The sequence below is a fragment of the Nocardia sputorum genome, assembly GCF_027924405.1.
GTDB classification, from domain to species: domain Bacteria; phylum Actinomycetota; class Actinomycetes; order Mycobacteriales; family Mycobacteriaceae; genus Nocardia; species Nocardia sputorum.
Genome location: NZ_AP026978.1, coordinates 57,672 through 114,158 on the forward strand (window position 1 = coordinate 57,672; position 56,487 = coordinate 114,158).

The following is a 56,487-nucleotide window of genomic DNA, read 5'->3' on the forward strand; positions in this document are numbered from 1 at the left end:
ACGGACCCCGGAACTCCGCCGAGGAGCGGTTGGCGTGGGGCGGCGCTTCCGCTGCTCGTAGCAGGTCTCGGCGTGGGCGTCGGCGTACTGCTGCACGTCCGCGACCCGCACGTCGAAGGCTCCTACGGCACCTGTCCGGTCTACGCGCTGACCGGCTGGTACTGCCCCGGCTGCGGCGGGATGCGCGCCGTCCACAACCTCACCGACGGGCACCTCATCGATGCGCTGCACAGCAATGTGCTCGCGCTTCCGCTGGTCCTCGCCTTCGCGGTGTGGGTGCTGGACTGGACCGTCCAGGCGTGGCGCGGCCGGAAGATGCGGCTGCCGTCGATCAGCCGGACCACCATGTGGACCTTCTTCGCCTTGCTCGCGATCTACACCGTCGTGCGGAATACGCCGTGGGGAACCTCGTTTACACCGGTGTAACAACCCGGTGTGGGGGCATCCGAAAGTATGAACGATTCGCTGAAGACCAGGGTGCGGCAGAAGTTGCAGCGCCAGCTCATCGAGGACCCGCGCGACGCCGAGCACGACGATCCCCGCCAGATCGCCGTGGCGACCGATCTGGACGCGCTGGCGAGCGTGCCGGAGGACGATCCGCTCGTCGAGGAACTCGCCGCGCGCTATCTGGTGTTCTGATCAGGCCGTGGACGCGCCGCCATAGGGCGGCAGCTGCGGTAGTCGCTCGGCGAGCAGCCAGCTGTCCCACAGCGGACGCAGCGACACCAGGCTGTAGTGTCCGGCCAGGTCGGTGAATTCCTCGGTGGTCACCGACGAGTGGCGATAGCGAATGGTCCATTCCCGCAGCAGGTCGAAGAACGTCGAGTCGCCCAGTTCCAGGCGCAGGGCGTGCAGCGTGAGCGCACCCCGTTTGTAGACGCGATCGTCGAACATGCGCTGCGGTCCGGGATCGCCGATGACGATGTCCTGGGGCTCGCGGGAAAGGTTGTGGCGCGCGGCGCGGGCCAGCTGATCGGCGGTGGGTCCGCCCGCGGCCTCCGACCAGATCCATTCCGCGTAGCAGGCGAAGCCCTCGTGCAGCCAGATGTCGCGCCACTGGCGGATGGTCAGGCTGTTGCCGAACCACTGGTGGGCCAGCTCGTGCGCGACCAGCCGTTCGGCGCCGCGGCGGCCGTCGCAGTGGTTGGCGCCGAAGATGGACAGGCCCTGCGCCTCGATCGGGATCTCGAGTTCGTCGTCGGTGACGACCACGGTGTAGTCCGCGAACGGGTACGGGCCGAACCTCTCGCTGAATACCTCGAGCATCCTCGGCTGACGAGCGAAGTCGTGGTCGAAGTTCGCCCGCAGCCGCGAGGGCAGGATCGCGTGCATCGGCACCGCGGAATGCGACGAACCGATGCGGTGCCTGCGGTAGTGACCGATCTGGATGGTGGCCAAGTAGCTCGACATCGGTTCGGGCTGCTCGTACACCCAGGTCGTCTGACTGGACTTGCTCTGCTTGCGCAGCAGGGTTCCGTTGGCCACCGCGTAATACGGCGAATCGGTGGTGATCGAGATCCGATAGCTCGCTTTGGAACTCGGGTGGTCGTCGCACGGAAACCAGGAGGCCGCGCCGTTGGGCTGACTGGCCACGAGCGCGCCTTCGGTGAGTTCTTCCCACCCGACCTCGCCCCACGGCCCGCGCACCGGTTTCGGGGCGCCGCCGTACTGCACCACCAGCGAGAGCGCCCCGCCCGCCGGAATCCGCTGCTGCGGCGTGATCACCAGTTTGCCGTGCTGATGGGTGTACTTCGCGGCCTTGGCGCCGTTGACCGACACCTTCGAGACGCTCAACGCCTGGGAGAGATCGAGGGCGAACCGGGGACGCACCTCGGTGGTCACCGCCGTGATCGCGGCGCGGCCGGTGAGCCGGTTGGCGGAGACCCGATAGGCAAGTTCCAGCTCGTATCGGGAGACCCGGTACCCCCGGTTGCCGTTCTGCGGGAGGTACTCGTCGATGGGGGCTTCGTAGAACTTGCCCGTCATCAGCGCGCCCCGGGGTCGCCGGTGAACCAGGGCGCGATCGGGTTGCCCCACCAGCGCGTCGAGGCGGGCACCGCGTCACCGCGCATGACCAGGGAGGCCGGGCCGATGGTCGCGCCGTCGCCGAGCGCCGAGGCGGGCAACGCCACGCAGTGCGGACCGAGGGTGGCGCCCGCGCCGAGGGTGACGGTGTCCATGGCCATGATCCGGTCGTGGAACAGATGGGTCTGCACCACACAGCCGCGTTCCACGGTCGCGCCGTCACCGAGAGTCACCAGATCCGCCTCCGGTAGCCAGTAGGACTCGCACCATACCCCGCGCCCGATGCGGGCGCCGAGGCCGCGAAGCCAGAGGTTCAGTACGGGCGTCCCGGTCGCCGCGCGCGCGAACCACGGCGCGACAACCGTTTCCACAAAGGTGTCGGAGACCTCGTTGCGCCAGACGAACGAGCTCCACAGCGGATGCTCCCCGGTGCGTATCCGCCCGACCAGCAACCATTTGGCGGTCACGGCGCTCGCCCCCGCGACGGCGCCTGCGACCAGCAGCACCACTCCGCTGAGCAGCCCGGCGGCGAGGTGGCCGAAGGTTTGCGCGAGCCACGCGAGGGTGCACAGCACGCCGAGTCCGATCGCGAAGGTCACCAGCACCGGGAGCAAGCGGCAGGTCTCGACAAGGGCGCGAGCGACGCGCAGGCGGGCAGGTGGATCGAAGGTGCGCGCCGTATCGGCGTTCTCCGCGGCCCGGCGCAGCCGGACCGGCGGGCTGCCCAGCCAGGACGAGCCGGGCTTGGCCTTGGACGGCGCCGCCGACAGCACCGCGACCAGCCCGTTCTTCGGGACCCGGCGGCCGGGGGCGGTCATCCCGGAGTTCCCGAGGAAGGCGCGCTTGCCGACTTTCGCCGCACCGATGTGCAGCCAGCCCCCGCCGAGTTCGTAACCGGCGATCATGGTGTCGTCGGCCAGGAAGGCTCCGTCGGCGACCGTGGTGAACTTCGGCAGCAGCAGCACCGTGGACGCCTCGACGCTCTTGCCCACCTTCGCGCCGAGCAAGCGCAGCCACACCGGGGTGAGCAGGCTGGCGTACAGCGGGAACAGGAAGGTGCGCGCGGAATCCAGCAGCCGCTCGGTGGCCCATGCCTGCCAGCCGACCCGGCTGCGCACCGGATGGTAGCCCTCCGTCAGGCCGATGCTCAGCAGGCGGACCGCGACGATGGTCGCCGCCGCGTAGACGCCCAGGCTGAGCAGCGTGGCGAGGGGGAGGACGGCGAACGCGCGCGCGGCGCCGCCCGCGAGGGTGCGGGTGTCGCGAACGAACCAGGCCAGGAACGCGCCACCGGCGCCGATGCCGAGAATCGGCATGGCGGCCAGCGCCATCGACGTGACGCCGAAGATCGCGACCCAGTGCCGGGCTCGATCGGGCGTGTGCGCGGGCCAGCGGTGCTGGGCTTTGCCGACCTTCACCGCGGGCGAACCGGCCCATTCCTGTTCGGCCTTCACCTTGCCGGACACCGCCGAGCCGGGCGCCACCTCGGCGTTTCTGCCGATCTTCGTGCCTGGCAAGAGGATCGAGCGCGAGCCGACCACCGCGCCGGGGCCGATGGTGATCGGGCCCAGATGCACGACGTCGCCGTCGATCCAGTACCCGGACAGGTCCACTTCCGGCTCCACGCTGCATCCGTCGCCGAGCTCGAGCATGCCCGTCACCGGCGGGAGGCTGTGCAGGTCGACGCCCTTGCCGATCTTCGCGCCGAGCGCGCGGGCGAACGGCACCATCCACGGCGCTCCGGACAGGTTCTCGGCGCCGCTGGCCTCGGAGAGACGGACGGCCGCCCACAGCCGTAGATGCGCCGAACCGCCGCGCGGATAGCGGCCCGGCCGGATGCCGCGCAGCAGCAGCCGCGCGCCGGCCACGCAGATCGCCATGCGGCCGGGCGGTGAGATGAACAGCAGGAACGCGGCCAGCGTCCACCACCAGGACAGTTGCGGCAGCCACGGCAGCGAGCCGGACCAGGCCGCGATGTTGCCGACGATCGCCAGCCAGGTCAGCCACTGCAGACCGGTGAGCGTGGTGAGCGGGATGGTGGCGAGCACCTGCGCGGCTTGTGCGAGCACCGGCGTCGGCCGCACCGTCCGCTCGGCGACCGCCACGGCGGGCGTGGTCTGCTCCAGCAGGTCGGCCAGCGCGCCGAGGCGAGGGTGGTCGTAGACGTCGGCGACGGCGATCTGCGGATACCGTTCGCGCAGCGCGGTGACCAGCTGCGCTGCCGCGAGCGAACCGCCGCCCAGGTCGAAGAAGTCCGCGTCGAGGTCGCTCGCCTCCGCGCCGAGGATGGCGTCCCACAGTCCGGCGACCCACAGGGCCGTGCCGGTCAGCTCGTTGTCGTCGTCGTCCTCGGCGGCGTTGGGCAGCGGCCACGGCAGCGCGTCCCGGTCGACCTTGCCGGAGGTACGGGTGGGCAGCTCGTCGACCACGGCGAGCCGGGGCACCAGCGGCGCCGGAAGGCGCTCGGCGAGGACGGCGCGCGCGGCCTTGGCATCGAAGTCCGGGCCGGGCCCGGTCAGATAGCCGACCAGAAGCTTGTTGCCGGCCTTGGTGGTTCGAATGGCTGCCGCCGCACCCGTGACGCCGGGCAGATGCTGCAGAGCGTTGTCGATCTCACCGAGTTCGATGCGCCGTCCACCCAGCTTGATCTGATCGTCGGCGCGGCCGAGGAAAACGAGGCCGGCGCTGTCGTTGCGCACCAGGTCACCGCTGCGGTATGCGCGCTCCCAGCCGACGGAGGGCAGTGGCGCGTATTTCTCGGCGTCCTTGACCGGGTCGAGATAGCGCGCGAGACCGACGCCGCCGATCACCAACTCCCCGGATTCGCCCTCCGCCACCGGGTTACCCGCCTGGTCCACCACCACCAGGTCCCAGCCGTTGAGCGGCAGGCCGATCCGGATCGGCCATCGACCGTCCAACCGTGCGGCGCAGGCGACGACCGTGGCTTCCGTAGGGCCATAGGTATTCCACACCTCGCGCGCCGAATCGCCGTTGCCCGCCAGACGCTCGGCGAGTTCCGGCGGGACGGCCTCGCCGCCGAAGATGAGCAGCCGCACCGCCTCCAGGGCCTCGACCGGCCAGGTCGCCGCCAGGGTCGGGACGGTCGAGACCACGCTGATCTCCCGCCGCACCAGCCAGGGACCGAGATCCGCGCCGGTGCGCACCAACTCGCGCGGAGCAGGCACCAGACAGGCGCCGTTGCGCCAGGCCAGCCACATCTCCTCGCAGGACGCGTCGAACGCGACCGACAGCCCCGCGAGCACCCGGTCACCGGGACCGATCGGAGCGTCGCGGAGAAACAGGTCGGCTTCGGCGTCGACGAAGGCGGCCGCGTTGCGATGGGTGACGGCAACGCCTTTCGGCGTGCCGGTGGAACCGGAGGTGAAGATGATCCAGGCGTCGTCGCCGGGGCTGGGCAGCGTCGACCAGGTCTGCTCGCGCTGCTGCTCGGCCGCGCGGATACCCGCGGCCGTGGTCTCGATGCCCGCCACAGTCACGATCGCGGTGACCTGCGCCTCGCCGAAGACCAGCTGCGCGCGCTCGTCCGGGTCGTCCGCGTCGACCGGCACGTACGCGGCGCCGGAGTACAGGACGGCGAGGATGGTCACGTAGAGCCCGCGGGTGCCCGACGGCATGCGCACGCCGACCCGATCGCCCGGTCGCACGCCCGCCGTGGCGAGACGCGCCATGGTCTTCTCGATCTCGACGACCAGCTCCAGATAGGTCAGCACCACGTCGCCGTCGTCGATGGCGGGGGCATCGGGATGGGCGAGCGCCGTCGCGGTCAGGATGTCGACGAGCGTCCTCGGTCCTGGTGCGCGGTCGCCGCGCGACAACGGGCGCGCCGGCGCGTCGACGTCTGTCTCGAGCATGGTGCTCTGCGCACCTCCCATCGACTTGCCTCACACTTTCGGCGTTGTTGTGCCATATCTGGGTTACCAAAGGGCAAACGCCGCGATGGCCAGTTGTCCACGGTACCCGGGGTTGTCGTCGTCTGTTGTTCACCGGACCGGTCGTCGGATCGACCGGTGCCGTGCTCGTTGTTGCAGGTGGGCCGGGTATTCGCCGCTCACGCAGGGCAACCCGCTGGTCGAGGGATCGTCCTCGCGTTCGCCGGGAGATCGCTGGAGCTGAAGTGTGATTCCGCTCATCGAAGCGGCGCGAACTCCGCCGTGTTGCCGGGCTCGCGGCGGCGTGTTCAACCGGTCGCGGAGGAAGTCCGACCAGGCGTGCGCCGATCGGGTCAGCCCGCCGAAGCAGGCTCGGTGAAGGGCGGCGGGAAGTCACGTCGCGGTATCGCACTCGCCTCGGCCCAGCGGTAACCGGCGAGCGAACCGAGCCGGGTGTGCCTCCGGACGGGTGCCGGTGGCCGAGCGCCGCGCCGCGTCCCGCGGCTCGCGTGTCATCGTGGGGGTGCTTGTAATGGCTCGCGCGCAGTGGTTATCTCCACGCGGTGCTCGTGGGGACTCGGGGTCGAACGTGGTTGACAGTGCCGGGGCGCTTCTGCCACTCTCGGGTCAGGTCATGAGTGCCAGCGCGAAGCCCCGGCTTGCTGGCCGGCAACCCTCCTCCGCGGTGGGGTGCTCCGGGTGACGACCCGGCCGCCGCCCGACCGGGCGCGGCAAGCGCGGACTCGACGAATCATTCGATCGCGGGTCCTCTAGCCGACGGGATTCACGTGATGACTACTGCTGTCGACAACACCTGTGCCGCCCTCGCCCGAGTCTCCGGTGACGAACTGCGCGTGCCCCTGGTGCAGGGCGGAACCGCGACCTACGCCAACTTCGACTACGCGGCGAGCGCACCGGCATTGGCCCAGGTCACCGACCGGGTGCAGCAGCTGCTGCCGTTCTACGCCAGCGTGCATCGCGGCGCGGGCTACGCCTCCCGGATCTCCACCGAGTGCTACGAGGCCGCCCGCGGGTCGGTCTCCCGCTTCCTCGACGCCGCCGACGATCAGGTGGTGGTCTTCACCCGCAACACCACCGACTCGCTGAATCTGCTCGCGTCCTGCGTCCCCGGCGACACCGTGGTGCTCGACATCGAGCACCACGCCAACTTCCTGCCCTGGACCAGGCGGGGCAGGCGCGTCGTGCGGGCCGCGGGCACGGTCGAGGAGACCATCGGCAGGCTGGTCGCCGAACTGTGCAGCAGGCCCGCCGCATTGCTCGCCGTGACCGGTGCGTCGAACGTGACCGGTGAGGTGCTGCCGCTGGAGCGGCTGGCCACCATCGCGCATCAGTGCGGCGCCCGGATCCTCGTGGACGCGGCTCAGCTGGCGCCGCATCGGCGGATCAGTCTGCGCGACACGGGAATCGACTACCTGGCGTTCTCCGGGCACAAGCTCTACGCGCCGTTCGGCGCGGGTGTGCTGGTGGGCAAGCGGGATTGGCTCGATGCGGCGCGGCCCTACCTGGCGGGTGGCGGCGCGGTTCGGGAGGTGCGCACCGACGAGGCCGAATGGGCGCCCGCGCCGCAGCGGCACGAAGCCGGGTCGCCGAACGTGCTCGGCGCCGCCGCGTTGGCCGCCGCCTGTGACGCGCTCGGTGCCATCGACGCCGAAACCCTTGCCGCGCACGAACACCGGCTCGCCGACCGCCTCCGCGACGGCTTGGCCGCGATTCCCGGCGTCCAGCTGTTGCGCATCTGGACCGACAGCCTCGACTCCGTCGGCATCGTCGCGTTCACCCTCGACGACTTCGCCCCCGGCCACGTCGCCGCCTATCTCTCCGCCGAACACGGCATCGGCGTCCGCGACGGTCGCTTCTGCGCCCACCCCCTGCTCACCCGCCTCGGTTTGGACGGCGCGCTGCGCGCCAGCATCGGCCTCGGCACCACCTCCGCCGACGTGGACCGCCTGATCGAGGCGATCGCCACCCTCGCGCGCACGGGCACCACCTGGAATTACGCCACCGAGAACGGTGTCTGGAACCCCACCCCGGAAACGCGCCCCTTCACCTCCACCGCCCCCACCGGCGCGGCCCCCTGCCTGATCGGCTGAGGACGCGCACTCCGCGGGTCAGTCGCCGAGGGCGGTGGGCCGGTAGTAGCGGCCGTTGTAGTACAGCAGTGGTGCGGCGGCGGGCTTCTCGTCGGTGTTGTCGTGGACCCGGGTGACCAAGCCGACGACGAAGGTGTGGTCGCCGATGGGGATCAGCTGGTGCACGGTGGCGCGCAGCCAGATGGGGGTGCCGTGCAGGACCGGTTCGCCGGTGTCGAGGGTGGTCCACAGGCTGCGGTCGGCGAAACGCTCCTCGGCGGTGCGGGAGAACCGGTGGGCCAGGTGCTGCTGGTGTTCGCCGAGGAAGTGGATCACGACGGACGCGGCGTCCAGCATGGCGGACAGGCTGGAGGAGGTGTGCGCGATGTTGAACGACACCAGCGGCGGGTCCAGCGACAGTGAGGCGAAGGAGGTCGCGGTGAAGCCGACCGGCCCCCGTAGCGAAGTCAGCGTGACGACGGTGACACCGGCCGGGTAGTGGCGCATGGAGGCGCGATACTGCTCCGCGGTGATGCCGCTCAGATCATCGGGGACCCGCAGATCCGTTTCGGGTCGTGGTGCGTCGGTCACACCACGAAACTACGCCCCACTCAGGCCCGCGAGTGGCGGCATACGTCGTCCCACGGTCGGCACGCGGCTGGCCGGTGACTTTCCCGCAACGGCAGCGAGGCGCGCCCCTGGCGGCGTCCGGTGTGATTCGCGCGAGTCAGTCGACATCGATGGGGAGTCCCGCCGTGATGCGCAGCAACTCCGGGAACGAGGTCCGGAAGATGGTGTTCGGATGCCCGCCCGCGGCCCAGAGTTCGCGGTGGCGCGCCAGCGCGTTGTCCACCCACGTAGGCAGATTGGTCGGGTGGCCGACCGGTGCGACACCGCCGATCGGCTGGCCGGTCGCTCGGCGCACCATGTCGGCGGAGGCGCGGGTCAGCGTGCCCTCCAGGCGCGCGCCGGTCTTCGCCAAGTCGACTTGATGCGCCCCCGAGACCAGCAGTAGCACCGGGTCGTCGTCGAGCAGGAACACCAGGGACTTCGTGATCGCCCCCACGTCGACGCCGAGCGCTCGCGCGGCGTCCGCGGCGGTATGCGTCGGCTCCGGCTGGGCGACGATGAGACCGTGATGACCTCGGGAGATGAGGGTGTCCGCGACCCGGCAGGCGACCGGTGGCAATGACGACCTGCGCATCTCACCAGGGTAGAGCGAGTGCGGGCGGTATGCCGGGCGAGTCGCGCGGTCCGTTCAGTATTCCGGGTAGCCCTCGGGCGGCCCGAGCATTCCGGCGATCTGCGCGCGGGTGATGCGCGCGAGTTCCGTCACGTCGGGCGCGGAGACCGATTCGTGCGCAACGGCTTCGAAGGCGCGCTCGAGATCGCGCTGGGAGAGTGCGAGCAATTCGACGTCCGCCATGTTCAGCAGTGCGTCGTGATCCGGGTAGGGGCGGGCGTCGGCCAGTCGCTCCGCCCACGTGACATTGCAGCAGCATTCGTACAGTGCGTGAATCGCGCGACCGCGCGGCAATTCGTTGAACCGGTCCAGGCCGATTCCCCGGTGCATCAGCATGAGCTTCTCCGAACCCGATGACTGAGGTTTGCCGATGGGACAATGATCCGTCGTCGCCGTCGCGCGGAACCAGCGCACCGCCGGCGAATTTGCACAGGATTAACACGCTAGGCGATTTTCCCGGCGAGCCCGGCAGCCACGCAGGTCACCGGGTCGGGACACGGGCTCCACTCTGTCTCGATACGCTGTACAAATGACAGATTGGCAGGCTTTCACCGTCGAAACCAAGGATCACGTCGCGCAGGTGACGTTGATCGGCCCCGGCAAGGGCAACGCGATGGGTCCCGACTTCTGGCGCGAGCTGCCGGAGGTGTTCCAGGAGCTGGACGCCGACCCCGAGGTGCGGGCGATCGTGCTGACCGGGTCGGGCAAGCATTTCTCCTACGGCCTGGACCTGCCCGCGATGAGCGGCACGTTCGGCCCGCTGCTGGCCGATCGCGCCCTGGCCGCGCCGCGCACCGACTTCCTCACCGAGGTGCGCAAGATGCAGGCATCGATCACGGCCGTGGCGGACTGCCGCAAGCCGGTGATCGCGGCGGTGTCCGGCTGGTGCATCGGCGGCGGGCTGGACCTCATCGCGGCGGCCGACATCCGCTACGCCAGCGCGGAGGCCAAGTTCAGCCTGCGTGAGGCCAAGGTCGCGATCGTCGCCGACGTGGGCTCGCTGCACCGGCTACCCGGCATCATCGGCGAGGGGCACCTGCGTGAGCTCGCCTACACCGGCAAGGACATCGACGCCGCTCGCGCGGAGAAGATCGGTTTGGTCAACGATGTCCTCCCGGACCAGGAGGCGGCGCTGGACGCGGCGCACGCCACCGCACGCGAGATCGCCGCGAACCCGCCGCTGGTGGTGCCAGGCGTCAAGGACGTGCTGGATCAGCGGCGCAAGGACGAGATCGCCGCTGGACTGCGCTACGTCTCCGCGTGGAATGCCGCGTTCCTGCCCTCGGAGGACCTCACCGAGGCGATCAAGGCCGTCTTCGAGAAGCGCACGCCGGAATTCCGCGGCCAGTGACACCGGCGGCGCGCCCGCACCGGGGGAGCGCGCCGTGCCGAGCCCCAAGGGTGGGTATCGAGGGTGGGCAAGGTGATTCGCCTCAGGGTTGCCTTGCCCTCACCCTAGGGGTGGCTGTGCGGGGCGCCGATCGTCCATATCGTTTGTGACGTCGGAAATTTCGCCTCGCATTCAGGAGCAAGAACAATGCGTATCAAGTCCTTCCTCGCCGCTGGTCTGCTGGCCACCGCCGCCGTCGCCGGGGTGTCGACGGCTGCATCGGCCTCGGCCGCGCCGGTTTACCAGGAGGTCGCCTACGGCGGCACCTACGTCGGCACCTACGCCACGCTGAGCGCATGCCGGGCCGACGGCGAATCGCCGAGCACCGGCGGCTACTACTGGGAGTGCATCGAGTCCTGGGACGGCTGGGACCTGTACATCTACTACTGAGCCAACTGACACCGAGAAGGGGCATCCGGTATCCGGATGTCCCTTTTCGCCTTTCGCGCCGCGAACGGCAGAGCGGGGAGCCCGGGCCTACCGGACTCCCCGCTCGCGTTGTGCCCGAAGGGCTTTCAGTGCCCGCCCTGATCTTTCAGGCGCTGGATGGACGCTTCCACCTCGGCCTCGGCCTCGGCCCGGCCCACCCACTCCGAGCCCTTGACGTACTTGCCGGGCTCCAGGTCCTTGTAGCGCTCGAAGAAGTGCTTGATCGCGGCGAGTTCGAACTCCGGGACGTCCTTCAGATCCTGGATGTGGTCCCAGCGCGGGTCGCCCGCGGGCACGCACAGGATCTTGTCGTCGCCGCCCGCCTCGTCGGTCATCTTGTACATCGCGACCGGACGGGCCTCGACGATCACGCCGGGGAACACCGAATCGGGCAGCAGGACCAGCGCGTCCAGCGGGTCACCGTCCTCGCCGAGGGTGTTCTCGATGTAGCCGTAGTCGGCGGGATAGACCATGGACGTGTACAGGAACCGGTCGAGCCGGACCCGGCCGGTCTCGTGATCGACCTCGTACTTGTTCCGGGAACCCTTCGGGATCTCGATGGTGACGTCGAACTCCACGCCATCTCCTTCGTGCATCGGGGCCGAGTCCGGCGACTCGGCTGCTTTTCGGCGACTGCCGACTCGGCCGCTGCGGAGTGTGCCGACTCGCCAGGTTGTTCAGGGGAACGGTTGCGCAACGAGGATAGTGTGGTCGTCGGGGACATGGGTGCGGCAGGCGGCTGCTGCGGGAATCGGTCAGGAGAGCGGCGGCGACGTGTTTGGTGGCAACGAGAACATCGGTGGGCTGGCTGCCCGGCGGCGCCGCAACAGATGGATCTGGATCTCGAGCACGATGGTCGTACTGATCGTCGCCGCCGCCGTGGCGCTGCTCGCGGTGCGTCCGTGGACCCCTGAGTTCCGGCACGGTGGTCTCACCGTCGCCGCCCCGCCCGATCCGGTCGAGCCGTCGCCACAGGTCGGCCCGGCCCGGTCCACCGATTCCGCGCCGAGTCCGGCGGGGGTCGCCGCGGCGCTGGCCCCGGTTATCGCCAATCCGGACCTCGGCGCGTTCGCCGGGCAGGTGACCGACGCGGGCAGCGGGACGGTGCTGTGGAGCGGTGACGCGAACCGGCCGATGATCCCGTCGTCCACCGCGAAGATCCTCACCGCCGCGGCCGCCTTGCTCACGCTGCCCGTGGAGCACCGGGTGACCACGAAGGTCGTCGCCGGTGCGGCGCCGAACGAAGCGGTGCTGGTCGGCGGCGGCGATCCGACGCTCACCGCGCAACCGGACGGCAAGGGGTACTACCCGAACGGGCCGCGCCTGTCCGACCTGGTGAACCAGATCAAGTCCGCGGGCCGCGCGGTGGACACGATCGTCGTCGACATCTCCGCCTACACCGGCCCCACCATGGCGCAGGGCTGGGACCCGGTCGACATCCCCGAGGGTTCCATCGCCCCCATCGAGCCGGTGATGATCGACGGCGGTCGCCTGCAGCCGCTGGTCGAGTACTCGCCGCGCACCCCCACGCCCGCGCTGGACGCCGGGCGGCGGCTGGCGACCGATCTGGGGCTGGACCCCGCCAAGGTCAGGACGGGTGTCGCGCCCGCAGGCGCCGCCGAGATCGCTTCCGTGCAGTCGGCGCCGCTGCGCGACCGGCTGCGGGACATGATGGTCTACTCCGACAATGTGCTGGCCGAGACGATCGGCCGGGAGATCGCGACGGCCACCGGCGGCCCGGCGTCCTTCGCCGGTGGGGTCACCGCGGTGCGCACGGCGCTGAGCAAGGCCGGTTTCGATCTGTCCGGGCTGGATATGCACGACAGCAGCGGGCTTTCGGTCGACGACCGGATTCCCGCGCGATTGCTCGACCGCGTCGTGGCGACCGCGGCCGAGCCCACCGGCGCCACGGCGGTGCAACCGGCCGGTACCAAGGCCAAGCCCGAGACCAACCGGGTCGCGGCCACCTTGGCGCCGATGCTCGACGCCCTACCGGTCGCGGGCGCAACGGGGTCGCTGACCAGCCGCTACGTCACGCGGGACCGCCAGGGCGCGGGCTGGGTGCGGGCCAAGACCGGAACTCTGTCGGTCTCCAGCGCGTTGGTCGGGTATGTGCTGGACGCCGATGGGCGGGTGCTGACCTTCGCACTGATGTCGAACGATCGACCGCCGGAGGTCAGCAGGCCCGCGTTGGACGCGATCGCAGGCACGCTGCGAAACTGTGGATGCTCCTGACGGGTGGTTGATCATGACCCAGCAAGGTTCCGAGACAGCCGAATTCGGCTCCGCCGGTGCGGACGAGCGGCGTAAGGGCCGCTCGGGTCTGTCCGGTGTGGTCGATTGGCGCCTGGCCGCGCGAACCGGCTCCGCCCTGGTGCCCGCCGGTCCGCGCACGTCGCGCTATTCGGCCGAGCAGGTGGTCGCCGAACTCGCCGAGTCCTCCGTGCGGGCCGAGGCGCCGGTTCGCGAGGTCAGCGGGTTGCTGGACGACCGGCCGGTACCGGCGGCCCGGATCGTCGACCGCCCGGGCTGGATCACGGCCGCCGCCGACTCGATGGCCCAGCTCACCGGGACCGGCGAGGCGCGGTTGGACCGCAAGTTGGCGGGCAAACCCGCCGGAGTGCAGGCGGGTGCCATGCTCGCCTTCCTGTCCACCGCGATTCTCGGTCAATACGACCCGTTCACGGGCTCGGACGGCACCCTGCTACTGGTCGCGCCGAACATCGTGGCGGTCGAACGGGCGCTGGGGGTGTCGGCGAGCGATTTCCGGCTGTGGGTGTGCCTGCACGAGGTGACCCACCGGGTGCAGTTCTCCTCCGCCCCCTGGCTCGGCGACTACATGCGCGCCAACGTCGAGGTGCTCGGCGAGGTCGCCGACGAGCCGCTGAGCGACATGCTGTCCCGCCTGGTCGGCGAGGTGCGCGAGCGCCGTCGCGGGTCCACCCCCGACGACCCGGCCGCGCGCGGCGTGGTCGGCCTGCTGCGCGCCACGCAGGCGCCGCCGCAGCGCGCGGCGCTGGACCGTCTGCTCATGCTCGGCACCCTGCTGGAGGGGCACGCTGATCACGTCATGGATGCGGTCGGTCCCGCGGTCGTGCCGTCGGTCGAGCAGATCCGCACCGCGTTCGACCAGCGCCGCAGGCGTCCGACGAACCCGGTGCAACGCATCCTGCGCGCCCTGCTCGGCGTGGACGCGAAGGTCGCCCAGTATGTGCGCGGCAAGAAATTCGTGGACGAGGTCGTCGGGGCTGTGGGGATGACGCGGTTCAACACCGTGTGGACCGACGCCGAGACCTTGCCGCGCACCGACGAGATCGAGCATCCGCAGCGCTGGATCGAGCGCGTGCTGGCCTGAGCGAGCAAGCCGGTACCGGGCCCGGTGGTGGTTCGCCGCGAGCGGTCGGGCCGGTAGGCTGCGCCCATGGGGCGTGCGCCAGGAACGACACCCGGGCGCTCATCCGCGCCCGCCACAGGCCCCGCCCGGTTGCCCGAGACCGCTGCCGTGCTCGCCGTCCGCCGGGCGGTCCGCGACTGGCTGGGCAGGTTCGGGCCGCGCGAGACCGACGAGCAGGCGGTGGCGGTCGCGTTGTCCGGTGGCGCTGATTCGCTGGCCCTCACCGCGGCGGCGGTGGTGGAGATGAACGCGGTGGACGCGCTGGTGGTCGATCATCGCCTGCAGCCCGGGTCCGGCGCGGTCGCCGCCGAGGCGGCGGCGCAGGCGCTGGCGCTCGGCTGCCGGTCCGCGCGCGTGCTCGCGGTCCAGGTCGGCACCGCGGGCGGCTTGGAAGCCGCCGCTCGCCGGGCCCGCTACGCCGCGTTGGACTCGGCGCGCTCGGGCTTGCCGGTGCTGCTCGGTCACACCCTCGACGACCAGGCCGAAACGGTGTTGCTGGGCCTCGCGCGGGGCTCCGGTGGCCGCTCGATCCAAGGGATGGCCGCCTGTGCCGAGCCGTGGGGACGGCCGTTGCTCGGCGTGCGCCGGGAAACCACCCGGCAGATGTGCGCCGACCTGGGCGTGACGCCGCACGACGATCCGCACAACGCGGCGCCGGAGTTCACCAGGGTCCGGCTGCGCACCGAGGCGCTGCCGCTGTTGGAGCAGATCCTCGGCGGTGGCGTGGCCCCCGCGCTGGCGCGCACGGCCGAGCAGCTGCGCGAGGACGGCGCGGTGCTGGACGTGCTCGCCGCCGACCTGCGGCACACCGCCGGTGATGGGCAGGCGCTGGTGATCGAGACCCTCGCCACTGCGCCCGCCGCCCTCCGCAAACGGGCGATCCGGGCATGGCTGCTGGACAACGGGGCGAAAGCCCTGACCACGAAGCATTTACAGGCAGTCGACGAACTGGTTACCGCTTGGCGCGGGCAGGGCGGCGTCGCGGTCGGCGGAGGAAGGCCGGGTAGCAGGTTGGTCGCCGGGCGTGAACATGGCAGGCTGACACTGCGGCTGGACGAGGACGGCATCGGATCGATGACGCAGACCGAACCGGCCCAACGGGCTCACCACCACGGAAGGGAATCCAGCTGACGTGTACGGGGATGACATCGCGTCGGTGCTGATCACCGAGGAACAGATCGCCGCCAAGACCCAGGAGCTGGCCGAACTCATCGCCAAGCGGTATCCCCCGGACGCTCCCGAGGGCGATCTGCTGCTGGTGGGTGTGCTCAAGGGCGCCATCTTCTTCATGACCGACCTGGCCAAGGCGCTGCCGATCCCCACCCAGATGGAATTCATGGCCGTCTCGTCCTACGGGTCGTCGACCTCGTCCTCGGGTGTCGTGCGCATCATGAAGGACCTGGACAAGGACATCGCGGGCCGCAACGTCCTGATCGTCGAGGACATCATCGACTCCGGGCTCACGCTGTCCTGGCTCAAGCGGAACCTGTCCACCCGCAACCCGGCTTCGCTCGAGGTGGTCACCCTGCTACGCAAGCCCGACGCGTTACGCACGCCCGTGGAGGTCGCGCACGTCGGCTTCGACATCCCGAACGAATTCGTCGTGGGTTACGGCCTCGACTACGCGGAGCGCTACCGCGACCTGCCCTACATCGGCACCTTGGATCCCAAGGTCTACGGCGGCTGAGGCGTCAGCCGGGCAGGATGCCGAAAATCGTTGCCGGGGAGCCGGAACCGCCGCGATAGAGCGGTCCGCCGACCAGCACCCATGCCCCGCTCGCGGGCAGCGCGGCCAGGTTCGCCATGCATTCCAAGCTGATCCGGCGTTCGCCGTAGAGCAGCTTGGACACCTCGTACGTCTGGTCGGTACCCACATCCGGACCGAACGTGTCGATGCCGAGCGCGCCACGGCGGCCGAGCCTGCCGCTGCGCAGCAGCCATTCCACCGTCTCCACCGCGAAACCGGGCTGACGACCGGCCGATTCGCCCGTGCCGATGAACTCCGGTGTACCCCATTTGGCGTCCCAGCCGGTCCAGGCGATCACCGCCGCTCCGTCCGGGATCCGGCCGTGTCCGGCCTCCCAGCGCGTCAGATCGTCCACCGTGATCGCGTAGTCGCGATCGGTCGCGCAGCGGTGCCGGACATCGATCTTCACCGCGGGCAGCAGCAGGTCGTCCGGGTCCAGTTCGTGCGCGGCCAGTCCGTCGGCGCGGAAATGGATCGGTGCGCCCCAATGGGTTCCGGTGTGCTCGCCTTGCCGGATGTAGCGCAGGTAATAGCCGTGATCGGCGATCGTGGCCACCACGTCGGTGCCGAACTCGGGGTCCTCCGGGTACAGCGGCGTGGTGGCCGGGTCGTGGACGTGCGACAGATTCACCAACCGTCCCAGCGGGCGCGGCGTGGTCATCGAGTCCGCTGCGGGATCGCCCTGGCCAGCGCGAGCAGATCTGCTTCGAGGATGCGGAACAGCCGATAGGTCAGCACGAATGCCAGGATGCCACCCACACTCAGCACGCGCACCGGAACGATCACCAACTCCAGGTCGGCGGCGTCGACGAAGGTCGCGCTCGCCACGCCGAGCAGCGGAACCGACGCCGCGACACCCAGATAGAAGTTGCCGCGCCGGGCCAGCGCGCGCAACTGGCGTTCGTCGTCGGGCCCGATGCCGCCGCGCACCAGCAGTTGTGGATAGATCGAGCGCACCGCGTAGACCATGATCGGGAAGAACGGATAGGCCAGTGCGATGGCCGCGCACACCACCTGGGCGGCGAAGAAATGCAGAAAGGTCCCGCGCGGCAGGTCGACGCCGGAGAAAGCCAGTCCCAGCGGCCAGATGATGCCGGCCACCAGCCAGAAGCCGAAAGGTATCCACACCGCCCAGTCGCCCATCAGCAGGGTGTCGCGGCGCGCTTTCGCGAGCGTGCGCGCCGAATACCCGCGGCCGTGGCCGAGGCGGTAGGCGATGGCGAGCGGCCGCCGGGTCATGAACAACAGCAGCAGCGCGGCGACCGGGAAGGCGACGACATTGTTGATCAATCCGACCGTCGCGAACTTCTCCTGGTCTGCGGCCGACATCCGGTCGATGATCAGGGCCTGGTTCAGCTGGATGTTGTAGAAGCTGGCCAGCACGTTGGGCACGCCGACGCACAGCGCCGCGACGGGGAGCAGCCAGCCCCGGGCCCGGTGCGCGAGGCTGCGGGGCGGGGGATCGACCAGATCACGCGCGCGGGTGTCCAGGCACAGGTCGAGCTGTGCCGCGAGTTCCGCGCCGCCGCGCCAGCGGCGTTCGGGGGCCGCGTGCAGGCAGTCCAGCAGCACGCGGCGCAGCGCGGCGGGGGTGTCTTCCGGCAGACGCGCGAGTGCCGCAGGCGAGACACCGTCGCGGCGCACCGCGAGCATCGCCGCGTACGTCTCGGCGCCGGGCCCGTCCTCCGCGAGGGGCGGATCGTCGAAGGGAGTCGCGCCTGTCAGCATTTCCCACAGCAGCACGCCGAGGGAGTAGACGTCGCTGGTGTCGCCGGGGACCGGCGCGCCGGGATCGAGATAGGCGGCCAGTTGTTCCGGGGATCGGTAGACCAGCGCGTCGGGCGCGCCGGGCCCGCGCGGCGGGGGAACGCGCGCCGCCGACTCGCCGAGGGCGAAATCGGCGAGTTTCGGAATGCCCTCCGCGGTGAACAGCACGTTCGCCGGCTTGATGTCGTGGTGCAGCACGCCCTGGTGGGCGGCGTAATCCAGGGCGTCGGCCAGCCGCCTGCCCACCCACGCCACGGTCTCCGGCCAGCTCAGCCGGGCGATTTCGGAGCGCACGCTGGAATCCGCGGGCCGGATCTCACCCTTGGCCTCCATGGCGCTGTCCACCGCGCGCAACAGCAGGGCGCCGCCATCGGACACCGGGCCGCGACGGCGTTGTTCGAGAAGACCGACCGCCGTGCCGCCGGGAAGGTACTGCATGTAGACCAGGCGCGGGAGGACGGTCGTCCGGGGCTCCGGCGCGAGGGCCGTCCCGGAGCGCGCGGACGTGACGTCGTCCGGGGGACCCGCGATGGTCGCGTCCGGATCGACCGATCGTTCGGTCACCGCTGTGTCGGGGTGCGCGAGCACCGCCGCGCCGGTTTCGGCCGATCGCCCGGGGTCGGGCGTTCGGGGACGGCGAGAGGGAAGCGAAGGGGATCTGTCGGGCTCGGCGACGATGGTCTCGTCATCGATGGTTTCCCCCGCGACGACCGTCGCCTCGTCCGGGACTGACGGGTGGGTAACGGTCGCGCCGTGGCTTTCGGCGACGCGCGGGCGAGCCTCCTCGTCGCCGGGGCGGTTGGTCGTCCCGTTAGGACGGTTTTCCGCAGCGGTCTCGTCGTCGCTGGGGCGGCTCGGCGTCCGGAGGGGTGACGCCGCCGCGACGGTGGCTTCGAGGTCGAAGAGGGTGTCGTCATCGCCGGGGCGGCCTGCGGTCCGGGCGGGCGGGGCGGCGACGGTGGCGTCGAGATCGAACGACTCGGCGGCCGAGGCGTCGAGGTCGGTGGGCGGCGCAGCGATGGTGACGTCCGCGTCGGTGGCCACGCTCTGGCCCCCGTTCGCGGGGGTCGCGGCCATTGTGCGGGTAGGCGCGGCATCGGCGCCGAGCACCCGCTGATCGAAGACGCGCACGATGTGGGCGTGATCGAGCTGGGCCATCGTGCGCGGTGCGCCCGCCCGGCCCGCCGAGAACCGCACGGCGACCAGCCGTTGCATGGAACGCTGCCTGGCCAGGAAGACGCGGCCGAGCAGCCCGGAGCCGAGGTCGGTGAGCAGATCGAAGTCATCGATCCGGTGGCCGGGCGCGAGGTCGGCGAGCGCGGCGAGGGTTTCGCCCGGCATGTCGTCGACGTCGTCGTCGGAATCGGCGAAGTCGGCGAGGATCTCACCGGCCGCGCCCGCGAGGTCCGGGTAGTCGCCGAGGAAATCCGCCAGCGGCAGCTGTCCGCGCCGGCGGCGGACCAGGAATTCTTCGCACACGAGATCGACCAGCTCGGGGCTGTCGTCCACCTCCGGGAATTCCGCGCGGTATTCCGCGACTCGCTTGCCGAGTCCTTCGCGTTCCCAGCGCCGTCGCAGATCCACCCGGATCAGGTCGATGAGTACGGCCAAGCGAGCCTGCGTGCCATCGGGCACGTAGTCACGGATCTGCGGCGGTAACCGGTCGCTGTGAAGGCTGCGCTGCCAGTCGGCGGTGAACCGGGCGACGGCATCGGTGCGCGGGAAACTCACGTGCCGGACTCCGCGACGGTCGTGGTCGCTCGGACGGACCTGGCCTCGGCGGCCCCGGTTTCGGCGGATTCGGGATCGACCACCCGCTCCAGCGCTCGCAGATCCGCTTCGAGCGCACGGAACAGCAAATAGGTGCCCACGAACGCGATTATGCCGCCCACGCACAGCAGCCGGACCGCGAAGATCACCGACGGAATATCGGAGGGCGGTAGGAAGGTCACTCCGGCGACCGCGAGCAACGGCACCGACGCGGCGACCGCGAGGTAACCGTTGCAACGCCGGTCCAGGCCGCGCAGCCACACCGCGTCCTCCGGGCTGATGTCCCCGTGCCGGAGGAACAGCGGATAGATGCACCGCACCATGTAGAAGGTCAGCAGGAAGAAGGGATAGGCGACCGCGATCGCACCGCACACCACCAGTGAGGAGAAGAAGTGGACCACGGCGCGGGTCGCTATGTCTCCGGTCGACACCTGAAGCGCGATCGGGAAGATCAGCCCGGCCAGCACCCATAGCGAGAAGGCCACGACCACGGCCCTATCGCCCATCAGCAGCGCGTCCTTTCTGGCGCGCTGGAGGGTGTCCGGGTCGTATCGTCGTCCTTTGCGCAGACCACGCGGCACGGTCAGGACGTATCTCGCCATGTACAGCACGACCGCGATGCCGGCCGGGAAGAAGATCGCGTTGACCACGCCGGTGATGATCAGGAAGGTCTGCTGGGCGTCCTCGGTCATCCGGCTGATGATCAGGTGCTGGTTGTGCTGGATGTTGTACAGCGACGCGAGCACATTCGGCAGCGCCACCGCCAGCAGCGCGACCGGCACGATGTACGGGCGCAGCCGCCGCCGCCAGCTTTTCGGCGGGGGGTCGACAAGGTCGCGCGCGCGCTCGTCCAGGCACATTTCCAGCTGCCTGGCCAGGATCGCACCGCTGGACCAGCGGTCGGTCCGCTCCGGCGCGAGACAGGTCAGCAGCACTCGGCACAAGGCGGCCGGGCAGTCGGGCGGAACCCGGCGCAGCGCGACTTCGTCCACGCCGGTGCTGCGCCGCTCCAGCATGGCCTCGAGCGTGGTGTCGTCGCCTTGCTCGCCCGCGCCCGCCGTCCGGTCGTCGAACGGCTTCGCGCCGGTGAGCAGCTCCCACAGCACCACGCCCAGCGAATAGATGTCGGCGCGGGTGTCCAGGTCGGCGGCGCTGCGGCCGAAGCTCGGGTGGCAGGCCTCCAGCTGTTCCGGCGACATGTAGGCCAGTGAGCCGCCGAAATAGGCGACCGGGCTGGTGCCCTCCACGTTGCGGCTGAAGCTGATGTTGAAGTCCGCCAGTTTCGGCACGCCCTCGGCGGTGAGCAGGACGTTGGCCGGTTTCACGTCGCGGTGCAGCACGCCGTGCGAGGACGCGTAGTCCAGCGCCTCGGCCAGCCTGCGGCCCAGCCAGGCCACCGTCTCCGGCCAGCTCAGCCGGGCGAGTTCGGCGCGCACGCTGGAGTCGGTCGGCCGGATCTCGCCCTTCTCCTCCATGGCCGCGTCCACGGCGTCGAGCAGGAGCCTGCCGCTGCGCTCGGCGGGCGGGGTCGCGCGCACCCAGCGCAGCACGCCAAGCAGCGTGCCGCCGGGGAGGAACTGCATGTAGAGCAGCCGCAGCCGGCGTGCGGCGCCCTCGGCGTCGTCGAGCAGCCGCTGGTCGAAGACCCGCACGATGTAGTCGTGGTCCAGCTGCGCCAGCGTCTGCGGTTCGGTGCCGTGGTCGCTGGAGATCTTGACCGCGACCAGCCGCTGCAGCGAACGCTGCCGGGCGAGGAAGACCCGGGCGAACGCACCGCTGCCCAGACCGGTCAGCAGATCGAAGTCATCGATCTGCTGACCGATCTCGATGCGGTCGAGCGGGTCGGGCCGGCTCGGTCCGGTGCCGATCGTCGTGGGCACGGCGGTCGCCGTACCCGTCAGATCGGCGGCGGTCGTTCTGGTCACCTCGGAATCACGAGCGGACTCGGCGGTTCGGTTCAATGCGGTGTCGTCGAAATCCGCGCCGGTGTGCGCGAGGGCGGTCCGGGTGGCGTCCTCTCCAGGCGCGCGGCGGGTGCTCTGGTCGACCTCGTCGGCGTTCAGCAGCTCGCGCAATTCCTCGGCCTGACGTGGGTATTCGCGTAGGCATTCGCGCGGATCGACCCGCTCGCCGCTCTGGCGGCGGATGACGAACTCCTCGTACACCAGACCGGCCGGAATATCGTCGGAAACGAGTTCGGGAAATTCGGCGCAGTAATCGGCCAGGCGCATGCGCGCGGCAGGCTGCGTCGCGTCGCTCGTGATCGCCCGGCGGCGATGCAGCCAACGATTGCGCAGGTCGACGCGGATCAGCTCGAGCAGCGCCTCGCGGCGCAAGGTGCTGGCGTCGGGCAGGTATTCGGCGATGACCGGCGGGCGCCGGGTCGATTTCCAAGCCGCGGAGAACGCCGCCACCGCGTCGGATTCGGCGCGCGACAGATCACCACTCCTGGCACGGGTGGAAACACCCGTGTCGGATTCGGAACTTCTCTCAGAGTTCGCACTCATGTCGGGACCTATGGCTCGGCGGACGCCGCAGAATCCGCATCGGTCGTTGCCGGATGGGCCGAAAAATTCTCGCCACACCCGACACCATCATCCCCCGCGCCGTATTCGAAATGATAACTTGCGGCTCGACAGTGGATCACCCGATTTCGACAACGACGCGACGGGGGATGACCAGCACATGTCTGACGAGGCCGCAATCATGGCGGACAGCTCGAAAATCAATGAACCCATGCTCTCCCGGCCGTTCGGGACCGCTACCGAAACGCGGCCGGACAGTGCCCGGGACACCGAGGACGGTCTGGAACGCGGCCCGGCCGCGACGATCGCGGCGTGTGTACGCGACGGCCTGTTGCACCCCGGCCAAGTGGCGGCGGATGCCGGGACGCGGATCGCCGCGGCGGACCGGAACTGCCCGGCGTTCAGCGTGCTTCGCGCCGAACAGGCGATGGCCGAGTCGGCGAGCCTGACCGAACGCGACGACCTCGACGTGCTGCCCATGGCCGGTGTCCCGGTCGCGGTCGAACACGGCGTGCCCATCGCTGGCGAGCCGGTGCCGTGGGGGCCTGCGGCCGCCGCGGATCATCCGGTGGTGGCGCGGCTGCGCGCCGCCGGCGCGGTCGTCATGGGGCTGGTCGCGGCGCCCGAGCTGAGCCGATGGGCGACGAGCGAAGGCTCGGAGCGTGTCATCCGCAATCCCTGGAACCAAGGGCGCAACGCCGGTGGCGCGGCAGGCGCGGCCATCGCGGCCGGGCTGATCCCGGTGGCGCACGGCTGCGATGGCTTGGGTGCGGTGCGGGTGGCCGCCGCGTGCTGCGGCGTCTTCGGGATCAAGCCGGGGCAGCACATGGTGCCCGGCGCCGGCGCCTGGTCGGGCCTGGTCGAGAGCGGTGTTCTGGCAAGCAGTGTGGACGACGCGGCACTGGCGCTGTCGGTGCTGGCGGCGCGGCCGGACCTGGCCGAGGTGGATCCGCCCGGCCGACTACGCATCGCCCTGGCCGTGGACCCACCGTCTCGCTTGCTGCGCGTCGACCGGCATTGGACGGCCGCGGCCCGCAGAGCGGCCGCGGTGGCCGCGGCGGCGGGCCATGTGGTCGAACCGACCGTCCTACCGTACGGAAACGCACTGCTCGCGACATCCCTACGCTGGCTGGCCCTCGGTGCGCGCGATGCCCCCGAGCTACCCGAGCCCGACCAGCTATCCCGAAGAGCCCGCCGTCGACTGGCCCTCGGCCGCACGGTGCATCGGCTACGGCTCGCGCGCCCAGCCCAGATCGACCGGGTCGAGGCGCGACTACTGGAATTCTTCGAGCGTTACGACGTGGTGATCACTCCCACGCTCGCCGCCCCGCCACCCCCGGCGCGGGCCTGGCACTTCCGCAATCGGCCGGCCACCCTGCTCGCCGGCGCGCGATTCGCCCCCTTCACTCCGCTGTGGAATCTGGTCGGCTGGCCCGCCGCGTCCATCCCGATGGGCATGCATCCCGGATCGGAGACGCCGGTGGCCGCCCAGCTCGCCGGGCCGCCCGGCAGCGAGTCCACCCTGCTACGGCTGTCCGCGCAATTGGAGACCCGCTACCCCTGGCAGCGCACCGCACCCGAAGGCCGATTCATACGCTGACCGGCGACTGCTGCGCCGCGAAGCCGCCTTCGACGGCACGACCGGCGAACTCGAGGATGGTCGGCCGGTTGTCGTCGGCTCGCCAGGCCACGGCGAGCTCGCACGGCGCGAGCCCCGACACGGGCCGCGCGGTCAGCCCCGGCCAGCGGTACATCGGCACGTTGTTCTCGGCGAGCAGGCACACGCCCAGACCGAGGCTCACGGCTTCCAGCTTGTCCTCGGCGGTCGCGGCCTCGGCGCCGATCTTCGGGGGCCGCCCGCCGCGTCCGTCGTTGCCGAGCCAGAAGTCGCGTACCGCACCGGCTTCGGTGGGCAGCGCGACGAACGGCTCGTCGAGCAGATCGGCGAACTCGATGGTCTCCGAGACGGCGAGCGGATGGTTCTCCGGGAGCAGCACCCAGCGCGGCTCGGTGCGCAGCACCTGCCACCGGTAACGGCTCTGGTCCGGCAGCGGGAGCCAGACCAGCGCGAGGTCGGCCTGCCTGCCCGCGAGCCCGCTGGAGGGATCCGTCCACGAGGCGGCGTGCAGCGCGAGGCGATGGCCGCTGGCGCTCTCCAGATCGCTGAGCAGCCCGCGCCCGAGCGCTGACTGGATGCCGACGCGCAGCACCTCGCCCGCTTCCTGCAGCGAGACGTTGGTGACCTCCCACAGCTCCAGGATCTTGCGAGCGCCTTCGAGCAGTTCCTTGCCCGCGACGGTCAGCGCGACGCTGCGCTGGTTGCGGTCGAACAGGACCACGTCGAGCTGACGTTCCAGCTGACGGATCTGACGCGACAGGGTGGGTTGAGCGATGTGCAGCCGCTGAGCGGCGTTGGTGAAGTGCAGTTCCTCAGCGACGGCGACGAAATACCGCAGGTCGCGCAAGTGCGGGTCCATAGCCCCTTGCTATCAGAATCAGTCCGGAATTTCCAGCCTTATCAGGCCGAAAAGTTCGGATACGGGTGCCGAAACAGTCGGCAGGTTTGTTAGGGACAGCATATTGCTTGTGATGATGCTCCGCATCAAGCGGTGGGCGAATTTTCGGCATGCGGCCAGCGCCAAGCGTGCGGCTGCTTGACTTGGGCACTTGACCAGCATGGATGACGCGGTTCGGGTGGTGGCGTCGGCGGAATACGGCCGCCCGGGCGCCGGTGGGATACGGCTGAGAATTTGCCGCTGACCGGCTATCCGATGTAAGCGAGAGCTCGCGTGATTTTCCTCACAAATCTGGTCGGGTGCGGCGCTCGTAACGTCTCCCCGGACACGACAAGGCGCCGCGGCCGAGACGACTCCCGGCCGCGGCGCCCCAGCGGTACCCCTCGCTCACGCCCCGCGGGCGCGCTCCTCGTAGGCCTTGCGCTTGTCGGCGTCGACGTCGTCGAGGAAGGCGCGCCCGGAGCCGAGCGCCCGCCCGATGCCGTCCCCGACCGCTTCCGGCAGCATGCCGACGAACTGGGAGATGAACCCGGCCACCGCGGTCACCCTGACCTTCGACTTCGGCGCGACGATCAGCTTCGCGACAGCGTCGGCGATCTCCTCCGGCTCGGCGGCGCGCAGCAGCTTCGGCGCGGTGACGCCGGAGCCCAGCTCGGTGTTGGTCAGCGTGGGCAGCACCGAGGAGAAGCGCAGGCCGGTGCCGCGATACTCCTCGCGCAGCGTGTCGGTGAATCCGAGCACCGCGTGCTTGCTGGCGTTGTAGGTGGCCAGGCCCGGGATGTGGGTCTCGCCGGCCAGCGAGGCGATGTTGATGATGTGCCCGCTGCCGCGCGGCAGCATCCGGCGCAGCGCCAGTTTGGAGCCCAGGATCACGCCGTAGACGTTGATGTCCAGGATGCGGCGGGTCAACGGGTCCGGCTCGTCGACCAGCCTGCCGGTCGGCATGATGCCCGCGTTGTTGATCAGCACGTCGATCGGGCCGAGGGCGCGCTCCACCTCGTCGAGAAAGCCGTCGAACGAGTCGTGATCGGTCACATCGAGCTTGCCGTACAGCTCGAAGCCGCGCGCCGTGCCCGACTCTTTGACGGTGGTCTCGTCGATGTCGCCGATCGCGATCTGCGCGCCGAGGGCCTGCAGCGCGGTCGCGGTGGCCAGCCCGATGCCGCGGGCGCCACCGGTGATGACGACCACCTTGCCGCGGATCTGCTTCGCGTCGGTCACTTGGCGTCTCCCTTCAGTTTCAGCAGGGCGGGCAGATCGAGGCGGCGCAGACCGCGGGCGCCCGCCGCGCGCATCGCGCCGAGTGCGAACAGCAGCTTCGGCATCGAGTACGGGTACCAGAACAGTTCCTTCTGCTGGGTCGGCAGGATCGGCGTGGTGATCGCCTGCTGACGGCAGTACTTGCGCACGCCGTTCGCCCCGCCCCAGCGCGCGCCGACGCCGGACAGGCCCCAGCCGCCCATCGGCAACGCGTAACTGAACAGGTTGGCGAAGACGTCGTTGATGTTGACCGCACCCGCGTTCAGCTGCCGGGCGATCCGCTCGCCGCGCTCCTTGTCGCCGGTCCACACCGAGGCGGACAGTCCGTAGACGGAGTCGTTGGCCAGCCGGATCGCTTCGGACTCGTCGGCCACCTTCATCACCGGCAGCGTCGGGCCGAAGGTCTCCTCGGTCACGCAGGACATGGTGTGGTCGACGTCCACCAGCACGGTCGGCTCGAAGGCGGTGCCGAATCCGGCCCGCTTGCCGCCGGTGAGCACCTTGGCGCCCGCCGCGACCGCCTCCTCGACGTGACGTTGCACGATGGCCACCTGGTTCTCGTTGGCCAATGCGCCCACGTCGTATTTCGACTCGCGCCCGTCGAGGCCCTGGCGCAGCGCCTTGACATTGGCGGTGAGCTTGGCGACGAACTCGTCGTACACGGCCGCTTCGACGTACACCCGCTCCACCGAGATGCAGACCTGGCCGGAGTTGAACATGCCGCCGAAGGCGATGCCGTGCGCGGCGCGGTCGAGGTCGGCGTCGGCCAGGACGATGGCCGGGTCCTTGCCGCCGAGTTCCAGGCTGTAGGGCACCATCCGCTGCACGCAGGCGGCGGCGATCTTGCGGCCGGTCGCGGTGGAGCCGGTGAACTGGATGTAGTCGGCGTTGTCCACCACAGCCGCTCCCGTCGCGCCCGCGCCGGTGACCACCGCGAAGACCGGTGGAGCGCCGATCTCGGCCCAGCCCTTCGCCAATTCGAGCGCCGACAGCGGGGTCACCTCGGAGGGCTTGAGCAGCACGGCCGCTCCGGCGGCCAGCGCGGGAAACACGTCCATCACCGGCATGGCCAGCGGGAAATTCCACGGCGTGATGACGCCGACCACCGGATAGGGCCGGTATACCGTGGTCAGCCGTTTGACCCGGGCCAGCGGGCTGTGCGGCGACGGGTGGTCGTCGGCGAGGAACTTGGCCGCGCGGCGTGCGTAGTAGCCGATCAGGTCGGTCGCGAAACCGGGGTCGATCAGGGCGTCCACCCGGGGCTTGGCGGTCTCCGACTGCAGCACGGTGGCCAGGCGGTCGGTGTTGTCGATCAACCAGTCCTGGAACTTCAGCAGCCAGACTTTGCGTCCTTCGGGGCCGAGCGCCTCCCACTCCGGCTGGTACAGCCGCAGTTCGCGGACCTTGGCCGCGACCGCGTCCGCGGTCTCGTCCGGCACCGTGCCGACGACCTCGCCCGTGCCGGGATTGCGCACCTCGATGACGGCGGGGCCGTTCTTCTTCGCGGTCGTTTCGCGTGCCTGCGCCTTTTCGGCCGCGGGCGCTGGTTCGGTGTTGGTCACTGCTGTTCTCCCACTGACGTCGTGATGAACCGCGGTCTGCTGACTGCTGTGAGGCAGGCCACTGAACTATGATCGTGACACAATCCGGACAGAGTTTCTTGGCCCAAGTTGTCAAGGAAAACAGGCGATTTTGTTTCCTTGAACCAAAGGACGCCGAGCCGAAGGAGAGGGCGATGACGGTTGGGCCTTCGCCGGGCGCCGCGGCCCGGCCGAGCCCGGCGCCGGACGAGGTGCGCGACTGGCTCGCCGAGTACGTCTACGAGACCACCCGCGCCGAGGCGCTGGAGCGGATCGTCACCCGGCTCGACGACGTGATCATCGCGCGCATCCCCGAACTCGCCGATCGCGATATGCGCCGCGATCTCGCGGCCAGCACCAGGGCGCACGCCAGGATCGTGCTCAGCCGCCTGGCCAGCGACGCCTTCGAGTTCTCGCTGCCGGAGGAAGCGCACGCGTTCGCGCGCAGCGTGGCCCGGCGCGGCTTCGAGCTGCGGTTGTTGCTGCGGGTCTACCACGTGGGCATGGAGGCGGTGCTCGACTACATGACCGAAGTCGTCGAGCAGCGCCGGACCACGCCGGAACTCGAGCGCGTCGTCCTGCTGCGGCTGTTCGAGCGGGCCACCAAGTGGATCAGCACCTCGGTCGAACTGCTCACCGACACCTACATGGAGGAGCGCGAACAGGTGCTGCGCGCCGCGCTCAACCGGCGCGCCGAGACCGTCCGCGCCTTGCTGGACGGCGACGACGTGGACATCGAGCAGGCGTCGCTGCGGCTCGGCTACCGGCTCGCCCAGCAGCACCTCGCCTTCGTGCTGTGGACCGACGAGCCGACCGGCGAGCCCGCGGGCGCGGACGCGGAGGCGACCGGCTTGCTGGACCGGGTCGCGGCGCGGCTGGCCGCGGCACTCGGCAGCGCGCGGGTGCTCACCGTCCCGTCCGGCGCCAGCGCCATGTGGGCGTGGGCCGGCTCGGACGACGGGGAACACGGCGCCGAACTGGCGGCGCCGGGCGAAGTGGAGCGGCTGGCCGCGGCGCAGGTGGAGGCGCCGGTGCGGGTGGCGTTCGGCGTGCCCGCCGGGGGGATCGCGGGCTTCCGCCGCAGTCACCGCGAGGCGGTCGCCGCGCGGCAGGTCGCCGAGCGCGCGCCCGCGGGCGGCCCACGGGTCACCGGGTATCGAGCGGTGGAGATCGCCTATCTGGCCGGCGCGGACGAAGCGGCCATGCGCGGGTTGGTGGAGCGGGAACTGGGCGCGCTGGCGGCCAGGGACGCGAACGCCGCGCGCCTGCGCGAGACGCTGCACGCCTATCTGCGCAGTCAGCGCAGCCCGGAGGCCACGGCGAAAGTGCTCGGGGTACACAAGAACACGGTCCGCTACCGCGTGCAGCGGATCGAACAACTACTGGGATATCCGATCGAAGAGCGCGGCTTGCCGCTGGAGATCGCGCTGGTGTGCGTCGCCGTCTACGGCGCCGACGCCCTGCCCTGAACCCCGCGGCCCGGGTTACTCGCCCGCCATGGCCTCGCGCGCGGCGATCCGGCGCAGCGGTGGCTCGGTGGTCGGCGCCACTCTGCGATCGGGTAACTCGGCGAGCAAGGTGGTGGTCGCCTCTGCGATGGCCGCGACGGCCTTGTCGACGGCCGATTTGGTGGTCGAGCTCAGGCCGGACACGCCACCGACCTTGCGCACGTACTGCAGTGCGGCGGCATAGATCTCCTGCTCGGTTGCGGCAGGTTCCAGACCACGCAGGACGGTGATGTTTCTACACATGCGAGAACACTAGCTCCAGATCACGACCTGCGTGCGGGCAAGAAGCAAGCGCGACCGAAATCGATTCGCCCGGCGGACGCGCCATCGGGCCGCGCGGCGGACCAACATGGGCGGCCATCGGCGAATCCCGCGCGTCCCCAGCGCGGGATGGGGAACAATCGGGACATGTCTGCGCGCGGTGTACCCACCTTGACGACCTTTCCGTACGCGGAGCTGGACGAGCGGGAGGAAGACCATTGGTCCGGCGCCGCGGTATCCGACGACGAACTGCGGGCACTCGCGCTCGGAGCCTTCTACTCGGCGCGCTGGGACGCCTTCCACGACGCGCTGCTGCTCGGTCCGGAACGCGCCCATCCGCTCGGCGATCGGCGTGAACTGGCCATCGACACGCTCACCGGCGCGTGGGGCATCACCGACGGCACCGAGGCGCAGGCGTCGATGGAGCAGTTGCTCGACGGCATGCACGCACCGCTCTACGCCCTGGTGCACCCGCTGGTGACGGCGTCGATCAACGCCAGTGAGCGCGATCGCTTCGGGGAACGGGCCGATCGGCACCGGGCGTTCCTGCGGCAGGTCGGCGCGTTCCGGGGGATGGACAATCCCGAGGCGCTGGTGCGCGACTACGACATCTGGTCGCAAGCGATCAAGATCGGGTTCACCGATCATCTGGCCCGTCCGCTGCCCAGCGACATCCACGCCTGGGACCTGGCCAGGGTGGTCGCGGTGGCCAGGATGGCCTACACCGCCGGGTACCTCGACGCCGACGTGGCCTGGAGCTATCTGGCGCGCGCCCTGCCGCTGGCGCAGAGCAAGTACCGCAATTGGCGCCAGTTCGGCGACGCCTACCTCACCGGCTGGACCTACTGGCAGGCCTGCGAGGACCTGGCCGAGTTGAAGAACGGCGGCGTCGACCGCCGCAAGGAGTTGCTGCGGCTGTGGCTGCGCCCGACCAGCCCGTGGCGGCGGATCGCGCTGAACTCAGCTCCCGTCGGGGAGTGAGCGCAGGATCCCGCGGCCGTAGCGCTGGAACTGCGCGTCGTCGACCATGCCGAGGGAGTGCCGCTCGACCAGCAGCTCCCACTCCGAATACAACTGGGCCACACCGGGATCGGCGGAGCCTGCGGCGCCGTCGGCGGATTCTCGGCGCACCGCGAAGTTCAGCGCGCAGGTGACCCGCTCGGTATCGGCGCGGTCGGCGCCGGCGAAATGCAGCGTGCGGCTGCCGTCGTGCACCTCGATGCCGGTCGCGCCGCGCCCTGGACCGATCTCGCCGCGGCCCGCGGTGGGCGTGTCGGTGACGCGAGCCCACACCACGACCGGAATCGGGAGTTCGTGCGCGTAGCGGCCGTCGCCGATCGCGATGAACAGCAGCCGCGTCGTCGTCGCGGCGAGCAGGCCGGAGCCGTTGCCCGCGGGCGGCTGCGCGGCCACCACGGCGGTCTCCAGGACGTACTCGTCCGGCGTCACGTAACGATGCAGAGCCGCTATCGCCTGCTTCGCCTCGCGGCGCGGCGACATCCGGCGCGTCGCCCGCTCCACGTCCGCGCGAACGGGCCCGCCACGCCCCCAGGTGGGCGCGGGCGGGCGCAGATCCGGCGCCGCCACGTCGATGCGCTGGGTGGCCATGATGTGCGCGTTGATCCGGTCGACGATCTCGGTGGCCGCGGGGACGTCGTGCTCGGCGATGATGACCGGAAGGGGGGTGCGGTCCGCGGGCACGCCGGTGAGCACAGGCGTCGGGTAACGCAGATAGATCTCGATGACGACCGCGTCGTCCGCGCGCCGGTTCAGCCGGACCTTCAGCAGGTCGGAGACCGGGACATCGAGCACGCGTTCGCCGTCGGAGCCGGGCCGCAGGACGATCAACCTGCCGCGGCCGTGTCGCAGTATCGCTGTGGGTGTCCGTAACTCGACTATGTCCATACCCCCTGCGCTCGTGTCTGATGCGGCGCTCCCGGGGCCTTTCGTGGTGTGCGAGCTACCGCTTGCGTTGCCCGTCGCTCGCGCCGCGAGGTTGTGTCGTCGCTCACGATAGGCCGAACATGCCATGATTGTTGCCACTTGGAGGAAGCCGGACCGGGGACATCGGGAACCACCGTCGGCCCCCGGCCGTTTACCTCATTAACTGCACCTGCAGCCGAACTGCGCGATGTATCGAGTAGACCGTACGCGGTAACGTGGCTTGTCCGCATCCGAACCCCCGCGGAACCGGACGCGCCAGACGCATCGCTAGGCAAGAACCGGAGACACCGGAAAGGACTGGCCGCCCCGGCCGACGCTCTATGAACCGCAAGACTGTGTTTCGCACCCTGGCCATAGTCTCGGGCATCTTGCTCGTGATCTATGCGTTCAGCTACTTCGGCAACGACACGCGGGGCTGGAAGAGCGTCGATACCTCGGTTGCCCTCAGCCAGCTCGAGAACAAGAGCAACGTGCAGAACGTCCAGATCGATGATCGCGAGCAGCAGCTGCGCATCGAGCTGAAGGACGGCAACGACGCCACCGGCGGGCAGAACAGGATCATCGCGAAGTATCCGGGCGGCAGCGAGACCTCCGCCCAGATCTTCTCGGCCGTGAAGAACTCCGGCGCCCCCTACAACACCGTCGTCAAGCAGGAGAGCTGGTTCACCCAGATCCTGCTGTTCGTGCTGCCGATGGTCATCCTGCTCGGCCTGTTCATCTTCGTGATGGCCCGGATGCAGGGCGGCGGCCGCGGCGGCATGATGGGCTTCGGCAAGTCGAAGGCCAAGCAGCTGTCCAAGGACATGCCGAAGACCACGTTCGCCGACGTGGCCGGAGCCGACGAGGCGGTCGAGGAACTCTACGAGATCAAAGACTTCCTGCAGAACCCGGTCCGCTACCAGGCCCTCGGCGCCAAGATCCCCAAGGGCGTCCTGCTCTACGGCCCGCCCGGCACCGGTAAGACCCTGCTGGCCCGTGCCGTCGCGGGCGAGGCCGGTGTGCCGTTCTTCACCATCTCCGGTTCGGACTTCGTGGAGATGTTCGTCGGCGTCGGCGCCTCCCGCGTGCGCGACCTGTTCGAGCAGGCCAAGCAGAACAGCCCCTGCATCATCTTCGTCGACGAGATCGACGCGGTCGGCCGCCAGCGCGGCGCGGGCCTCGGCGGCGGTCACGACGAGCGCGAGCAGACCCTCAACCAGCTGCTGGTCGAGATGGACGGCTTCGGCGACCGTACCGGCATCATCCTGATCGCCGCGACCAACCGCCCCGACATCCTGGACCCGGCGCTGCTGCGTCCCGGCCGGTTCGACCGCCAGATCCCGGTGGGCAACCCGGACCTCGCCGGTCGCCGCGCCATCCTGCGGGTGCACTCGCAGGGCAAGCCGATCTCCCCGGACGCCGACCTGGACGGCCTGGCCAAGCGCACCGTCGGCATGTCCGGCGCCGACCTGGCCAACGTGATCAACGAGGCCGCGCTGCTCACCGCCCGCGAGAACGGCGCGGTGATCACCGGTGAATCGCTGGAGGAGTCGGTCGATCGGGTGATCGGCGGTCCGCGCCGCAAGAGCCGGATCATCAGCGAGCACGAGAAGAAGATCACCGCCTATCACGAGGGCGGTCACACCCTGGCCGCCTGGGCGATGCCGGACATCGAGCCGGTCTACAAGGTCACCATCCTGGCGCGCGGGCGCACCGGCGGTCACGCCATGACGGTGCCCGAGGACGACAAGGGCCTGATGACCCGCTCGGAGATGATCGCCCGCCTGGTCATGGCCATGGGCGGCCGCGCGGCCGAGGAACTGGTGTTCCACGAGCCGACCACCGGCGCGTCCTCCGATATCGACCAGGCCACCAAGATCGCGCGCGCGATGGTCACCGAGTACGGCATGAGCGCCCGGCTCGGCGCGGTCCGCTACGGCCAGGAGCAGGGCGACCCGTTCCTGGGCCGCTCGATGGGCATGGGTTCGGACTACTCGCACGAGGTGGCCGGCGCGATCGACGAGGAGGTGCGCAACCTCATCGAGGCCGCGCACACCGAGGCGTGGGCGATCCTCAACGAGTACCGCGACGTGCTCGACGACCTCGCCACCGCGCTGCTGGAGCGGGAGACCCTGCACCGCAAGGATCTCGAGCAGATCCTCGCGTCGGTGCAGAAACGCCCGCGGATCACCGCGTTCAACGACTTCGGCGAGCGCGTCCCCTCGGACAAGCCGCCGGTGAAGACCCCGGGCGAGCTGGCCGCCGAGCGCGGCGAGTCGTGGCCGCCGGAGCCGGTGGCACAGCCGGTGGCCGCGTCGGCGCAGCGTGAGCCGCAGGCCGCCAACGGTTACCCGCCGCACGAGAGCGGATACGGCGCTGCGCCGCAGTACGCTCGCCCGCCCGCGCCCGGCTACCCGCTGCCGCAGGCGCCCGCTCCGGCCTATCCGCGCCAGGGCACGCACGGTTCGCGGCCCGATTACGGCGCTCCGGCCGGCTGGTCGGCTCCCGGCTGGCCCCCACGGGACGAGCCGCAGCAGGGGCAGTCCGGCTGGGGCGACCCGCAGCAACCGCGGCACGGCTACCAGCAGTGGGGCCCACAGGGTTCGCCCGAGGGCGGCTACGACCGGGACGGGTACGGCGATCGCGGTGGTTACGACGAGCCGCGCCGGGCCGATCCGCACGGTGAGGGCGACAACGGTGATTGGGATGGACCGAACGGTCGTCACTGATAGGTGACGATTAGGCTCGACCATCGGGGGGTGCCGAGAGATTGCCGGCGCCCCGGGAGTTTGGAGGTGTCCTCGATTGTCGCCGAACGAGCATGGCGGTGGTCACACCCTCGCCGAAGCGGACAGCGTTGACTACGACGGTGTCGATCTCGGGGTGACCGGCCCCGGCCTCGTCGCCCTGGAAACCGGCAGGTCGTTCGACCAGGCGCGGGCCGAGGCAGCGGTGCGCGAGTTGTTGATCGCCGTCGGCGAGGACCCGGATCGGCCCGGGCTGCTCGAGACGCCCGCCCGGGTCGCGCGCGCCTACCGGGAGACCTTCGCCGGGTTGTACGTGGAGCCGGACTCGGTGCTCAACACCACGTTCGACGAGGGCCATCAGGAACTCGTGCTGGTCCGGGACATCCCGATGTACTCCACCTGCGAGCACCACCTGGTGTCCTTCCACGGCGTCGCCCATGTGGGCTACATCCCGGGGCCGCACGGCCGGGTCACCGGACTGTCCAAACTCGCCCGGCTGGTCGACCTGTACGCCAAGCGCCCGCAAGTGCAGGAGCGGCTGACCAGCCAGATCGCCGACGCGGTGATGCGCAAGCTGGACCCGCGCGGCGCGATCGTGGTGGTCGAGGCCGAGCACCTCTGCATGGCGATGCGGGGTATCCGCAAACCGGGCGCCAGTACGACCACCTCCGCTGTGCGCGGGCTGCTGCAGTCCAACGCCGCCTCGCGCGCCGAGGCGCTCGATCTGATCCTGCGGAAGTGAGCGGGCCCGCGGTGTCCGAACCGAGTAGCCGAGGGCGCGCACCGACCGGAGCGACCACGGAGGGCACCGCCGCCGGAGCGACCGCGCCCACGGACAGGGCATCGACGACGGGCGAAGCAGGGGCCAGCCGGTTCGGCGACGTCCACGCCCGCGAGGGACGCTCCTGCGTGGTGATGGGCGTCGTGAACGTCACCAGCGATTCGTTCTCCGACGGCGGGCGATACCTCGATCCCGAGCTGGCCATCGCGCACGGGGTGCGGCTGCACGCCGCGGGCGCGGACATCATCGACGTCGGCGGCGAGTCGACCAGGCCGGGCGCGGTTCGCATCGACGCGGCGACCGAGGCCGCCCGAGTGGCGCCGGTCATCCGCGGACTGGTCGCGGAGGGCGTGCCGACCAGCGTGGACACCATGCGCGCCGCCGTGGCCGCCGCGGCGATCGAAGCCGGTGTCTCGGTGGTGAACGACGTCTCCGGCGGCCGCGCCGATCCCGGCATGGTGCGGGTGGTCGCGTCCGCGCGGGTCCCGTGGATTCTCATGCACTGGCGGGCGGGCGCGGACTACCGGCATACCGGACCGGCGGACCACTACGACGACGTGGTCGCGGAGGTGCTGTCGGAGCTGACCGTGCAGGTGGACCTGGCCGTCGCCGCAGGCGTCGATCCGTCCCGATTGCTCCTCGATCCCGGTCTGGGCTTCGCGAAGAACGCCGAGCACAACTGGGCCTTGCTCGGCGCGCTGCCCGAATTGGTCGCGCACGGGCTGCCGATTCTGATCGGCGCTTCGCGCAAGCGTTTCCTCGGTGCGTTGCTCGCCGACGAGGCGGGGCCGCGTCCACCGGACGGCCGGGAGACGGCCACCGCGACCATCTCGGCGCTGGCCGCGCTGCACGGCGCGTGGGGCGTGCGCGTGCACGACGTGCGTGCTTCGCTGGACGCGATCGCGGTCACCGACGCGTGGCAGAATGCCGCACGGCTGCGCGCCGCACAGCACGACACCGCCCGATCCAGTGCGCAAGGAGCTCAACGATGAGCCGGTCCCCGGTCCACGCCGAAGACGATGCACCGCCGCGTGATTCGGCGATCCGGCGCGGCGCCGACCGCATCGAGTTGCGCGGCCTGCGCGCCTACGGGCACCACGGTGTGTTCGAGCACGAACGGCGCGATGGCCAAGAGTTCGTCGTCGACCTGACGGTCTGGGTGGATTTCGCCCTGGCCGCCGCGTCCGATGATCTCGCGGCGACCGTGGATTACGGCGCGCTGGCCGAGCGTGCGGTCCGCATCGTCCAAGGCGAGCCGCGCGACCTCATCGAAACCGTGGTGTCGGAGATCGCCGACGACGTGATGACCGATCCGCGGATCAGGTCGGTCGAGGTGGTGCTGCACAAGCCGTCCGCGCCGATTCCGCACTCGTTCGCCGACGTGCGGGTGATCACCTCGCGCCACCGGGAGGAGCCCGCCGGATGAGCGAGCTGGATTGCGGCGCGGCCTTTCCCGCCGTGCCGGGCGCCGCGGAGGCGCGCCGATGACCCGTGCCGTGCTATCCATCGGTTCCAATCTGGGTGACCGGCTCGCGCATCTGCGCAGTGTCCTGGACGGGTTCGGTCACCGTGTGCTGGCCGTCTCCGCCGTGTACTCCACCGCGCCTTGGGGTGGCGTCCAGCAAGGCGACTACCTGAACGCCGTTGTGCTGGTGGAGGATCCGGCCTTCGGCTGCGCCGAGTGGCTGCGTCGCGGCCAGGAGCTGGAGCAGGCCGCGGGGCGAGTTCGCGAAGTGCGCTGGGGCGCACGCACGCTCGACGTCGACGTGATCTGGTGCGCCGAGCTGCGCGACGGGGAACCGGTCGCGTGCCGCAGCGCGGATCCGGATCTGCTGCTGCCGCACCCGCAGGCGCATCGGCGCGCCTTCGTCCTGGTGCCGTGGCTGGACGTCGCGCCGGACGCGGTGCTGGAGGTCGACGGCGCACCACACGCCGTGACGGATCTGCTGGCGCGCCTGGATCCGGCCGAGCGCGCGGGAGTGCGCCGCACCGAGTACTCGCTGACGGGCGCGCCGTCATGAAACTGAAGCCGACGCGCATCCTCGATCTCGTGGCGAACCTGCTGATCGCCGCGATCGTCGCGTGGATCGCCACCCGGGTGGCCTACGACAGCTTCCCGCCGATCTCGATCTTCGCGGGCGCCTCGCTGTACCCGGTGGCCGCCATCGAGGCAGTGCTCGCGTTCGTCATCCGGGCGCGGGTCAACGACCACGAGATCGGCGACGGCCGCCACCAGTTGCATCCGATCACCGCGGCCCGCGCCGTCGCGCTGGCGAAGGCGTCGGCGCAGGTCGGTTCGATCGCCGCGGGCATCTGGCTCGGCTTCCTGTGCTGGGTCTTCCCCCAGCGCGGCACGCTGCGCGCCGCCGCCGCCGACAGCCCCGGCGCGATCGTCGGGATGCTGGCGGGTGTCGCTTTGGTTGCTGCGGCCCTGTGGCTGGAGTACTGCTGCCGGGCGCCGGAGGATCCGACCGATGATGCGGCAACTACTTAGCTAGTGGGACGAACGGAATCACAAAACGGAATCTGGGCGCGGCTCGAGCTATTGGCTACCCTGGCTGGCATGGTTTCACCCTCCCGTAGCAGCACTTCCCGTACCCGGCGGGACGATGCGGGAAAATTGTTCGTGGGCGTCCTCATCGTGCTCGGTCTGGTTGCCAGCGTTTTCCTGGTCTTCAGTAACAGCGTGGAGTTCGTACGGGTAGGTCTGGTCGCGGCGCTGTGGGCCGCGGCAATCGGCGCTCTGGCTGCGACGAAGTACCGCAAAGAGGCGACGATCGACAAGGCGAAGGTGCGCGATCTGCAGACCGTCTACGAGTTGCAGCTGGAGCGGGAGGTCACCGCGCGCCGCGAGTACGAGCTCGGCGTGGAGGCGCGGGTCCGCGAGGAAGTGGGAGCCGACGCGGCCGAACTCGCGGCCTTGCGCGCGGAACTCACCGTGCTGCGGCAGAGCCTGCAGCGGTTGTTCGACGGCGATCTGCCGATGGACCGACCGGCCCTGCGCGCCGACGCGACCCGGATCCAGGAGCTGACCAGCTCGGGCGCCGAATCCGGGAACAATAGCTCCGCGAATGCCGGAATGTGGTCGACGTTCGCCGACCAGCAACCGCGTAGCAGTATGACGCCGATTTTCGAGCCCGATCATCCTGAGCCGCCGATCTTCGCCAGCCCCTTCGACGACCCGGTGACCGCCGAGACCGCGGTCGTTTCCCTCGACGACGAGGCCGACCGGGCCGACGCGGAGCAGGCGCACCACGCCGAGCCGCGCGGCTGGGCCGACGCCTTCACCGAGACGGCGGACGAGCCACTGGACGAGCCGCCGACCCAGCCGGCCGTGCGGCCGCAGCCGAAGCCCGAACCGCCCCCACGGCCGGCCTCCGCCCCCGCCATGGGCACGCCCAGCGCGCGCAGGCGGCGCCGGGCCGAGAGCGACGACGAGACGCCGTCGCGCCGGCTCTCGGTAGCGGAGATCATGGCCAACTTGCAGTCCGAGGAGCGCGAACGCCGCTGATCCGGGGCCGGGCCCCGGCCCCGCACTGCGGCCTAGATCACGCGCGCACCCCGTGGCGGCGGTGAACCGCCTGCCGATATCCTCTTGGCGTACCGTCCGGTACCCGCATGGCGGGACTGGAACGACATCGAGAGGACAACGTTGACCTCGAGAAGCGTGAATTCCGACAACGCTGCTTCGGGCTACGACCCCGCGCCCGCACGCCTCACGGTGGGAATCGTCTCGGCGGGACGCGTGGGATCGGCATTGGGCGCCGCACTCGAGCGGGCCGGACATGTGGTGTTCGGCGTCTGCGCGATCTCCGACGCCTCGGTGCGCCGTGCCCGCACGCGGCTGCCCGATTCGGAGATCCTGCCGATCGAACAGGTGGCCGCCCGCAGCGAGCTGCTGCTGCTCGCCGTGCCCGACACCGAGCTCCCCGGTCTGGTTCGCGGCCTGGCCGGTGCGGGCGTGGTCCGGCCCGGCACCATCGTGGCGCACACCTCCGGCGCGAACGGCGTCGGCGTACTCGCCCCCCTGGCCGAGGCGGGCGCGCTTCCGCTGGCCATCCATCCGGCGATGACCTTCACCGGGCATGACGAGGACGTGACCCGGCTGGGCAACGCGTGCTTCGGCATCACCGCCGCCGACGAGGTGGGTTACGCCATCGCGCAGTCGCTGGTGATCGAGATGGGCGGTGAACCGGTCCGCGTGCCGGAGCAGAACCGGCCGCTCTATCACGCCGCGCTCGCGCACGGGAGCAATCACCTGGTCACGGTGATCGTCGACGCGGTGGCCGCGTTGCGCGCCGCGCTGTCCGGGCCCGGCCTGCTCGGTCAGCAGCTGGTCGACGACCAGCCCAACGGCTTGGCCGAGCGTCTGCTGGCCCCGCTGGCCTCGGCGGCGCTGGACAACGCGCTGCGTCGCGGCCAGTCGGCGCTGACCGGTCCGGTCGCCCGCGGGGACGCGGACGCGGTGGCCGCCCATCTGGACGCGTTGGCGTCGGTCGATGCCAGGTTGGCCGAGGCGTATCGCGCGTTGTCGCTGCGCACGGCTCAGCGGGCCGGTAGCGCCCCCGCCGTTATCGAGCTGCTGGAAGGACGCTGATGTTGGACCCGAAATTGCGCGGCGCCTACCGCCCCGGCACGCTGACCGTGCACCACGATCCCGCGGTGGTGAGCGCGGTGTCCGCCGCCCTGCGCGGCGTCGGCCGCACCGTCGCCCTGGTGCCGACCATGGGCGCGCTGCACGAGGGGCACTTGGAGATCGTGCGGCTGGCCAAGCGGACCAACCAGGTCGTCATCGTGTCGATCTTCGTCAACCCTCTCCAGTTCGGCGCGAACGAGGACCTGGACAAGTACCCGCGCACGCTGGACGCCGACGTCGAACTGTTGCGTGCGGAGGGCGTCGAGCTGGTGTTCGCGCCGAGCGTGGCCGACATGTATCCGGATGGTCCGCGCACCACCGTGCACCCCGGTCCATTGGGCGCGGAACTGGAGGGGGCCAGCCGCCCGACCCATTTCGCGGGCATGCTCACCGTGGTCGCCAAACTGCTGCAGATCGCGCGACCCACCGAAGCGTTCTTCGGTGAGAAGGACTATCAGCAGCTCACCTTGATCCGGCAGATGGTCCGCGACCTGAACTTCGACGTCCGGATCGCCCCGGTGGCCACCGTCCGTGAGCCCGACGGCCTCGCGCTGTCCTCGCGCAACCGCTATCTGGACCCGGTGCAGCGCGAAGCGGCGCTCGCACTGTCGGCCGCGCTGTCGGCGGGCAAGCACGCGGGCGGCCTCGGCGGCGACGCGGTGCTCGCGGCCGCCCGCCGAGTGCTCGATGCCGCGACCGGCGTGGACCTCGACTACTTGGAGCTGCGCTCGTCCACGTTGGGGCCCGCCCCGGCGACGGGCAACGCCAGACTGCTGATCGCGGCCCGGGTCGGCGCGACCCGGCTCATCGACAACATCGCCGTCACCCTGGGCGCTCCGATCGACGGCCATCCCAACGTCTCCGGTTCGCGGTCCGCCGTGGACTTCTCCCAGCCTGTCCCGGCGGTGTCGGACCCCGCCTCGTTTCCCTCCGCGAACTAGAAAGGTCGACGCAATGCTGCGCACCATGATGAAGTCGAAGATCCACCGTGCCACCGTGACGCACGCCGATTTGCACTATGTCGGCTCGGTCACCGTGGACCAGGACCTGCTCGACGCCGCCGACCTGCTGGAAGGCGAGCAGGTCTGCATCGTGGACATCGACAACGGCGCCCGCCTGGAGACCTACGTCATCGCCGGTGAGCGTGGTTCCGGGGTGATCGGGATCAACGGCGCCGCCGCGCACCTGGTGCACCCGGGCGATCTCGTCATCCTGATCGCCTACGGTCAGCTGAACGAGCAGGAACTCGCCGAGTACGCCCCGAAGGTGGTGTTCGTCGACGAGCGCAACCGCCCGGTCGAGCTCGGTTCCGATCCGGCCCACGCGCCGGAGGGCTCGGGCCTGACCTCGCCGCGTTCGCTGTCGTTCGTCTGAGGAGCGGCGACCCGGACATGCTGCTGACCATCGATGTCCGCAACACGAGTATCGAACTCGGTCTGTTCTCCGGTTCCGGAGCGCATTCGAAACTGGTTCGGCACTGGCGGATGCACACCAATCCGCTGCTGACCGCCGACGAATTCGCCATGCAGGTGCGCGGGCTGGTCGGCGCGCAACTGGACGAGGTGATCGGCGTCTCGGCGCTTTCGACGGTGCCGCCCGTGCTGCGCGAACTGCGCGGGATGCTCAGCCAGTATTGGGGACACGTTCCGCACGTGCTGGTGGAACCCGGTGTGCGCACGGGGATTCCGCTGCTGGTGGACAATCCCAAAGAAGTGGGCGCCGACCGCATCGTCAATTGCCTGGCCGCATACCAGCGGTATTCCGCGCCCGCGATCGTCGTCGATTTCGGCACGGCGATCTGTGTGGATCTGGTGTCGAAGAAGGGCGAGTTCCTCGGCGGAATCATCGCGCCCGGGGTGGAGATCTCCACCGAAGCCCTGGTGGAGCGCAGTGCGCTGCGGCGGGCGGAGCTGACCAGGCCGCGGTCGGTGCTGGGCAAGAACAGCATGGAATGCATGCAATCGGGCGCGGTGTTCGGTTTCGCCGGACTGGTGGACGGCCTGATCGATCGGATTCGCGACGAGTTCGACGCCTTCGCCGGCGACGACGTCGCGGTGGTGGCGACCGGCGCGACCGCGCCATTGATCGTCCCGGAATCGGAAACGATCGACGATCACGACCCACACCTCACGCTGACCGGGCTGCGACTCGTATACGAACGCAACCAGCGGCGCAAGGGAAGTGTCTGATATACGCGGTGTTGGATTTGTCGCAGGACCGGGAGTTGTCGGCACCGCGTCGTCTGCTGTTAAACTCCCTCTCGTGACGTTCTACGCGAGCACCCAGGAGTGTTGTCGAGGCTGACGTGCCTCGACCGATCGAGGCTGAGTTCCCGTCCTCGACCGATACCTTCCTCCTGGAGATTCGCTCATGCGTTCTTCTGTTCTTTCCCTTTCTTCCGCGCGTACCGCGCTGTCGGCTACCCCGCCGGTAGAACGTTCGGTGGCACCCGCCTTACCCACCCGGTTGCGCCCCGCCGATCTGCTGCGGCTGACCGACGAGGGCGCCGAGGACGTGCTGGCCGGGCGATACGACCACCTGCTTCCCGCCGGTGGGAACTGGCCGGCGGACGAGCGCTGGGCGGCCAGGCTGCTCACGGACGACGAGGTGGACGTCTGGCTGATCAGCTGGACGCCGGGCAAGTCGACCGAGCTGCACGACCATGCGGGATCGCTCGGGGCGCTCACCGTACTCAGTGGGGCGCTGTCCGAATACCGTTGGAACGGAACGGAACTGCGCTGCCGCACCCTCGCGGCGGGTGACCAGGCGTCGTTCCCGATCGGCTGGGTGCACGACGTCATGCGCGCGCCGGCCGCCGTGCCGGGCGCCGCCGAATCCGTGGGCCCGCTCGATCCGACGCTGAGCGTGCACGCCTATTCCCCGCCTCTCACCGCCATGTCGTATTACGAGGTGACCGGTCACGGCACCCTGCGGCGCACCCGAACCGTCCTCACCGACCAGCCCGAAGGTGACATGTGATGACCCGTTTGACCATCGATCAGATGCTCGAGAACGCACGGGCGCAACTCGACCGGATCTATGCCTTCGAATTGCCGGAAGCCATCGAGCGCGGCGCCATTCTGGTGGATATCCGGCCGCAGGCCCAACGCGGGCGGGAGGGCACCTTGCCGGGTGCTCTGGTGATCGAGCGCAATGTCCTGGAATGGCGGCTGGATCCCACCAGTTCCGCCCGCCTGGCGCTGGCCGCCGATCACGACGTGGAATGGATCGTCGTCTGCTCGGAGGGCTATACCTCCAGCCTGGCCGCCGCCGCGTTGCAGCAACTCGGACTGCACCGGGCGACCGACCTGGTGGGCGGCTACCAGGCGTTGAAGGCGGCCGGACTGTTGAACGTCGCCGTCGGGGCGCCGCACTTCGCGCGGGAGGCCGACGCGCTCGCCTTGCTGTAATTCCCCCGTCAACACTTCCATCTCGAAATAGCCGGTCGCGCAGGTGTTTTCGCACACAGTGTGATGCGCACCGGCTATTTCGCGTCTTTGGCGGGCGAGCCGGGGTGTCCAGGGCGGGGTGTCGCATCGATACCGTTTCGTTACTCCGGGTCGGAGTCCGGGCGGCGCGCAAAACGATTTCCGGTGCACGCTAGGGTTGTTCGATGTGAGCACCCCGAACTCTGCATCTTCCAGCGCATCGACATCGGATTCGCGGCCTGCCGTGGCGCCCGCCGCCGACGATGCCCCGGAGCAGATACGGATTCGCCGGGAGAAGCGGGAGCGGCTGCTGGCGGCCGGTGGCGAGGCCTATCCCGTCGTGGTGCCGCGCACACATACCCTGGCGGAAATTCGGGCCGCATATCCGGACCTGGCCGCCGACACCGCCACCGGGCAACAGGTGGGAGTCGCCGGGCGCGTCATATTCCTGCGTAATACCGGCAAGTTGTGTTTCGCGACACTGCAGGAGGGCGACGGCACCAAGCTGCAGGCGATGATCAGCTTCAACGGGGTCGGCGCGGACGCCCTCGCCGCCTGGAAGGCCGACGTCGACCTCGGTGACTTCGTTTTCGTGCACGGTGAGGTCATCTCCTCACGGACCGGGGAACTGAGCGTCATGGCCGATTCCTGGTTCATGGCGGCGAAGGCCCTGCGACCGCTGCCGGTGGCGCATAAAGAGATGAACGAGGAGTCGCGGGTCCGGCAGCGCTATGTGGACCTGATCGTGCGCCCGGAGGCCAGGGAAATGGCCCGTACGCGCATCGCCGTGGTGCGCGCGCTGCGCGCCGCGCTGGAGCGCAGGGGCTTCCTCGAGGTGGAGACGCCCATGCTGCAGACGCTGCACGGCGGCGCGGCGGCCCGGCCGTTCGTCACCCATTCCAATGCCCTCGACATGGACCTCTACCTGCGCATCGCGCCCGAGCTGTTCCTGAAGCGCTGTGTGGTGGGCGGCTTGGAGCGGGTCTTCGAGATCAACCGGAACTTCCGGAACGAGGGCGCGGACTCCACCCATTCCCCCGAGTTCGCGATGCTGGAGACGTACCAGGCATACGGCACCTATGACGACTCGGCGGTCATGATCCGGGAATTGGTGCAGGAAGTGGCCCAGGAGGCCTTCGGTACCCAGGTGGTGACCCTGGCCGACGGCACCGAATACGATCTCCGCGGCGAGTGGGCCACCGTCGAGATGTACCCTTCGCTGTCCGACGCGCTGGGTGTGCAGGTCACTCCGGAAACGTCGGTCGCCGAATTGCGCGCGCTCGCCGATCGGGTCGGTCTGGAAATTCCGGAGGGCAAGGGCTACGGCCACGGGAAACTCGTCGAGGAACTCTGGGAACACCAGTATGGCGACAAGCTGTACGCGCCGACTTTCGTGCGCGACTTCCCGGTGGAGACCTCCCCGTTGACCAGGCAGCATCGCAGCGCCGCGGGCGTGACGGAGAAGTGGGATCTCTATGTGCGCGGCTTCGAGTTGGCCACGGGCTATTCGGAGTTGGTCGACCCGGTGATCCAGCGCGAGCGGTTCGTCGATCAGGCCCGGCTGGCCGCGCAGGGTGACGACGAGGCTATGGTGCTGGACGAGGACTTCCTCGCGGCGATGGAGCACGGCATGCCGCCGACCACCGGAACGGGTATGGGAATCGATCGGTTGTTGATGGCGCTGACCGGATTGGGAATCCGAGAAACGATACTGTTCCCAATTGTGCGTCCGGTCACCAGGTGACCACTGGATTGCAAAGCAGCGGCTCCGTCTTGGAATTTCCGGAATTCGGGGTATTCTTGCCTCGGGTAATCGGCCTAGTATGCGGGTCGCACGATTTCGAGAGGACGTTCATCTCATGGCAAAGAAGGTCACCGTTAGCCTGATCGACGATGTCGACGGTGAGTCCATCGCAGACGAGACCATCGAGTTTGCGATCGACGGTGTGTCGTACGAGATCGACCTGTCGTCGGCAAATGCGGCGAAGCTGCGCGACGGTTTGGAGGAGTGGGTTACGAATGCCCGCCGGGTGAGCGGCCGCCGCCGGGTCAAGGCCGCCGCGGCTGCCACGGGCACTCCCAAGAGCCGGGTCTCGATCGATCGGGAACAAAGCGCCGCAATTCGTGAGTGGGCGCGTCGGAATGGGCACAAGGTGTCCGCGCGGGGCCGCATCTCCGCCGACATCACCGACGCGTACAACAAGGCCGCGAAGGGATAGTTCTTTTTCCGGCCGCCGTCCCGGCGAATCGTGCGACGTCGGGGCGGCGGTCTTGTTTGTGATAGGGCTTCGATATAGCAGCGAGACCAGATCACACGGCAGGCCGTCCGCGGCGGATGCATCGATCTTGCTCGCGGTACCCGGACGCGGCACCATGGAAACGTGCGACGGTCACTGGCGGTATGGAGAGGTGAGGTATCGGCACAGTGACAGGATTCGTCGGATCATTCTTGCGGTTCACCGATGACGCCGGCCGGCAGCAGGAGTTCACGCTGACCCCCGACCGCGGGCGCGTCACCATCGGCCGCTCCCCGCATGCCGATCTCGCTCTGAGCTGGGACGCCGAAGTCTCCCGGCTGCACGCGGCGGTCGAATACCTGGGTGCGCACTGGACCATCGTGGACGACGGCCTCTCCCGCAACGGCACGTTCGTCAACGGGGACCGGCTCGTCGGCCGCCGCAGGCTGATGGCGGGCGACGTCATCCGGGTCGGCACCTCGCGGGTGTCCTTCCACGACTTCGGCGCCGTGTCCGACGACATCACCCGTACGTCCACCGGCTCGATACCCACCGCGCGCTCGCTCACCGAAACACAGCGCTCGGTTCTGATCGCGCTGTGCCGTCCGTACAAGCACGGCGCGGGTTTCGCCACTCCCGCCTCGAATCAGCAGATCGCCGAGGAGCTGTTCCTCAGCGTGGACGCGATCAAGACCCACCTGCGCGCCCTGTTCGCGAAGTTCGGGGTGGAGGATCTGCCGCAGAACCAGAAGCGCGTGCGGCTGGCGGGACTGGCCATGCAGAGTGGGCTCATTTCCGATCGGGATCTGTGAGACCTCCACCGTAGACGCTCGCGCAGGCGGTCGAGCTTCTCGACCATGGAGAGTCACCGGGGCAGCGGCTTGACTGGGACACGCAGCCGGAGCGACGACTCCGGACGGTTTCCCAGCAGGAGGAAGTCATGACCGCCACCCGCCTCGCCGCACTGGTGCTCGCCACGCTGGCGACGGGCCTGATCGCGGGCCTGTTCTACGCGTACGCCAACTCGGTGATGCCCGCGCTGGCCCGCACCGACGATCGCGCCATGATCGACGTGATGCAGAAGATCAACGTGGTGATCATCAATCCGTGGTTCATGATCGCCTTCCTCGGCACGGTGGGGTTCACCATCCTGGCGGCGGCGCTGCACCTGGGCCGAGAGCATCGGAGCACGCTGATCTGGATCGTGCTCGCGCTGGTGCTCAACGTCGTCGCCTTCGCGGTGACCTCGGGGCTGAACGTCCCGCTCAACGACCAGCTGGCCGCCGCGGGCGACCCGGCGTCCATCACCGATCTCGCCGCGGTGCGCGCCGACTTCGAATCCGCCTGGGTCCGCTGGAACGTCCTGCGCGGCGTCCTGCACACGCTGGCCTTCCTGGTGCTGTGCGGCGCGCTGGTCGTCGCGGGCGTGCAGCAGGGCAAGGCATCGGCCGCGGCGCCGCACCACGCCTCGGCGCCCGCCTTCGGTCAGAGCTAGTTTCCGCGACGACCCGCCGGAATCTGCCTCGTCCGGGCCACTCCGTGCGGTAGCTTCCCGGGAAGACGAGACCGGACCGGGAGGCTATCGTGCGGCGTGTCCCAGGCTTTTCGTTGTTCATCGTTCTGCTCGTAGCGGTATGCGCCACCGCGGGCGCGGCCGACGCGCAGGAGCGATATCCGGTCGAATTCAACTTCTTCGCGGGCATTCCCGCAGAACTGTCCAATCCGGGCGGCTCGCTGCCCGGCACCAACGACTGGTCCTGCCGGCCCAGCTCCGAGCATCCGAACCCGGTGGTCCTCGTGCACGGCACGGGCGGTGGCGCACAGACGAATTGGGGCGTGTACGCGCCGTTGCTCGCCAACGAGGGCTACTGCGTGTACTCGTCCACGTTCGGCGCCTACAACCTGCCGTGGCCCGCCTCGGCCATCGGGGGCATGCTCCCGATCGAGCAGAGCGCGGCCCAGCTCGCCGTTTTCGTCGACCGGGTGCGCGCGGCGACCGGCGCGCGGAAGGTCGATCTCGTCGGCCATTCCCAGGGCAACTTCATCGGCAACTACTTCGTCAAACGGCTCGCGGGCGCGGGCAAGGTGGACAAGATGGTCGGTCTGGCCCCGCCGTGGCAGGGCTCGAACGCCTATGGCATGGCGGACCTGAACGCGTTCGGTACGCGCCTGGGCCTCGGCCCGCTGTTCGACGCCGTGGCCGGATCGCCCTGCAATGCCTGCCGCCAGGTGCTGCAAGGGTCGGAGTTCGTGCGCGCGCTCAACGCGGACGGCGTCTACCACCCCGACGTGACCTACACCAATATCGCGACCGTGCTGGACGAACTGGTGGTGCCGTACACCTCCGGATTGGTCACCGGCCCGCACGTGACGAACATCGTGGTTCAGGACGGCTGCTCGACGGACTACTCTGGGCATACGGGCATAGCGGGCAGCAAGAGGGCCGCGACCTACGTGCTCAACGCGCTCGATCCCGCTCATCAACGCCCGGTGCCCTGCGGTTTCGTCGACCCGTACACGGGGTAGGCAGCCGAGGTCGTACGTGTGCGGCGCGGATCCGGTCGGCGGACGGTTTGTTCGCTGAGGGCAAAACCCGGCCGGAAACGAATCCCCCGCCGCCCACGTTATGAGTGAATGACCGTGCTGTCGCCGGTCGGCAATAGGGTGGACCGGCGGCGGTGGCATCCCCCGCCAACTAGAGTGGAGGCGGGGGCCGCAACCCCCGGGCTTCATGGCAGGCTGACGCCCACGGTTGTTGTACACAGCACACTGCGGCGTCTGTTGCCAGAATGTCGGAGCAGGAGAGTGAGGGAGCGATGTTCGAGAGGTTCACCGACCGCGCGAGGCGTGTCGTTGTCCTGGCCCAGGAAGAGGCCCGGATGCTCAACCACAACTACATCGGCACCGAGCACATCCTGCTGGGGCTGATTCACGAGGGTGAGGGCGTCGCGGCCAAGTCGCTGGAGTCGCTCGGCATTTCGCTGGAAGGCGTGCGTAGCCAGGTGGAGGAGATCATCGGCCAGGGCCAGCAGGCCCCGTCCGGTCACATCCCGTTCACCCCGCGCGCCAAGAAGGTGCTGGAGCTGAGCCTTCGCGAGGCGCTGCAGCTCGGTCACAACTACATCGGCACCGAGCACATCCTGCTCGGCCTCATCCGTGAGGGTGAGGGTGTGGCGGCGCAGGTGCTGGTGAAGCTGGGCGCCGATCTCAATCGTGTGCGCCAGCAGGTCATCCAGTTGCTGTCCGGGTACCAGGGCAAGGAGCCGGTGGAATCCGGTTCCCGCGGCGAGGCGGGCACCCCGTCCACCTCGCTGGTGCTCGATCAGTTCGGCCGCAACCTGACGCAGGCCGCGCTCGAGGGCAAGCTCGACCCGGTCATCGGCCGCTCGAAGGAGATCGAGCGCGTCATGCAGGTGCTCAGCCGCCGTACCAAGAACAACCCGGTGCTGATCGGCGAGCCCGGCGTCGGCAAGACCGCCGTCGTCGAGGGGCTCGCGCAGGCCATCGTCAACGGCGAGGTCCCCGAGACGCTGAAGGACAAGCAGCTCTACACCCTCGACCTGGGCTCCCTGGTCGCGGGCAGCCGCTACCGCGGTGACTTCGAAGAGCGCCTGAAGAAGGTGCTCAAGGAGATCAACACCCGCGGCGACATCATCCTGTTCATCGACGAGCTGCACACGCTGGTCGGTGCGGGCGCCGCCGAGGGCGCCATCGATGCGGCCTCGATCCTGAAGCCGAAGCTGGCCCGCGGCGAGCTGCAGACCATCGGCGCGACCACCCTCGACGAGTACCGCAAGTACATCGAGAAGGACGCCGCCCTGGAGCGCCGGTTCCAGCCGGTGCAGGTCGGCGAGCCGACCGTCGAGCACACCATCAACATCCTCAAGGGTCTGCGCGACCGCTACGAGGCGCACCACCGCGTCTCCATCACCGACGGCGCGCTGGTGGCCGCCGCCACCTTGGCCGACCGCTACATCAACGACCGGTTCCTGCCGGACAAGGCGATCGACCTGATCGATGAGGCGGGCGCGCGGATGCGCATCCGTCGCATGACCGCGCCGCCGGACCTGCGCGAGTTCGACGACAAGATCGCCGAGGCGCGCCGGGAGAAGGAGTCCGCGATCGACGCGCAGGACTTCGAGAAGGCCGCGCGACTGCGTGACAAGGAGAAGCAGCTCCTCGCCAAGCGGGCCGAGCGGGAGAAGCAGTGGCGCTCCGGTGACCTGGACGTCGTGGCCGAGGTCGACGACGAGCAGATCGCCGAGGTGCTGGCGAACTGGACCGGTATCCCGGTGTTCAAGCTCACCGAGGAGGAGACCACCCGTCTGCTCCGTATGGAGGACGAGCTGCACAAGCGGATCATCGGCCAGGAGGACGCGGTCAAGGCCGTCTCCAAGGCCATCCGCCGTACCCGTGCCGGCCTGAAGGACCCGAAGCGTCCGTCCGGTTCGTTCATCTTCGCCGGCCCGTCCGGCGTCGGTAAGACCGAGCTGTCCAAGGCACTGGCGAACTTCTTGTTCGGCGACGACGACGCGCTCATCCAGATCGACATGGGCGAGTTCCATGACCGCTTCACCGCCTCGCGGCTGTTCGGCGCCCCTCCGGGCTACGTCGGCTACGAGGAGGGCGGCCAGCTCACCGAGAAGGTGCGCCGCAAGCCGTTCTCGGTCGTGCTGTTCGACGAGATCGAGAAGGCCCACCAGGAGATCTACAACACCCTGTTGCAGGTGCTGGAGGACGGCCGCCTCACCGACGGCCAGGGCCGGACCGTGGACTTCAAGAACACGGTGCTGATCTTCACCTCGAACCTCGGCACCTCGGACATCTCGAAGGCCGTCGGCCTGGGCTTCTCGCAGTCCAACAACGAGGGCTCGAACTACGAGCGGATGAAGCTCAAGGTCAACGACGAGCTGAAGAAGCACTTCCGGCCCGAGTTCCTCAACCGCATCGATGACGTGATCGTCTTCCACCAGCTCACCAACGAGCAGATCGTCGAGATGGTGGACCTGATGATCGGCCGCGTCGCCACGCAGCTGAAGAACAAGGACATGGCGATCGAGCTCACCCCGACCGCCAAGAACCTGCTGGCCAAGCGCGGCTTCGATCCCGTGCTCGGTGCCCGGCCGCTGCGCCGCACCATCCAGCGCGAGATCGAGGACCAGCTGTCGGAGAAGATCCTCTTCGGCGAGATCGGTCCCGGCCAGGTCATCCAGGTCGATGTCGAGGGCTGGGACGGCGAGGGCTCCGGCGAGGACGCCAAGTTCACCTTCACCGGCAAGGCGAAGCTGACCAAGGCGCAGTCCGAGGAGAAGCCCGAAGTCGTGCTGACCGGCGCGGCGGAAGGCGCCACCGAGGCTGCCTCGGGCGAGTAAGTCGCGAAAGAAAGCCCGTGCCCACCGTATGGCGGTTGGCACGGGCTTTTCGTGTTCCGGTGGCAGATCGCGTCAGGAACTCGATGCGGTGAAGTGAGCGAGGATCGGTGCGAAGTCGTCGGCGAGTTCGCCGGGCACGATCACCTCGTCGATGCCGTACTTCTCCCGGCGGTGCTCGAGGATCTCGGCGGCGGCCGACGGCTCCGCCGGAAGCATGCCCGCCGCGCCCCCGTCCCTGAGCTCGTCGGCGTTCCGGCCGAGCTTCGTCGCGGTCCAGATCGGGAGCCGCTGCCCGATGCCGACCACCTGATGGGTGAAGCGCAGGGGGCGGTCGGTGCCCTCTCGCGTGGTGCGAACCAAGTCGGCCAACTCGGCCTCCGTGGCGGCGGGCCCCGCGGCGAGCAGGATGCGGTCGGCGAATTCCGCCGCGGTCCCCAGCATCCTGGGGCCGTTGGCGGCGATCACGATCGGCGGGGCGGGGTTCACTTCAGCGCGCACGGCGGCGATGGTGGCGACCACCTGCGCGCGTCGTTGTCCGGGCGAACCCCAGGACGCCCCCAGCCACTGCGCTTCGGCGGCGGCGTCCGGTCGCCCCGAGCCGATCCCGAGTTCGAAGCGCCCGTCCGACAGTAGTTGCAGGGCCGCGGTCTCGCGGACGGTGGCGGCGGGGGTGCGCAGCGGTGCGGCGAGGACGTTCGGGCGCAAGCGAATGGTCGTGGTGACGGCGGCCGCGGCGGCGAGGGCCGGGAACGGTGAGGGGGTGAACCGGGTGTCGGGCAGCAGAAGGGTCCGGTAGCCGCGCTGTTCGGCGGCGGCGGCCGCGCGCGCCCAGTCGACTCCCGAGCGCGGGGTGAGGACGATTCCGAAGGTTATGGTCATGGGTGGGATCTCCTGATCTACTGCTTGCCGCGGCGCCGCGGTTCGCTCAGGACGGCGAGCCTGCTGCGGTATTGCTCCTCCGTGATCTCGCCGCGAGCGAACGCGGTGCGCAGCGCGCCGATACCGCTCGCACGCCCGATGAACCGCCGCCGGGCGAACACCAGCACCGCCACGACGGTCAGCCAGAACAACAGGGGGAAGATCCAGAAGAACGGCCAGGGGTGCCAGGCGCCGTCGTAGTGGTCGGCCAGGAAACCCACTGCCTCGGGTCGAGTGAAAATGTTCATGCGAAAAGACTGCGCCGAGGGGCCCGTCCGGGCATCGGTCGCGCGTCGTCACTCGGAATACGTTCGGATACGTACGCTCGAAGTGGCTCGTGGTCCTTGCACGAGGATTTACCAATTATTTGCTGAGGCGCGTTATCCCTGCAAAATAGCGTTCGCTGAAGAATTGCCATCGGACGATATCCCGGCGTTGGGGTGCCGGCGCCGTACCAATTTCGGCGTCGTCCGCCTCTGCCGACGGCAGCCACGCGAACAACATGGGAAGGCGATGTGCGAGCCGTAGCGTCCGCTGGAATCATTGAGAAATGAATTTGATCGGCAAGAACCGTTCCTCACTGCCAGCCCGGGCGGACGAGCCCTGATTCATAGGCCAGCACCACCAACTGGGTGCGGTCCCTGGCGTGCAGTTTGGTGAGAATCCGGCTGACGTGGGTGCGGGCGGTCGCGGGACTCATGTAGAGGCGTTCCCCGATTTCGGCATTGGTCAGTCCCTCGGCGACCAGAGCCATCACCTCGCGTTCGCGGTCGGTGAGCTCGGCCAGCGTGGCGGGCGGCGGTGTTTTGGCGCGCGCGGAGAACTCCGTGATCAGTCTGCGGGTCACGCCGGGGGACAGCAGCGCGTCGCCCGCGGCGACCACCCGGACGGCTCGTACGAGATCGGCCGGTTCGGTGTGCTTGACCAGGAATCCGGCCGCGCCGGAGCGCAGCGCCTCGAAGACGTACTCGTCGAGCTCGAAGGTGGTCAGCACGACCACGCGCACCTCGGCCAGCCGCGGGTCCTCGGCGATCATGCGGGTGGCGGCCAAACCGTCCAGGATGGGCATGCGGATGTCCATCAGGACCACGTCGGGGCGCAGGCTGCGGGTCATCCGCACGGCCTGCTCGCCGTTGTCCGCCTCGCCGACCACCTCGATGCCGTCCTGGGCGTCCAGCAGCGCGACGAAACCGCCGCGCACCAACGCCTGGTCGTCGGCCACCAGCACCCGGATGCCGCCGGACGGAGTGGACGCCGAGTCCGCCTGGGCCGGATCTTGGTCGTGCATCGGTCTCCTCTGCGTGGGGCCGCCTCGTCGCGGTCAGTGCTGCGCGCGACCGCCGGAGGTGCTCGGCCGACCGGTGGTATCGGCGGGTCGGCCCGGCGACTCGGCCTCGCTGGGGCCGGTGGTGGTCGACGTGCCCGCGGCGGTGGAGCGCGATGTCTCGGCGTCGGTCGGCGAAGCGCCCGGCCTCTGCGCGCCCGGTTCCGTCACGCGCGATGCTGTGCCGTTTTGCGCGGTTCTTCGCGCTGTGGCGGCGCTGGGTATCCGTGTGCTGGTCGCGGAGTCCTGCTCCGGCGCCGTGTTCCGTGCATGCGTTGGTGATGTCGCGGTGTTGTGGACTCGAGCTTCTGATACCGCGTTGTTCCTTGCCTGTCCTGGTGATGTCGCGTTGTTCCGGGCCTGCGCTTTCGACGCCCCGGTGTTCTTGGCCTGCGTTGGTGACGCCGTGCCGTTCCGAGTCGGCGTTTCGGATGAAGCCGAGTCGGTCCCGGCAGCGCCGGGTTCGGGTGTCCTCATCGGAAGCCGCGCCGCGACCCGGAACCCGCCGCTGGGGCGCGGGCCCGCGGTGAGCGCGCCGCCGAGGGCGTGGGCGCGCTCGCGCATGCCGATGATGCCGTTGCCGCCGCCGGTGCCGGAGCGCGTGGGGGCACTGGTCGGGCGGCTGTTGTCTACGGTGATGTCGACCGAGTCCGGGGTGTAGCGCACGGTCACCGTGGCCTCGGCTCCTGGTGCGTGGCGGAGCACGTTGGTCAGCGACTCCTGCACGATCCGCGCCGCCGCCACGTCGATCACGCTGGGCAACTGCTGCGGCGTGCCGAGCACTCGCGTGCCGACCGTCAGTCCGGTGGCGCGCGGGCGCTGCAACAAGTCGTCCAAGTCGCCGATGCTCGGCGCGGGAGCCCGCGGTGCGGGCGGCGGCTCGGCAGCTGTCGTGCGGGGGGCGCTCTCCTCCGCGTCAGCCGAAGGCATCTGCTCGGCCGAAGTTGTGGGCGCGCTGCCGGAACGGATCGTGTGCAGGAGCGCGTGCACCTCGGCGAGAGCGTCGCGACTGGCGTTCTTGATCGCAGTGAGCGCCGTCTCCGCCTGCTCCGGGCGTTTGTCGAGCAGTTCCAGGGCCACCGAGGACTGCACGTTGATCATCGAAAGGCTGTGGGCAAGCACGTCGTGCAGCTCGCGGGCGATGGCGAGCCGCTCTTCGCTGGCTCGCCGCTCGCGCTGCGCTTCCTCGTCCCGCTGCGCGGCCTCGGCGCGCTGCCTGCGCGCGACCAGCACGGCCTTGCGCTGCCGGATGCCCTCGGCCGCCAGCAGCAGCACCGACAGCCACGCCATCAGCGCGAACACCTGCCACAGGTCGGCGGGGCGGCCCAGCAGCGCGGGCAGCGGCCAGACCAGCGCCAGATACCCGAGCGGGACCAGCGGATAGGTCCACCACCGTGATCCGCTGCCGCTCGCGGCGGTCAAGAACGCGACGACCAGTGCGACGAAGATCGGGCCGTACCCGTAGCCCCGCAGGAAGTACGCCAGACATACGGCGAGCACGACGATCAGCACGGGCACCGGCTGTACGCGCCGCCAGACCAACGCCACCGGCCCGGCCAGCAGCAGCACGTAACCGAGCGCGTCGAGGGAGTGCACTCCGGTCTGCCGCATATTCGCGAAAGTGCCTCCGACCACTTGAACCGCGGCGACGACGAGCGCGACGCCCCAGTCCCAGCCGACCGAACTCCGATCCGTAATCCCTGCCACCCGCACGCACGTAGCCTATGCGGCCCGGTCGTGATTCGACGTCCGCCTGGGAACGTATTTCGCCGGAATAGCGCCGATTCGGATATTCGCCGACGGATCGGCCTCCCCGGACACGACCGCGCGCCGGCTGACTCGGCACGGCCGCGCAGCCGCGAACGACGGCCGTCGTTCCAGCTACGTATGCCGATCGTCGCCCGGCGACGGATGTCCGCATCGGGTCGGCGGCGGATTCTCGAGGCATGACAGATTCGATCGTGGTCACCCGCGGGTTGACCAAACGCTACGGGGAGCACACCGCTGTCGACGATGTGAGCATGAGCGTCGCGGCCGGCGAGATCTACGGCTTCCTCGGCCCGAACGGCGCGGGCAAGACCACCACACTGCGCATGCTGGCCGGGCTGATCCGTCCGAGTGAAGGCACGGCCACGGTCGCGGGGCGTCGTCCCGGTGATCCCGCGGTGGTCCGCCGGATCGGCGTGCTCATCGAAGGCCCCGGCTTCTACCCGTACCTTTCCGGCCGGGACAACCTGCGCGTGCTCGCCCAGTATCGCGGGCTCGGGCGGCCGGAGGTGGAGGACGTGCTCGATCGGGTGGGGCTGGCGAGTCGCGCCGAGGACAAATACCGCACGTACTCGCTGGGCATGAAGCAGCGCCTCGGCGTGGGCGCCGCCCTGCTCGGCGATCCGGACTTGCTGATCCTGGACGAGCCGACGAATGGCCTCGACCCCGCCGGTATGGCCGAAATGCGGGACCTCATCACCACTTCGGCCGCCGAGGGTCGCACGGTGCTGCTGTCGAGCCACATGCTGAGCGAAGTGCAGGCGATCTGCGACCGGGTGGGCGTGATCGCGCAGGGCAGGCTGCTCACCGAAGCGACTGTCGCGGAGTTGCGCGGGAACTCGTCGCTGCTGCTGCGGGCCGAGCCGGTGGAGGTGGCCTTCCCCGCGGTGCGGCGGCTGGTGGGCGAACGCTCGGCGCTGCTGACCGCGAAGGGCATCCGGATCGAGTCGGACATCGTCACCGCCCCCGCGGTGGCCCGCGCGGTCGTGGCGGCGGGCGCGGATCTGCTGGAGCTGCGGGCCGACGAGAAGTCCCTGGAGGAAGTGTTCTTCGAGATGACGCGATGGGAGGCCGCGCGATGAACGGCATGGCGATCCGCGACCTGGTCGCGAGCACGAAGGCCGAAATGCTGCGGCTGCGGAAGTGGCCGGCGTTCTGGATCGTGCTCGGCACGTGGATTCTGCTGAATCTCACATTCGCCTATCTGTTCAACTATCTGGCCTACACCTCGGGGGAATCGAGCCGGATGTCCAACGGACTGCCGCGCGAGGCTCTGCTGCGACAGATGTTGCCCGCCGCGGTGCCCGAAGTGTTCACCCAAGGCATGGCCATGTTCGGCGGCGCGTTGATGCTCATCCTCGGCGCCTTGACGGTCGGCAGCGGGTATGGCTGGGGCACCTGGAAGACCGTGTTCACGCAGGGGCCTTCGCGGGTGCGGGCGGTCGCCGCGGTGGTGGTGAGTCTCGCGGCCGTGGTGGTGGCGTTGGTGTGCACGGCGTTCGTCACCGACATCGCGGTGGCCGCGCTGATCGCGGCGTCCCAGTCGCAGCCGCTCGACCTGCCCGCGCTGGACCGTTCACTGCTCGGGATCCTCACGGGAGTACTCATTCTCGGCATGTGGACACTGGCGGGCGCGCTGATCGGCGCGATCGCCCGTGGGCCCGCGTCGGCGGTGGGGCTCGGCCTGGTCTGGGTGCTGGTGGTGGAGAATCTGCTGCGCGGCGTCGCCGGGATCTTCGCTCCGATCGAGGTGATCACCGATCATCTGCCCGGCACGGCGGCCGGGTCGCTGGCGGGGGCGATGCGCACTGTGGACGGTCCTGCCACGCCAGGCGTGCTGCACGTGCTCGGCCGGACCGAATCGCTGGTCGTACTGGTGGCCTACCTGGTGCTGTTCGCGGGCGGCACGATCTGGCTACTGCGCGAACGCGATCTGGTGTGAACCACGAGGGGTGCCGA

51 protein-coding genes and 1 riboswitch (1 of these 52 cut by a window edge) are annotated in these 56,487 nt (G+C 69.6%); of the genes, 33 read left to right on the forward strand and 18 right to left on the reverse strand.

The features are described 5' to 3' along the window. Nucleotides 1-426 carry the 3' portion of a DUF2752 domain-containing protein gene (locus tag QMG86_RS00285; RefSeq protein ID WP_281876965.1) on the forward strand. 33 nt of this gene lie to the left of the window's left edge, so the window shows 426 of its 459 coding nt (coding positions 34-459); the start codon falls outside the window, past its left edge; its stop codon occupies nt 424-426. A gap of 27 nt (nt 427-453) precedes the next feature. Further along, nucleotides 454-639 (forward strand): hypothetical protein, encoded by a 186-nt coding sequence (locus QMG86_RS00290; protein WP_281876966.1) that lies wholly within the window; start codon nt 454-456, stop codon nt 637-639. On the opposite strand, the gene QMG86_RS00295 is transcribed toward QMG86_RS00290, so the two are convergent. Beyond that, the gene (locus QMG86_RS00295) at nt 640-1,986 is read right to left on the reverse strand and encodes a M1 family metallopeptidase (protein WP_281876967.1); all 1,347 of its coding nucleotides are present in this window, start codon (nt 1,984-1,986) and stop codon (nt 640-642) included. It abuts the gene before it with no gap. Continuing rightward, entirely contained in the window at nt 1,986-5,897 is a 3,912-nt protein-coding gene (locus tag QMG86_RS00300) for a Pls/PosA family non-ribosomal peptide synthetase (RefSeq protein WP_281876968.1), read from the reverse strand. Before QMG86_RS00300 ends, QMG86_RS00295 begins: the two co-directional genes overlap by 1 nt. 648 nt (nt 5,898-6,545) lie before the next feature. Then, nucleotides 6,546-6,659, forward strand: a riboswitch (SAM riboswitch). 47 nt (nt 6,660-6,706) lie between these two features. On the opposite strand from QMG86_RS00300, the gene QMG86_RS00305 reads away from it, so the two are divergent. Continuing rightward, nucleotides 6,707-8,026 (forward strand): aminotransferase class V-fold PLP-dependent enzyme, encoded by a 1,320-nt coding sequence (locus QMG86_RS00305; protein ID WP_281876969.1) that lies wholly within the window; start codon nt 6,707-6,709, stop codon nt 8,024-8,026. Between the two features lie 18 nt (nt 8,027-8,044). Here the strand turns inward: QMG86_RS00305 and QMG86_RS00310 are convergent, their stop codons facing one another. From QMG86_RS00310 to QMG86_RS33675, 3 genes are all read right to left on the reverse strand, one after another. Next, nucleotides 8,045-8,596: a flavin reductase family protein gene (locus QMG86_RS00310; protein WP_350356361.1), complete on the reverse strand. Its 552-nt coding sequence runs from the start codon at nt 8,594-8,596 to the stop codon at nt 8,045-8,047. Between the two features lie 136 nt (nt 8,597-8,732). Then, nucleotides 8,733-9,209 carry a YbaK/EbsC family protein gene (locus QMG86_RS00315; protein ID WP_281876970.1) on the reverse strand — a complete coding sequence of 159 codons (477 nt, stop codon included), beginning with the start codon at nt 9,207-9,209 and terminating at the stop codon, nt 8,733-8,735. A 54-nt stretch (nt 9,210-9,263) separates the two neighbouring features. Continuing rightward, entirely contained in the window at nt 9,264-9,584 is a 321-nt protein-coding gene (locus QMG86_RS33675; RefSeq protein WP_281876971.1) for a 2-oxo-4-hydroxy-4-carboxy-5-ureidoimidazoline decarboxylase, read from the reverse strand. Between the two features lie 193 nt (nt 9,585-9,777). On the opposite strand from QMG86_RS33675, the gene QMG86_RS00325 reads away from it, so the two are divergent. Together QMG86_RS00325 and QMG86_RS00330 are read left to right on the forward strand one after the other, a co-directional pair. Next, on the forward strand, nt 9,778-10,599 hold the full coding sequence (locus tag QMG86_RS00325) for a crotonase/enoyl-CoA hydratase family protein (RefSeq protein ID WP_281876973.1): 822 nt from the start codon (nt 9,778-9,780) through the stop codon (nt 10,597-10,599). A 186-nt stretch (nt 10,600-10,785) separates the two neighbouring features. After that, the gene (locus QMG86_RS00330; protein WP_159841880.1) at nt 10,786-11,028 is read left to right on the forward strand and encodes a hypothetical protein; all 243 of its coding nucleotides are present in this window, start codon (nt 10,786-10,788) and stop codon (nt 11,026-11,028) included. A gap of 125 nt (nt 11,029-11,153) precedes the next feature. On the opposite strand, the gene QMG86_RS00335 is transcribed toward QMG86_RS00330, so the two are convergent. After that, nucleotides 11,154-11,645, reverse strand: coding sequence for an inorganic diphosphatase (locus tag QMG86_RS00335; protein ID WP_195078000.1), 492 nt, complete (start codon nt 11,643-11,645; stop codon nt 11,154-11,156). Nucleotides 11,646-11,862: 217 nt separating this feature from the next. Between QMG86_RS00335 and dacB the strand changes: the two genes are divergently transcribed. From dacB to hpt, 4 genes are all read left to right on the forward strand, one after another. Continuing rightward, complete coding sequence (gene dacB, locus QMG86_RS00340) at nt 11,863-13,302, forward strand: D-alanyl-D-alanine carboxypeptidase/D-alanyl-D-alanine endopeptidase (protein ID WP_434085634.1); 1,440 nt, start codon at nt 11,863-11,865, stop codon at nt 13,300-13,302. A 13-nt stretch (nt 13,303-13,315) separates the two neighbouring features. Next, the gene (locus QMG86_RS00345; protein WP_281876978.1) at nt 13,316-14,422 is read left to right on the forward strand and encodes a zinc-dependent metalloprotease; all 1,107 of its coding nucleotides are present in this window, start codon (nt 13,316-13,318) and stop codon (nt 14,420-14,422) included. 66 nt (nt 14,423-14,488) lie between these two features. Beyond that, nucleotides 14,489-15,592 (forward strand): tRNA lysidine(34) synthetase TilS, encoded by a 1,104-nt coding sequence (gene tilS / locus QMG86_RS00350; RefSeq protein ID WP_281876979.1) that lies wholly within the window; start codon nt 14,489-14,491, stop codon nt 15,590-15,592. Between the two features lies 1 nt (nt 15,593). Next, nucleotides 15,594-16,148: a hypoxanthine phosphoribosyltransferase gene (hpt, locus tag QMG86_RS00355; protein WP_040864524.1), complete on the forward strand. Its 555-nt coding sequence runs from the start codon at nt 15,594-15,596 to the stop codon at nt 16,146-16,148. A gap of 4 nt (nt 16,149-16,152) precedes the next feature. Here hpt and QMG86_RS00360 read toward each other — a convergent pair whose 3' ends face one another. Genes QMG86_RS00360 through QMG86_RS00370 form a run of 3 tightly spaced genes read right to left on the reverse strand, consistent with a single transcriptional unit; the run spans nt 16,153 to nt 22,252 of the window. Next, nucleotides 16,153-16,869, reverse strand: coding sequence for a cyclase family protein (locus QMG86_RS00360; RefSeq protein WP_281876980.1), 717 nt, complete (start codon nt 16,867-16,869; stop codon nt 16,153-16,155). Next, a complete protein-coding gene (locus tag QMG86_RS00365) occupies nt 16,866-19,706 on the reverse strand; it encodes a protein kinase domain-containing protein (protein WP_434086143.1) in 2,841 nt (946 codons plus the stop codon). Before QMG86_RS00365 ends, QMG86_RS00360 begins: the two co-directional genes overlap by 4 nt. Further along, nucleotides 19,703-22,252: a serine/threonine-protein kinase gene (locus QMG86_RS00370; RefSeq protein WP_281876981.1), complete on the reverse strand. Its 2,550-nt coding sequence runs from the start codon at nt 22,250-22,252 to the stop codon at nt 19,703-19,705. Before QMG86_RS00370 ends, QMG86_RS00365 begins: the two co-directional genes overlap by 4 nt. A 229-nt stretch (nt 22,253-22,481) precedes the next feature. On the opposite strand from QMG86_RS00370, the gene QMG86_RS00375 reads away from it, so the two are divergent. Continuing rightward, nucleotides 22,482-23,870: an amidase family protein gene (locus QMG86_RS00375; RefSeq protein WP_281876982.1), complete on the forward strand. Its 1,389-nt coding sequence runs from the start codon at nt 22,482-22,484 to the stop codon at nt 23,868-23,870. Here QMG86_RS00375 and QMG86_RS00380 read toward each other — a convergent pair. From QMG86_RS00380 to QMG86_RS00390, 3 genes are all read right to left on the reverse strand, one after another. Further along, entirely contained in the window at nt 23,860-24,747 is an 888-nt protein-coding gene (locus QMG86_RS00380) for a LysR family transcriptional regulator (protein WP_043718476.1), read from the reverse strand. The genes QMG86_RS00375 and QMG86_RS00380 overlap by 11 nt on opposite strands. Before the next feature lie 426 nt (nt 24,748-25,173). Continuing rightward, complete coding sequence (locus QMG86_RS00385) at nt 25,174-26,007, reverse strand: SDR family oxidoreductase (protein ID WP_281876985.1); 834 nt, start codon at nt 26,005-26,007, stop codon at nt 25,174-25,176. Continuing rightward, the gene (locus QMG86_RS00390) at nt 26,004-27,608 is read right to left on the reverse strand and encodes an aldehyde dehydrogenase family protein (protein ID WP_281876986.1); all 1,605 of its coding nucleotides are present in this window, start codon (nt 27,606-27,608) and stop codon (nt 26,004-26,006) included. Before QMG86_RS00390 ends, QMG86_RS00385 begins: the two co-directional genes overlap by 4 nt. A 173-nt stretch (nt 27,609-27,781) precedes the next feature. Between QMG86_RS00390 and QMG86_RS00395 the strand changes: the two genes are divergently transcribed. After that, nucleotides 27,782-29,095, forward strand: coding sequence for a PucR family transcriptional regulator (locus tag QMG86_RS00395; RefSeq protein WP_281876988.1), 1,314 nt, complete (start codon nt 27,782-27,784; stop codon nt 29,093-29,095). A 15-nt stretch (nt 29,096-29,110) separates the two neighbouring features. Here QMG86_RS00395 and QMG86_RS00400 read toward each other — a convergent pair whose 3' ends face one another. Next, the gene (locus QMG86_RS00400) at nt 29,111-29,377 is read right to left on the reverse strand and encodes a DUF2277 domain-containing protein (protein WP_063022195.1); all 267 of its coding nucleotides are present in this window, start codon (nt 29,375-29,377) and stop codon (nt 29,111-29,113) included. A 165-nt stretch (nt 29,378-29,542) separates the two neighbouring features. Here QMG86_RS00400 and QMG86_RS00405 point away from each other — a divergent pair, with 165 nt between their 5' ends. After that, nucleotides 29,543-30,376 (forward strand): DUF1266 domain-containing protein, encoded by an 834-nt coding sequence (locus tag QMG86_RS00405; protein ID WP_195088620.1) that lies wholly within the window; start codon nt 29,543-29,545, stop codon nt 30,374-30,376. Here QMG86_RS00405 and QMG86_RS00410 read toward each other — a convergent pair. Next, nucleotides 30,356-31,300: a hypothetical protein gene (locus QMG86_RS00410; RefSeq protein ID WP_281876989.1), complete on the reverse strand. Its 945-nt coding sequence runs from the start codon at nt 31,298-31,300 to the stop codon at nt 30,356-30,358. The two genes, QMG86_RS00405 and QMG86_RS00410, sit on opposite strands and share 21 nt — an antisense overlap. A 359-nt stretch (nt 31,301-31,659) precedes the next feature. Here QMG86_RS00410 and ftsH point away from each other — a divergent pair, with 359 nt between their 5' ends. The 19 genes from ftsH (at nt 31,660) to QMG86_RS00505 (ending at nt 50,519) form a co-directional block, all read left to right on the forward strand. After that, entirely contained in the window at nt 31,660-34,047 is a 2,388-nt protein-coding gene (ftsH, locus tag QMG86_RS00415; RefSeq protein WP_281876990.1) for an ATP-dependent zinc metalloprotease FtsH, read from the forward strand. Nucleotides 34,048-34,201: 154 nt separating this feature from the next. Next, nucleotides 34,202-34,807 carry a GTP cyclohydrolase I FolE gene (gene folE, locus QMG86_RS00420; RefSeq protein ID WP_245676342.1) on the forward strand — a complete coding sequence of 202 codons (606 nt, stop codon included), beginning with the start codon at nt 34,202-34,204 and terminating at the stop codon, nt 34,805-34,807. A 173-nt stretch (nt 34,808-34,980) separates the two neighbouring features. Beyond that, entirely contained in the window at nt 34,981-35,838 is an 858-nt protein-coding gene (gene folP / locus QMG86_RS00425) for a dihydropteroate synthase (RefSeq protein ID WP_281880698.1), read from the forward strand. Next, a complete protein-coding gene (gene folB / locus QMG86_RS00430) occupies nt 35,835-36,272 on the forward strand; it encodes a dihydroneopterin aldolase (protein ID WP_281876991.1) in 438 nt (145 codons plus the stop codon). The genes folP and folB overlap by 4 nt, the downstream gene beginning before the upstream one ends. A 58-nt stretch (nt 36,273-36,330) precedes the next feature. Beyond that, nucleotides 36,331-36,867, forward strand: coding sequence for a 2-amino-4-hydroxy-6-hydroxymethyldihydropteridine diphosphokinase (gene folK / locus QMG86_RS00435; protein ID WP_281876992.1), 537 nt, complete (start codon nt 36,331-36,333; stop codon nt 36,865-36,867). Continuing rightward, complete coding sequence (locus QMG86_RS00440; protein ID WP_281876993.1) at nt 36,864-37,340, forward strand: DUF3180 domain-containing protein; 477 nt, start codon at nt 36,864-36,866, stop codon at nt 37,338-37,340. Before folK ends, QMG86_RS00440 begins: the two co-directional genes overlap by 4 nt. A gap of 69 nt (nt 37,341-37,409) precedes the next feature. Beyond that, nucleotides 37,410-38,357, forward strand: a complete 948-nt coding sequence (locus QMG86_RS00445; protein WP_281876994.1) for a DUF6779 domain-containing protein — start codon at nt 37,410-37,412, stop codon at nt 38,355-38,357. A 141-nt stretch (nt 38,358-38,498) separates the two neighbouring features. Further along, nucleotides 38,499-39,443, forward strand: coding sequence for a Rossmann-like and DUF2520 domain-containing protein (locus tag QMG86_RS00450; protein ID WP_281876995.1), 945 nt, complete (start codon nt 38,499-38,501; stop codon nt 39,441-39,443). Beyond that, on the forward strand, nt 39,443-40,423 hold the full coding sequence (gene panC / locus QMG86_RS00455; protein ID WP_281876997.1) for a pantoate--beta-alanine ligase: 981 nt from the start codon (nt 39,443-39,445) through the stop codon (nt 40,421-40,423). The genes QMG86_RS00450 and panC overlap by 1 nt, the downstream gene beginning before the upstream one ends. Nucleotides 40,424-40,436: 13 nt before the next feature. Continuing rightward, entirely contained in the window at nt 40,437-40,856 is a 420-nt protein-coding gene (panD, locus tag QMG86_RS00460; protein ID WP_039794666.1) for an aspartate 1-decarboxylase, read from the forward strand. A 17-nt stretch (nt 40,857-40,873) separates the two neighbouring features. After that, nucleotides 40,874-41,671, forward strand: a complete 798-nt coding sequence (locus QMG86_RS00465) for a type III pantothenate kinase (RefSeq protein WP_159841920.1) — start codon at nt 40,874-40,876, stop codon at nt 41,669-41,671. Between the two features lie 181 nt (nt 41,672-41,852). Next, on the forward strand, nt 41,853-42,461 hold the full coding sequence (locus tag QMG86_RS00470) for a cysteine dioxygenase (protein ID WP_281876998.1): 609 nt from the start codon (nt 41,853-41,855) through the stop codon (nt 42,459-42,461). 8 nt (nt 42,462-42,469) lie between these two features. Then, nucleotides 42,470-42,892: a rhodanese-like domain-containing protein gene (locus QMG86_RS00475; protein ID WP_281880699.1), complete on the forward strand. Its 423-nt coding sequence runs from the start codon at nt 42,470-42,472 to the stop codon at nt 42,890-42,892. Between the two features lie 262 nt (nt 42,893-43,154). Further along, nucleotides 43,155-44,654 (forward strand): lysine--tRNA ligase, encoded by a 1,500-nt coding sequence (gene lysS / locus QMG86_RS00480; RefSeq protein WP_281880700.1) that lies wholly within the window; start codon nt 43,155-43,157, stop codon nt 44,652-44,654. A gap of 115 nt (nt 44,655-44,769) precedes the next feature. Then, the gene (locus QMG86_RS00485) at nt 44,770-45,129 is read left to right on the forward strand and encodes a histone-like nucleoid-structuring protein Lsr2 (protein ID WP_159841924.1); all 360 of its coding nucleotides are present in this window, start codon (nt 44,770-44,772) and stop codon (nt 45,127-45,129) included. A gap of 230 nt (nt 45,130-45,359) precedes the next feature. Continuing rightward, complete coding sequence (locus QMG86_RS00490) at nt 45,360-45,959, forward strand: FHA domain-containing protein (RefSeq protein ID WP_281876999.1); 600 nt, start codon at nt 45,360-45,362, stop codon at nt 45,957-45,959. Nucleotides 45,960-46,087: 128 nt separating this feature from the next. Further along, entirely contained in the window at nt 46,088-46,642 is a 555-nt protein-coding gene (locus QMG86_RS00495) for an anthrone oxygenase family protein (protein WP_281877000.1), read from the forward strand. Between the two features lie 113 nt (nt 46,643-46,755). Then, on the forward strand, nt 46,756-47,673 hold the full coding sequence (locus tag QMG86_RS00500; RefSeq protein ID WP_434086144.1) for an esterase/lipase family protein: 918 nt from the start codon (nt 46,756-46,758) through the stop codon (nt 47,671-47,673). A 290-nt stretch (nt 47,674-47,963) separates the two neighbouring features. After that, nucleotides 47,964-50,519, forward strand: a complete 2,556-nt coding sequence (locus tag QMG86_RS00505) for an ATP-dependent Clp protease ATP-binding subunit (protein ID WP_281877001.1) — start codon at nt 47,964-47,966, stop codon at nt 50,517-50,519. 72 nt (nt 50,520-50,591) lie between these two features. On the opposite strand, the gene QMG86_RS00510 is transcribed toward QMG86_RS00505, so the two are convergent. From QMG86_RS00510 to QMG86_RS00525, 4 genes are all read right to left on the reverse strand, one after another. Beyond that, nucleotides 50,592-51,398, reverse strand: coding sequence for an LLM class flavin-dependent oxidoreductase (locus QMG86_RS00510; RefSeq protein WP_281877002.1), 807 nt, complete (start codon nt 51,396-51,398; stop codon nt 50,592-50,594). Nucleotides 51,399-51,415: 17 nt separating this feature from the next. Next, nucleotides 51,416-51,685, reverse strand: a complete 270-nt coding sequence (locus tag QMG86_RS00515; RefSeq protein WP_281877003.1) for an SHOCT domain-containing protein — start codon at nt 51,683-51,685, stop codon at nt 51,416-51,418. Nucleotides 51,686-52,014: 329 nt separating this feature from the next. Continuing rightward, nucleotides 52,015-52,725 (reverse strand): response regulator transcription factor, encoded by a 711-nt coding sequence (locus tag QMG86_RS00520; RefSeq protein WP_281877004.1) that lies wholly within the window; start codon nt 52,723-52,725, stop codon nt 52,015-52,017. Between the two features lie 33 nt (nt 52,726-52,758). Continuing rightward, nucleotides 52,759-54,474 carry a histidine kinase gene (locus QMG86_RS00525; RefSeq protein WP_281877005.1) on the reverse strand — a complete coding sequence of 572 codons (1,716 nt, stop codon included), beginning with the start codon at nt 54,472-54,474 and terminating at the stop codon, nt 52,759-52,761. Nucleotides 54,475-54,707: 233 nt separating this feature from the next. On the opposite strand from QMG86_RS00525, the gene QMG86_RS00530 reads away from it, so the two are divergent. Further along, nucleotides 54,708-55,610, forward strand: a complete 903-nt coding sequence (locus QMG86_RS00530; RefSeq protein WP_281877006.1) for an ABC transporter ATP-binding protein — start codon at nt 54,708-54,710, stop codon at nt 55,608-55,610. Then, nucleotides 55,607-56,470 carry an ABC transporter permease gene (locus QMG86_RS00535; protein ID WP_350356362.1) on the forward strand — a complete coding sequence of 288 codons (864 nt, stop codon included), beginning with the start codon at nt 55,607-55,609 and terminating at the stop codon, nt 56,468-56,470. Before QMG86_RS00530 ends, QMG86_RS00535 begins: the two co-directional genes overlap by 4 nt. The last annotated feature ends 17 nt before the right edge of the window (nt 56,471-56,487 follow it).

Excerpts from the sequence above, each read along its gene's own strand:
- QMG86_RS00290 (WP_281876966.1), top strand. The coding sequence starts at position 454 with ATGAACGATTCGCTGAAGACCAGGGTGCGGCAGAAGTTGCAGCGCCAG.
- QMG86_RS00295 (WP_281876967.1), bottom strand. The coding sequence starts at position 1,986 with ATGACGGGCAAGTTCTACGAAGCCCCCATCGACGAGTACCTCCCGCAG.
- QMG86_RS00300 (WP_281876968.1), bottom strand. The coding sequence starts at position 5,897 with ATGCTCGAGACAGACGTCGACGCGCCGGCGCGCCCGTTGTCGCGCGGC.
- QMG86_RS00305 (WP_281876969.1), top strand. The coding sequence starts at position 6,707 with ATGACTACTGCTGTCGACAACACCTGTGCCGCCCTCGCCCGAGTCTCC.
- QMG86_RS00315 (WP_281876970.1), bottom strand. The coding sequence starts at position 9,209 with ATGCGCAGGTCGTCATTGCCACCGGTCGCCTGCCGGGTCGCGGACACC.
- QMG86_RS33675 (WP_281876971.1), bottom strand. The coding sequence starts at position 9,584 with ATGCTGATGCACCGGGGAATCGGCCTGGACCGGTTCAACGAATTGCCG.
- QMG86_RS00325 (WP_281876973.1), top strand. The coding sequence starts at position 9,778 with ATGACAGATTGGCAGGCTTTCACCGTCGAAACCAAGGATCACGTCGCG.
- QMG86_RS00330 (WP_159841880.1), top strand. The coding sequence starts at position 10,786 with ATGCGTATCAAGTCCTTCCTCGCCGCTGGTCTGCTGGCCACCGCCGCC.
- QMG86_RS00345 (WP_281876978.1), top strand. The coding sequence starts at position 13,316 with ATGACCCAGCAAGGTTCCGAGACAGCCGAATTCGGCTCCGCCGGTGCG.
- tilS (WP_281876979.1), top strand. The coding sequence starts at position 14,489 with ATGGGGCGTGCGCCAGGAACGACACCCGGGCGCTCATCCGCGCCCGCC.
- QMG86_RS00360 (WP_281876980.1), bottom strand. The coding sequence starts at position 16,869 with ATGACCACGCCGCGCCCGCTGGGACGGTTGGTGAATCTGTCGCACGTC.
- QMG86_RS00370 (WP_281876981.1), bottom strand. The coding sequence starts at position 22,252 with ATGAGTGCGAACTCTGAGAGAAGTTCCGAATCCGACACGGGTGTTTCC.
- QMG86_RS00375 (WP_281876982.1), top strand. The coding sequence starts at position 22,482 with ATGCTCTCCCGGCCGTTCGGGACCGCTACCGAAACGCGGCCGGACAGT.
- QMG86_RS00380 (WP_043718476.1), bottom strand. The coding sequence starts at position 24,747 with ATGGACCCGCACTTGCGCGACCTGCGGTATTTCGTCGCCGTCGCTGAG.
- QMG86_RS00395 (WP_281876988.1), top strand. The coding sequence starts at position 27,782 with ATGACGGTTGGGCCTTCGCCGGGCGCCGCGGCCCGGCCGAGCCCGGCG.
- QMG86_RS00400 (WP_063022195.1), bottom strand. The coding sequence starts at position 29,377 with ATGTGTAGAAACATCACCGTCCTGCGTGGTCTGGAACCTGCCGCAACC.
- QMG86_RS00405 (WP_195088620.1), top strand. The coding sequence starts at position 29,543 with ATGTCTGCGCGCGGTGTACCCACCTTGACGACCTTTCCGTACGCGGAG.
- QMG86_RS00410 (WP_281876989.1), bottom strand. The coding sequence starts at position 31,300 with ATGGACATAGTCGAGTTACGGACACCCACAGCGATACTGCGACACGGC.
- ftsH (WP_281876990.1), top strand. The coding sequence starts at position 31,660 with ATGAACCGCAAGACTGTGTTTCGCACCCTGGCCATAGTCTCGGGCATC.
- folP (WP_281880698.1), top strand. The coding sequence starts at position 34,981 with ATGGGCGTCGTGAACGTCACCAGCGATTCGTTCTCCGACGGCGGGCGA.
- folB (WP_281876991.1), top strand. The coding sequence starts at position 35,835 with ATGAGCCGGTCCCCGGTCCACGCCGAAGACGATGCACCGCCGCGTGAT.
- folK (WP_281876992.1), top strand. The coding sequence starts at position 36,331 with ATGACCCGTGCCGTGCTATCCATCGGTTCCAATCTGGGTGACCGGCTC.
- QMG86_RS00440 (WP_281876993.1), top strand. The coding sequence starts at position 36,864 with ATGAAACTGAAGCCGACGCGCATCCTCGATCTCGTGGCGAACCTGCTG.
- QMG86_RS00445 (WP_281876994.1), top strand. The coding sequence starts at position 37,410 with ATGGTTTCACCCTCCCGTAGCAGCACTTCCCGTACCCGGCGGGACGAT.
- panC (WP_281876997.1), top strand. The coding sequence starts at position 39,443 with ATGTTGGACCCGAAATTGCGCGGCGCCTACCGCCCCGGCACGCTGACC.
- panD (WP_039794666.1), top strand. The coding sequence starts at position 40,437 with ATGCTGCGCACCATGATGAAGTCGAAGATCCACCGTGCCACCGTGACG.
- QMG86_RS00465 (WP_159841920.1), top strand. The coding sequence starts at position 40,874 with ATGCTGCTGACCATCGATGTCCGCAACACGAGTATCGAACTCGGTCTG.
- QMG86_RS00470 (WP_281876998.1), top strand. The coding sequence starts at position 41,853 with ATGCGTTCTTCTGTTCTTTCCCTTTCTTCCGCGCGTACCGCGCTGTCG.
- QMG86_RS00485 (WP_159841924.1), top strand. The coding sequence starts at position 44,770 with ATGGCAAAGAAGGTCACCGTTAGCCTGATCGACGATGTCGACGGTGAG.
- QMG86_RS00495 (WP_281877000.1), top strand. The coding sequence starts at position 46,088 with ATGACCGCCACCCGCCTCGCCGCACTGGTGCTCGCCACGCTGGCGACG.
- QMG86_RS00505 (WP_281877001.1), top strand. The coding sequence starts at position 47,964 with ATGTTCGAGAGGTTCACCGACCGCGCGAGGCGTGTCGTTGTCCTGGCC.
- QMG86_RS00510 (WP_281877002.1), bottom strand. The coding sequence starts at position 51,398 with ATGACCATAACCTTCGGAATCGTCCTCACCCCGCGCTCGGGAGTCGAC.
- QMG86_RS00515 (WP_281877003.1), bottom strand. The coding sequence starts at position 51,685 with ATGAACATTTTCACTCGACCCGAGGCAGTGGGTTTCCTGGCCGACCAC.
- QMG86_RS00520 (WP_281877004.1), bottom strand. The coding sequence starts at position 52,725 with ATGCACGACCAAGATCCGGCCCAGGCGGACTCGGCGTCCACTCCGTCC.
- QMG86_RS00530 (WP_281877006.1), top strand. The coding sequence starts at position 54,708 with ATGACAGATTCGATCGTGGTCACCCGCGGGTTGACCAAACGCTACGGG.
- QMG86_RS00535 (WP_350356362.1), top strand. The coding sequence starts at position 55,607 with ATGAACGGCATGGCGATCCGCGACCTGGTCGCGAGCACGAAGGCCGAA.